Below are 48,285 nucleotides of genomic sequence, written 5' to 3'. Positions count from 1 at the left end.
TCGGTCGACGGCGGCTGGTGGATGCACTGACGAACCGCCATGACGGAAGCCGACCCCCACCAATTGCTCGACCAGGTCCGCACCTATGGCGCGCGCGGCGTCCATGGCCGGGTGGTCGAGACCATCGGCAGCAGGATCGTGACGGGCGCGCTGCGCGAGGGCGAGATGCTGCCCAGGGAGGCAGAGCTCATGGTCGAGCTGCAGACCTCGCGCACCTCGATCCGTGAGGGCGTGAAGGTCCTCTCCGCCAAGGGCCTGGTCGAGACCCGGCAAAAGCGCGGCACGCTGGTCCGGCCGCGTACCTCCTGGAACCTGCTCGACCCGGACGTGCTGGCCTGGGCGGTGGCGGGTGGACCTGATCCGGAGCTGACCCGCGAACTTACCGACCTTCGCCGCCTGATCGAGCCAGGAGCGGTCAGCATGGCCGCCCTTCGTCACGACGAGCCGCAGCTCGCGGCGGTGGCCCAGGCGCTCGAAGGCATGCGCGCCGGGCTGGGCGATCCTCCCGCCTATTATGCCGCCGATCTTGCCTTCCACCAGGCACTGTTCGCCGCCACCGGCAACCCGTTCGTGGACCGGCTGGGCGCCATCGTCGGCGCGGTCCTGGCCGTCAGCTTCGCCCTGCAGCGCCGCTCCCTGATCCCGATGGAGACGGGGCTCGTTCTGCACGAGGCGGTCTACGAGAAGGTCGCGGCCCGCGACGCGCTGGGTGCCGAGCGTGCAATGCTTGACATCATCGAAAGCGCCAAGGTCGAGCTGGACCGCTCGATCGGGGCAAAGGGGCAGCCGGGGAGCTCGCAGGAACCATGAATATCGAGAAGCTCGAGACCATCCGCATCCTCGAGTTTCCCAATCTCTGCTGGGTCCGCATCCATGGGTCGGACGGCCTGTACGGGCTGGGCGAGACCTTCATGACGGCGGCCTCGGTCGAGACCTACCTGCACGAGTACGTGGCGCCACGGATCCTGGGCCAGGACGCCCTCGCGATCGACCGTATCGCCCGCGACCTCTACGGCTATCTCGGCTTTCGCGGCTCCGGGGTCGAGACCCGCGCAGCCAGTGCTGTCGACATCGCGCTCCACGACCTGTGGGGGAAGGCGACCAACCAGCCGATCGTCCAGCTCCTGGGCGGCCGCACGCGGGATTCGATCCGGACCTACAATACCTGCGCCGGCTATCGCTACATCCGTGATGCCCGCCTGCAGAAGGTCGAGAACTGGGGTGTAGGCGGCACGCAAGGTCCCTACGAGGACCTGGATGCCTTCCTTAACCGCGCCGACGAGCTGGCCCTTTCCCTGCTGGAGGACGGAATCACTGGGATGAAGATCTGGCCGTTCGACCCGGCGGCCGAGGCCTCGCACGGCCACTACATCTCGCCATCCGACCTGAAGAGCGCGCTGCAACCCTTTGAGAAGATACGCAAAGCGGTCGATGATCGCATGGACATCATGGTCGAGTTCCACTCGCTCTGGGACTTGCCGACCGCCATCCGCATCGCCCGGGCGCTGGAGCCCTACGACACCTTCTGGCACGAGGACCCCATCAAGATGGACGCGCTCGGCGACCTGGAGGTCTATGCCAGGGCGTCGCGGACCCAGGTCTGTGCCTCCGAGACCCTGGCGTTCCGCCACAGCTTCCGCGAACTGCTGGAACGGCAGGCCACGGGCGTGGTGATGCTCGATCTGTCCTGGTGCGGCGGTGTCAGCGAGGCCAAGAAGATCTCCACCCTTGCCGAGGCCTATCATCGGCCCGTGGCGCCGCATGACTGTACGGGCCCGGTTGTCTGGGCCGCCTCTGTGCATCTTTCCCTCAATGCCCCGAACGCCCTGGTCCAGGAGTCCGTCCGTGCCTTCTACTCCGGTTGGTACAAGGAACTGGTCACGGCGCTGCCGATCGTTCACCGAGGCGAGGTGAGTCTCCCCGACGGCCCCGGCCTTGGCCTCGACCTCCTCCCGGACCGACTGCTGCGCGACGATGTGGTGCGTCGGGAAAGCGTGCCAGGATAGGACCATAGTCCGAGTAGTGGTAGGATCGGAGCGACGGGGCTTGGTGCCTCGCGGGAGCGCTGCCATGTCCGCCGCACGAACGAACCCAAACTCCACTGTGCGAAGAACTGCACGAACGAACCCAAGCGCTCGGGCGCTGCCGGCGCCGACAAGCGGTCGCGACCGCTTGCCCAGCCACGACCGCCAAACCAGTTTCACACCGACCAGCCATCAGTCGGAAGAAGCGGAACATGATCGGAGCCCGTCTCGCAGGCATCGTCGGACTCGTCTTCACGGCTGCCGCCGCGACACCAGCGTCGGCCGATGAGGTCGATCTCGAACTGGTGTTGGCCGCGGATGGCTCCGGCTCCATCGACGATGGCGAGATGCGGCTGCAGCGGGACGGCTATGCCGGGGCGCTCACCGATCCGGAGATCGTGTCGGCCATGACGTCCGGCGCGCACGGCAAGGTTGCCGTCATGTATTTCGAGTGGGGAGGTGCCGATTCGCAGGTGGTCATCGCGGACTGGACGGTGATCGACGGCCCGGACAGCGCGGCCCGATTTGCGGAGCGCCTGCTCACGGCACCGCGAGGTGCCATCGGCTGGAACTCGATCTCGAATGCGATCGCCTTCGGGCAGAAGGCCATTGCCGAGAACGCCCACCAGGGCATCCGCAAGGTGATCGACGTGTCCGCGGACAGCGGCAACTATGGCGGCCTGCCCCTGCATGTCGCCCGCGACGCTGCGATCGTCGACGACATCACCATCAACGGCCTGGCCGTTCTGTGCCGTACCTGCGACGGCCGTCCATCCCGCGGCGACCTGGAGAGCTACTTCGCGCAGCAGGTGATCGGCGGCTTCGGCGCCTTTGTGGTCACGGTCGATCAGACCACGAGCTTTCCTGAGGCGGTTAGGCGCAAGCTGCTCCTGGAAGTTGCCGGCCTGCCGCAACCGCCGCTCGCATCCCGTTGATTCGACAGGTGGGTCAGGCCGCGACCGCCTGCTCGAACGACAGGAGCATGGCGCGGATCATGTCCGCCGACGGCACGTGCGGCTTGAGCGCGTCCAGGTCGAAGCCAGTGCGGAGCAGGTTCGCGTGCTCGACCCAGCCCATGGCCCAGCTGGCAAAGGCGCGTGTCTCGATGGCGGTACGCTCGACCAGGATCAGTTGGTGGTGGCGGTCGTCCGCTTCGATCCTGGCAAAGATCGCCTCCACTGCTGCGGCAGGACCTTCGAGGATCTGCAGGAACGCGCCGTCATGAAAGGTCAGGACGCCCGAAATGCCGCAACCTGCATTGTTGCGCTGCGCGATCCCCAGCAACTCGGCTAGCGCAGGAACATCGAAATGACGTTTGGCAGTAGAAACATAGATGATGCGGAGCAAGCCCTCGGCCACGACAATATTCCACGCTGCATTGTTCAACACGAGACGGATGAACCAGCAAAATGGGAAAATCAAGCGATACGATCATCCGATCGGCTGAAATAGCTCGACTTGGTGCGGTACTCGCGGTGGCGTTGAGCCGCGCGCGACATCGCCAATGAAGCTGACCACGTCGAGCACTTGATCAGGGTCATAGGGCTTCGGAATCAGGCCCCAGGCCACGTGTCGGTTCTGGCGCGCCTTGGCGAGGCGCGCACTCGTGAACAGCACCGGTGTGCGGTAGCGATCGTGCAGGCAGCGGGCGATCTGGGCCCCGTCGTCCCCGGCCTTCAGGTCGAGGTCGATCAGGGCCATGTCCGGCTTGGTCCGCTCGATCAGGTCGAGCGCGCTCGCGACATTGTCCACCGGGCCCAGGACATGATGGCCGGCCAGCCGCAACGCCCACTCCAGCGCAAAAGCGATCAGACCTTCGTCCTCGGCAACCAGGATGACCACGACAAGACCCCAACGGATGAACGGGTTGGCAAGACAGACTTAGGAGCTACACGACTGAGCAACGCCTGGCGGTCGGGTCGGCTCCCCAATTGGTGCGTATCATGTTGCAGCGCTGTTACCCATTTACGCGGGGCTGCGGCGAGGCCGGTTGGCCGCACGACAGCTTGCCAAGACATGGGCGCTTGGATTACACAGTCCAAAGGAACAACACCAGCCGTCGGGAGGGTCTTGCATGACAGTGATGCGACTGTTCGTCGATCCCGACGGGCCGCGCCGCTAGGCCGAACGCCGCTCCCCGCGTAGTCGGGCGGGCCACCGTTCCGTTTCCCACCTGTTCGACCTGCGAGACCTGCTCGGTGAGCGTCTGCGTGGTCTGACGTCGACTTCCACTCCGGGAGCCGATGGCCGCCATCATGCGCGCCGTGCGGATCCCTTCGGATCCTGGTCATGATCAATAGCGCCCATCCGTTCCGCGCCGTCCTCCGGTTCGTGTACCGTCACTGGCTACGCCAGGGCGGCGGCGTGCTCCTCGTCGTGGCTGGCATCGTCGGCGCCACGCTCGCCGAAGTCCTGCTGCCGCTGTTTGCCGGCCGCCTCGTCGACGCCGTTGCGATGGTCGGCGAAATCGCCCGGGACGAAGCCGGCCGGCAGGCGCTCTGGGCGCTGGGTGCCATCGTCCTGCTCGGCCTCGTGACGCTCGGACTGCGTACCGGCGCGATCGTCGCGGTGATCGGCCTCACCCTCGACGTCATGAGCGCCATCGGCCGCGACGCCTTCTACCGCGTCCAGCGCTTCTCTTCCGATTGGCATGCCAGTCACTTCGCCGGCTCCACCGTGCGCAAGGTGAGCCGCGGCATGAACGCGATCGACGCCCTGCACGACACGCTCCTTCTCGCGCTGCTGCCATCATTGGTGGTGCTGGCGGGCTCCGCTGCCTTGCTTGGCTGGAAGTGGCCGCTCATGGGTCTGGTCGTGGCGCTGAGCGCCCTCGGCTATCTCGCCTTGACCGCGGGCCTCTCTCTCCTGTGGGTGGCACCGGCCGCCCGCCTGTCCAACAGCTGGGACACCCGCCTTGGCGGCGCCCTGGCCGACGCCGTCGGCGCCAATGCCGTGGTCAAGTCGTTCGGTGCCGAAGCGCGCGAGGATGAACTGCTCGGCCGGCTGATCACGCGCTGGCGCAAGCGCACGCGGCGCTTTTGGCTGCGCGGTACCGCGAGCGAAGCGGCGCAGGGTGGTGCGTTGCAGCTCCTGCGCGCTGCCGTGATCGGCATGGCGCTCTGGTTCTGGTGGCAGGGCCAGGCCACGCCCGGCGACGTCGCCTATGTCCTCACCATGTACCTCGTGGTGCAGGGCTACCTGCGCGACGTCGGCTATCACGTCCACGCCCTCCAGCGCTCGGTCAATGAGATGGAAGAGCTGGTCTCGATCCACGAGCAGCCGCTCGGCATCGATGATCATCCCCAGGCCAAGCCGATCCGTATCGCACATGGCGAGATCCGGTTCGACCACGTCCACTTCCACTATGGTCGCCACACCGTCCCGCTCTATCACGACCTGTCCGTGACCATCCGGGCCGGCCAGCGGGTTGGCCTGGTCGGCCGTTCGGGCTCTGGCAAGACCACCTTCGTGAAGCTGATCCAGCGACTGCACGACGTGAACGATGGGCGGATCCTGATCGACGGCCAGGAGATCACCCAAGCCAGCCAGACCTCGCTGCGTGCCCAGATTGCGGTGGTCCAGCAGGAGCCGATCCTATTCCACCGCTCCCTGTTCGAGAACATCGCCTATGCCCGGCAGAGCAGCGAGCGGCCGGTTGCCATGGCAGAGGTCGAGCAGGCGGCGCGTCTGGCCAACGCGCACGAGTTCATCACCCGCCTGCCCAAAGGCTACGCGACCACCGTGGGCGAGCGCGGCGTGAAGCTTTCCGGCGGGGAGCGACAGCGCGTAGCACTCGCCCGGGCCTTTTTCGCTGACGCACCAATCCTGATCCTGGACGAGGCGACCTCGAGCCTCGATTCAGAATCGGAAGCGCTCGTCCAGGAAGCGATGGAACGGTTGATGAAGGGCCGCACCTCGATCGTGATCGCCCATCGACTGTCGACGGTGCGAGCGGTTGATCGGATCCTGGTCTTCGACGGCGGCAGGATCGTGGAGGACGGCCCGCACGACCTGCTGCTACGCAAGGAGGACGGCATCTACCGCCGCCTGTTCGACCGGCAGGCCAGGGGGATGCTGGAAGCCGCGTAAGGGCTCAGAACGACGTCCTCGTCGGCGCCACCACCAGGTCCCGGATGCAGATTCCCTGCGGCAGCTTCCAGCAGTAGAGGACGATGTCGGCCAGTTGTTCCGGGCTCATGAAGTCGGGGTTGCCGAGCATTCGGCAGTACTCGTCGAAGCTGATGCCCATCGCCGCGTGGATATTGGTCCGGATATAGCCGGGCGCGATGTTGATGAACCGGATGCCGTGGCGCTGCTCGCTCTCCCGCAGGGACTCCGTCAGCGCCCGTACGGCGTGCTTGGTGGCGGTGTAGGTCACGGCCGCAGGTGATGTCTTGCGGTCGCTGATCGAGCTCATGTTGATGACTGTACCGGAACGCCGCGCCTGCATCCCGGCCAGTACCGCCTTCGTGCAGTTGAGGACCCCCTTCAGGTTCGTGTCGATCTCGCGGGCATAGCTGGCCGGATCGACGTCGCCGAATGCGCGCGCATCGGCCGTGCCGGCATTGTAGACCAGGCACTCGACCGGACCATGCCGTCCGGCTCCGTCCGCCATCGCAGCTGCCACGGCATCCGGATCCGCGACGTCCGCCACTGCATAGGTCGCCGGATGGTCGCGCAGTTCCGCAATCGGCTCCATGTGCCGTGCCAGCAGCAGGAGCGGATGTCCTTCGCGGGCGAAAGCCAGAGCGAGAGCCCGGCCGATGCCGGAGCTGGCTCCAGTGATCATCACGAGCGGTGGCGCCATGGTTCCTCCCTTCCGGTTGCCGGCTGCGATGTTAGTCGGTCGCGTAGAGGAGGCCCACTGCGGCAATGCGTTGGTTCTTTGTGGTGCAGCTGGAAGTAAGGACTGTGGTCCACCTGCCTGCAACAGGGGGCAGCAGCTGCAAGACGACGTGAATTGTGCGGTCCATCCCCGCCGGGTTTCGCGACCGGGAAGCGATCGGGCTGTTGACCAGCCGCCTCCCTGCGCTATCGGCAGGACCAGCGGGACGCAGCCGGATGCGGGGGAGTGGATGGTCGAGGAGTATGACTACATCGTTGCGGGTGGCGGCTCCTCGGCCTGCGTGGCAGCCACCAGGCTGGTGCGTGATCATGGCGCCCGGGTCCTGGTGCTGGAGCGTGGTCCTGCCAGGTACGCGTGGCTCATGCGCATGCCGGCTGGCTACATGAAGTATCTCTGGCGCACCGACTTCCTGGAGATGCACCACACTGCACCCCAGCCGCAGCTGAACGGCCGCGGTCCGATCGTGCCCCAGGCGAAGGTCCTGGGCGGTGGAAGCTCGGTCAATGCCATGGTGTATATGCGCGGCCAGGCCGACGACTATGACGGCTGGGACGCCTACCTTGGCAGGGGATCAGGCTGGTCCTATCGGGATTTGCTGCCGCATTTCAAGGCGTTGGAGAAAAACGCCAACTTCAACGACGAGTATCACGGCATCCATGGCCGCCTGCTTGTCTCCGACCCGGGCACGCTCTGCGATACCACGCGGCGTTATTTGCTGGCGGCTCAGGGGGCCGGGATCCCGTTCAACCCCGACTTCAACGGCGCGAAACAGGCAGGCGTGGGCGTCATGCAGCACACGATGGGTGTCGCCAAGAGCGGCAAGATCGAACGCTGCGATGCGGTGACCGCCTTTCTGTCGCAGGTGCTGGACGACGACCGGCTGACGGTGAAGACGGGTTCCACCGCGAGCCGCGTCCTGTTCGAGGGGCGGCGTGCGGTTGGTGTCGAGTACATGCGCAACGGCGCCACCTTCCAAGCCAGGGCCGCCCGCGAAGTGCTGGTGGCTAGCGGCACCTACAATACTGCCAAGCTCCTGATGCTGTCCGGCCTGGGGCCGGCCGATCACCTGCGCGAGCACGGAATTGCCGTGCACACGGACCTGCCGGGCGTCGGCCAGAACCTGCAAGACCATCACGAGGTTCCTGTCATCGCGCTGACCCGTACGCCGGGTGGCTACTATGGCGAGGACCGTGGCTGGCGGATGCTCCGCAATGGCCTGCAGTACCTCTTGTTCGGCACGGGCCCAGTCACCACCACCGGTATTGAGTCCTGCCTCTTCTATGATCCAGATGGCGGAGAACGCCCAACCGTCCAACTCTACTGTGGCCCAATCGTCCACGTCGACCGGGACATATCCGACGTCGACGATGGCGACGGAATCACGATCGCGTCCTGTCTTCTGCGCCCCAAGGCTCGCGGCACGGTCCGCTTGCGCTCGTCTGACCCGCGCGACCAGCCACGCGTCAATGCCAACTTCTTTGGTCATCCCGACGATCTGCGACTGACCCTTGCGTCGATGCGCTTTGCCCGAACGCTCCTGGCTACCGAACCGCTCGCGTCCAACATCTCAGGCGAGATACTGCCTGGCGCTGACAAGATGTCGGACGAGGAACTGGCTGTCTTCGCCGCCAAGACAGTCAAGACGAACTTCCACCCGGTAGGCACCGCTCGCATGGGACCAGACAGCGATCCGATGGCGGTGCTGGACGCTCGCATGCGCGTGCGCGGCGTTGATGGCCTCCGCGTGATTTGCTGCGCCTCGATCCCCTTCATCCCATCGGCCAACACCAATGCGATTGCGATGGTGTTGGGCAACCGCGCGGCCGAGATGGTGATGGAGAGAGAAAGCGGGCTAGCTGTGGCGGACGCGGCCTGAGGTCGTGTCCAGCAACGCAAAGCTCGAACTCCATCCGACATCGGATGAGTGCGTGCCACTGCTGATGCAATCGAGTCGTCAGCCTGAGAAGTTAAGCCGCTAAGAAGGAACCCAACTTGCCTCCGTCTTAATCCGGCACGCCATGCACGGTGACCGCCTCGAATATGGCCGCCCCCTTACGAAAAGCCTTGGCCGCAGCATAGGCGTCAGAGGTCCAGAAGGCTTCCAGCGCGGCACGTGACGGAAACTCGATCACCACGACGCGCCGCTCTTCGGCCGGTCCTTCCAGGGCGGTGACTTCACCACCTCGCACGATGAAGCGCCCGCCCGCTGCTGCCACGGCGGCGGGGGTGCGGGCGACATACTCCTTGTAGGCTTCGGGATCGGTCACGGTCACCCGGGCGATGAGATAGGCCTTGCTCACTTCACGGCTCCAAAGGTCAGGCCGCGCACGAGGTGCCGCTGCATCAGCCAGCCTAGCACCACGATCGGGCCGATCGCCAGGATCGAGGCTCCGGACATCTTGGCCCAGAACATGCCCTCCGCCGCCTTGAAGCTGGCGATGAAGACGGTGAGCGGAGCTGCATCGCTGGCGGTGAGCTGCAGGCTCCAGAAGCTCTCGTTCCAGCACAGGATGATCATCAGCAACGCAGTCGAAGCGATGCCGGGGATCGAGGCGGGCAGCAGGATGAAACGCAATTCCTCAAGAATGCCGGCGCCGTCGACCCGTGCCGCCTCCAGCATCTCGTGCGGGATCTCCTTGAAGTAGGTGTAGAGCATCCACACCGCGAGCGGCAGGTTCATGAGGAAGAAGATCAGGATCAGACCTAGGATCCGGTCGAGCAGGCCAAGCCACTGGAAGATCAGGTAGATCGGCATGATGACGCCGACGGCGGGCATCATCTTGGTGGAGATCATCCACAGCAACGTCCCGTTGGTGCGCTTGGAAGGGTAGAACGACATCTGGTAGGCGGCAGGAATGGCGAACAGGAGGCAGAGCGCCGTCGATCCCAGAGAAGCGATGATCGAGTTGGTGACGAACTTCGAGTAGGAGCCGCGCGAGAAGACGTCGTTCAGGGACGATAGGGTAGGCTCGAAGATGAAGACCGGCGGCATGGAAAACGCGTCGATCTCAGTCTTGAACGCCGTAAGCCCCATCCACAGGATCGGGAAGAACATCAACAGGGCCAGCCCGTGGCCCAGTATGGCGATGCCGAGGCCGCTGCGTCTCATCCGAACTTCTCCGGGTTCTGCATGTTGCGGGCGACCAGGCGGATCAGGAAGATCGCGACGATGTTGGCAAGGATGACGGCGAACAGGCCGCCGGCCGAGGCCGCGCCCACATTCCACTCAAGGAACGCGCGGGCATAGATGATGTAGGTGAGGGTGGTGCTGGCTTGGCCTGGCCCACCGCCCGTGGTCGTGAACACCTCGGCGAAGATCGAGAGAAAGAAGATGCTCTCGATCATGACGACGGCGGTGATCGCCCGCGACAGATGCGGCAGAATGATCGAGAAGAACATCTGGAAGGGGTTCGCGCCGTCCAGCCAAGCGGCTTCCTTCTGCTCCTCGGGCATCGACTGCAGAGCGGTCAGGAAGACCAGCATCGCGAACGGCGTCCACTGCCAGGTCACGATGATGATGATCGAGGTCATCGGCCAGTTCTGCAGCCAGTCGACAACGGGAAGCCCCAGGCTCGACGAGGCCCACGAGAGCAGCCCATAGACCGGGTGCATCAGCATGTTCTTCCAGACCAGCGCGGCTACCACCGGCATGACGAAGAACGGGGCCAGCGCCAGCAGTCGGGCGATGCTGCGTCCTGGGAAGTCGCGTTCCATGACGAGTGCCAGGATCACGCCCAGCACGACGGTGAAGAACAGGGAGGCGCCGACCAGGATCAGTGTCTTGACCAGCGAACCCCAGAACAGCGGGTCGTTGAGCAGGAGTTGGAAGTTGCGCAGGCCGACAAAGCCAAACCGCTCGGGATAAAGCACGTTGTAGCGGTGCAGCGAGAAATAGATCGTGAGGGCTAGCGGAACGATCATCCAGATCAGCAGGACGCCGACAGCCGGCGCCACCAGCAGAAACATGCTCAGGCGCTGCCGGGACCGCGTCGTCTTGGGAGGGGCCGGTGTCGCCAATCCAGCGCTCGCCGTACCGTCCAGACTGGCCGCCATTGTCAGGGTCCTTTTGTCGAGCGGAGGGTCCTGCCAGATGAGCCGAACGCCGCGCCCCGCTTTTCCGACGGAAGCGCGACGTTCGGCCTTACATCAGGTGTGGAAGCTCAATAGTAGCCGGCTTCCTGCATGATCCGGTCCGCAGCAGCCTGCGCGTTCTGCAGCGCCTCCTCTACCGAGGTCTGCCCAGCGAGCGCGCCAGCTACGGCCTTGCCGATCTCGGTGCCAACCGCCTGGAACTCCGGAATCGTCGCGAAGGTGATGCCGACATAGGGCACCGGCTTGGCCGTCGCCTTGGTTGGATCGGCAGTATTCATCGCATCCAGCGTCTTCTGGGCGAACGGCAGCTTGATGTACTCAGGCTCCGCATAGGTGCTCTTGCGGGTACCGGGCGGGACGGCGGCCCAGCCGTTCGCCTTGGCGACCGTCTGGATATAATCCTTGTTGGTCGCCCAGTAGACGAACTTCTTGGCCTCTTCCGCGTCGGGCGAGGTCGAGGGAATCGCGAGCGCCCAGGACCACAGCCAATGGTTGCCGTTCGGCACGGTGCCGATTGGCGCGTTCGCGAACGCCACCGTGTCGACGACCTTGGATTCGGCCGGGTTGAACATGTAGCCCGCTGCCGAGGTCGCATCGACCCAGGTGGCACAGTTGCCGGCCGCGAACAGCGTGCGGTTCTCCAGGTGGCCGTTGGTGGCGGCACCGGGCGGCCCGTACTTGTTCATCAGGTTCACGTAGAACGTGACTGCCTGGTTCCACTCCGGGGAAAGAAGGTCGGGCTTCCAGCTTTCGTCAAAGTAGCGGGCACCGAACGTGTTGGCGAGGCTGCCGACGATGGCCATGTTCTCGCCCCAGCCGGGCAGGCCACGCTGGCAGGTACCGTAAATCTTGTTGGCCGGATCGTGCAACTTCGCGGCCCACTCTTCGAGCTGCGCCCAGGTGGGCTGCTCGGGCATGGTGATCCCGGCTTTTTCGAACAGGTCCTTGCGGTAGAATAGGAAGCTGCTCTCTGCATAGAACGGAATGGCGTACAGCTTGTCATCGAGCGAGAGCGCGGTGCGCACCAGCGGGAACACGTCCTCGATATCGTAGTCAGCCGGGATGTTCTCGAACGGCGTCAGCCAGCCGAGCTTGCCCCAGATCGGGACCTCGTAGGTGCCGATGGTCAGGATGTCGTAGGCACCGGCCTTGGTCGCGATGTCGGTCGTGACCTTCGTGCGCAGTTCGTTCTCCGGCAGCACCACCCAGTCGAGCTTCACGCCGGGATTGGCCTTCTCGTACTCCCCGGACAGCTTCTGCATCACGATCATGTCAGGGTTGTTGACCGTCGCGATCGTGAGGCGCGTCTCCTGCGCCTGTGCAGCAGTGCCGAGCAACGCCGCAGCGAATGCTGCGCACAACATGCGAAGCTTCATCCTTGCCTCCCCTGATCCCACCGCTCTTCTTGTTCGGCGGTGGAACGTTTTAAATTGATTGCCGGACTATGCGACAATGGCTGCCAAATACAAGCCTCCGCTATGGCCGCGCGGGCCATAGCGGAGGCTCGAGGCTAGCCACGCTTGACGATGTAGATGCCGATGAGGACGGCGATGATCGTGCAGATCCAGAGCGGGATCCACTGCTCGACGAACCGCATCCAAAGAAGGTGGATGAGAATTCCGAACACGACGCCGATGAAGCCGCGGTCGAATGCGTTGGTCTTGATCGGCAGGAAGCCCTCGCGGGGCGATACTTTGTGAGTGACCGGCGCTCTCATAGGTTCACTCCTTGACCGCGCCGAAGGTGAGGCCGGCTACGATGTGACGCTGCACGAAACCCAGGAATACCAGCGCAGGCGCCAGCGTCAGCATGGACAGGGCTGCGAGCTCGCCCCAATTGGTCCCGGTTACGGTCACAAACTCGGCAAGGCCTGTGGTGATGGTGCGCGCCTCGACGGAGGTCAGGGTCGCCGCGAAGAGGTACTCGTTCCAGGCAAACATCCAGGTCAGGATCGCGGTGACAGCCAAGCCTGGTTTGGCCAGCGGGATGATGACCTTCGTGAGGACCTGGAAGGTGCTGGCGCCGTCGATCATGGCAGCCTCGTCCAGTTCCCTCGGGATGCCGTCCATGATCCCTTTCATCAGCCAGATCGCGAACGGCAGGTTGAACACACAATAAAGCAGAATCAGGCCGATCCTGGTGTCAAAAAGATAAAAGACCTGCGTGTACAGTAGGAACAGAGGCAGGAGAAATACCGCGGCTGGCGCCATGCGGTTCGTGATCAGCCAGAAGAAGAGGCTGTCTTCCGCCGCGAGCTTGTAGCGGGAGAGCGCGAAGGTCGCGAGCAGGGCCAGGATCGTCACGATCAGGCAGTTGGAGGTCGCAACGATGATCGAGTTCATCAGGTAGAAGCGGAACTCCTCGTTCTGGAGCACCTCGACATAGTTGCCCCAGTAGAACCCGTTCAGCATCAGCGACGGCCGGCCGAACAACTGCACGCGCGTTCTCATCGACACCACGAATAGCCACCAGATCGGCAGCAGCGTGATGACGGTCATCCCCGTCCAGACCAGGATGGGGACGATGATGCCTGTCTTCTTCATGACCCGCTCGGCTTCCTCGCGACGAGCGCGACATAGAGGAACCAGCACAACATGATCGTGAGGTACAAGGTGAGCAGCGACATCGCTGCGCCGTAGCCGTAATCCGTCTGCGGAAAGACGACGCGCCAGATGTGCAGGCCGATATAACGGGTGGCCGTGCCGGGGCCACCGCCCGTCAGCATCCAGACCTCGTCAACCGTACGCAGCGCATCCATGAGCCGGATGAAGATGGTGGTAAGCAGAACCGGCTTCAGCATCGGCAGCATGATGTGCCAGAAGATCTGCCAACGATTGGCTCCGTCGACCTGTGCCGATTCGAACGGTTCCTTCGGCATGGAGGACAGGCCGGCCAGCAAGGTCAGGGTGACCAGCGGCGTCCAGTGCCAGATGTCCATGACGACCGTGGTGATGAAAGCCTGATTCTCGAAGGAGCCCAAGCGAAAGTCGATGCCGAACCAGCGGGCCAGGTAGTAGGGGACAGGTCCCAGCCCCGGAACGGTGAGGAGCCGCCAGGCTGCCCCGACGGCAATGGGCGCTACCAGCAGCGGAAGCGTGTGGATCGTGCGGAACATCCCCTTGAGAGGAAAATCGCGCATGAACAGCTGTGCCAACAGGTAGCCGATGATCAACTCGCTGAGGACGACCCAGAAGGTGAACTGGAGCGTCAGGCTGATCGATCGCAGAAACTGGTCATCGAATACCAGCCGCCGGTAATTGTTGACGCCGGCCCATATGAGGCCCGGGTCCGCTGCGAATGGATTCCAGTCGAAGAAGCCGACGAAGCCGACATAGAGGAACGGCAGGAAGCCGAAGATCGCCAGCACCGCAATGGTCGGCGCCAGGAACAACCAGCCAGTGACCTGAGAGCGCAAGGAACGTTCCGATCAAGGACGATGTCGACAAAGCGGACTTGGTCCGGATCCTGGTGATCCGGACCAGGCCGAAGGCTCAGGCCTTACGATAGCCCAGGCGGGTCAGCTCTTCCTCGGCCCGAGCGGCCGCTTGGTCGAGCGCCTGATCCGGAGTCAGCTTGCCGGTGATCGCGTCATAGAAGTAGGGCGCGATCGCCTCACGCAGCTGGCCATGGAACGGGAAGTTCGGCGCACCACCGAAGAGGTGACCCTTGTCGCGCATCAGCGAGTAGTAGCCGTTGGTCTTGGTGTCCTGCTCCTGAACGCGCGGATCATCGTAGGTTGCCTTGTGCGTCACACGCGCTGCGTTCACCGCCCAGTCGGTCTGCACCGAGGCCTGACTGTAGTACTGCAGCCAGAGCAGAGCCGCTTCCTTGTTCTTGGAGGAATGCGGAATGCCATAGGCGCCACCGTCATAGTAGCCGATATAGCCATTGCCGGACTCGGCCTCTTCCAGGACGCCCGGCTCCAGCGGTGGCAGCGCCACGCCGACCTTGCCCACCACCGTCGACTTGTTCTCGTCAGTGGCGATCCACGCCGCGTTCTCGCCATAGACCAGCGCCTGCGCGGCACGGCCCGCGGAGAAAGATGCGGCCACCTCGTCCCAAGTCGAAGAGGTCGATTCCGGCGGCGCATACTGCAGATTACCGATCCACCAAGTCAGCGCGGCCTTGGCCTTGTCGCTGTTCATGGTGCCGCCATTCGCGACGGTCGCGGCCCAGGTCTCGGTGTTCAGGCCCCAGTTGTAGACGCCGAAGGTCGGCGCGATCGACTCGACGAACTCGTAGAAGGAGGCGGGATGACCGGAACTGGCCTGTACCGTGGTGCCCCACAGCTCAAGATCATTGTCCTGGCCGTACTGGGTAAAGAACTCCGCGATCTCGCGATACTGCTTGTGATCGGTGGCCGGAGCAAGGTCCCAGCCATACTTGGCCTTGAATGCTTCCTTGACTGCCGCATCGGCAAACAGGTCGGCTCGGTAGAGGTACGGCTTGATGAACGCTTCCATCGGCACGCCGAACAGGTCGCCGTCCTTGCCCTTGAAGTACTCGATGAAGGTCGTGAACTCTTCCATGTTGAAGGTCGGCGCGGCAAGATCCGGCTTGTCCTTCAACGTCTGCGTGATGTTGACCAGGAAGTCGCGCGACAGGTACGAATAGATGATGTCCTGCTCGATGTAGACGAAGTCATAGATGCCGGAGCCGGCCTCCATGTCCTTGATCGCCTTGTCGTACATCTGGTCCCAGGATGTCGTCTCGAACTGAATCTCGATCCCGGTCTTCTCCGTGAATTCCTTCGCGATGACGTCCTTCGCCCAGTTCGAGGACGGTGTGCTTTCGGAGACGCCGCGTAGCGTAATGCCCTTGTAGGGCTCGCCGGCTTTCGCCCAGAAGGCATCGTCGGCGAATGCTGGCATGCGCGTTGTAGCGAGCAAGGCAGCCGCTGCCGAAGCAGTCAGAAGAACGCGTCTTTTCATGAACCCCCCTAGAATGACCCGCAACCATCGAGCGGGCGCCTCCAGTAACAGTGGCCGGACGTTCGCTCAACCGCAACAAGGGGGTCAAGCGGTTTCAAGTGGCAGGTGTGGGCAGCCTGTCGTCGCCTGCCCGGGAGAAGCCCTTGATGAATCAGCAGTTCCTGAAGGAGAAGGGCAGGTTTCCAGCTCCTCTGGGGTTCAAGGGTGATCCTGCGTGGCCCCACTCCACAACGCCCTCGTGCCGAACGACCCGTTGCCAACCAGCTGTCACCCCTCGTATCTCCGTGCATGTGGGGAGTGCTGGCAGCTCGATGAAACGTTCTTCGGCGGTCGAGAGATCCGCGACGGAAGAACCCTGGCTCCGGCCGGTCAGAGGTCTCTGCCGCAGCACGGGATCTTGCCGAGAAGAAGAGGTGACGATGTACAAAGCGCTGTTCGACCTGAGCGATCGGGTCGCGGTGGTAACGGGCGGGGGTCGCAATATCGGCCTACAGACCGCGATGGCCTTGGCGGAGTTCGGCGCAAAGGTCGTGATCGCCGAGATCGACCCGAACGTGGGCGCAGAAGGCTTGGCGGCGCTGCAGGCCAAGGGATACGAGGCGGAACTCCACCAACTGGACGTAACCGATAGCAAGGCCGTGACGGCCTGTGCCGATGCGGTTGTCCAGAAGTACGGACGCGTGGACATCGCGGTGGCCAACGCCGGTATCGCCCTCAACTCCCCGGGCGAGCTCATGTCCGATGAGCAGTGGCACAAGGTGGTCGACATCAACCTGAACGGCGTCTTCTACACCAATCGCGCGTTCGGCAAGTACATGCTCGACGCCGGAAAAGGCTCGATCGTCAACATCGGCTCGATGAGCGGCATTATCTCGAACTATCCCCAACCGCAGGTGCACTACAATGCTGCCAAAGCGGGTGTGCACCACCTGACCAAGTCGCTGGCGGGCGAGTGGGCCAAGCGGGGCGTGCGGGTCAATGCGGTAGCGCCGACTTACATCGAGACAGCGATGACCAAGCCAGGAATGGACAAGGCCGACTGGTACAAGATCTGGATGGATATGACCCCGATGGGACGGGTGGGCCAGCCGCCGGAGATCGCAGCTTGCGTCCTTTTCCTGGCGAGCGACGCATCATCCCTGGTGACCGGCCACGTCCTGGTCGCGGATGCTGGTTATACGGTATGGTGAGACCGACGAGCGCCCCACGCAGCACGTAGCATACATGGCCGCCGGCGAGATGGTGCCGAACAACTCCTGACCCATCTCGCCGGAAGCCAAGGCTCAGGTGCGGACCCTTGGGTGAGGCACGATATGCAGGCTCCAGGCATCGTCCGCTCGCAGGATCTACTTTGAGAGCTGGTGGCCTTCTCGGCCCGATGCAGCTCCACTGCCTGCGAGCTGATAGGCTCCATTTCTCCCGCCAGAAGGGAAGTCTCGCTGTTCCGGTTTGGTGCTACTCCGCTCAGCGGCAGCGGCGCACAGCCTAGCTTGCCCTGGGGAGGATGTTCCTCCGCCCGTTGACGAACCGTGTCGCCGCTGGTTCCTTTTCCGGCAGCACATCGACGCGCCATGGCCGAGAGTGGCCGCCAGGCCGCAAGCGCCGACGGGATCTCCGGTTTTGCTGTTCAATTCCTTCATCTTCATCTTCGGCTTCATGCCGGTGGTGCTGCTGGCCTACTATCTGCTGGGCCACTTCCTGCCGAAGCGGTGGGCGCTGATCTGGTTGGGGGTGGCGTCCCTGATCTTCTATGGCTGGGGTGACTCCGAGCACCTGCCCCTCCTGCTGGGTTCGATCATATTCAACTTTGTCGTGGGTACGCTCATCTCGCGTCGGGCGGGCCTCGGCCTGAGCAGCGGTCGGCTGCTGGCGTTCGGCGTCGGCGTGGACGTGCTCTTGCTCGCCTGGTTCAAGTACGCGGACTTCGTCCTGGCGAACGTCGCGCTAGCAACTGGCATCCCGATTCCCCTGCCAGACATCTCGCTGCCGGTGGGCATCTCCTTCTTCACCTTCACCCAGATCGCCTACCTGACGGACTGCTGGCGCGGCGAGACCAGGAGCTACCGTCCGCACGAGTACTTTCTGTTCGTCACCTACTTTCCCCATCTGATCGCCGGACCGATCCTGTTGCACAAGGATGTGATCCCGCAGTTCTGGAAGGACCGCCCGTTCCGGTTCGAACTGACCCGCCTACTGGTAGGCCTCGCCATTTTCGGGATCGGCCTCTTCAAGAAGGTCGTGCTGGCCGATGGCGTGGCGCCCTACGCGGACACGTTGTTCGGCGGTGTCGCGAATGGATCCTCCCCCGATGCCGTCAGCGCTTGGCTGGGTGCTCTTGCCTACACCGCTCAGCTCTATTTCGACTTCAGCGGCTATTCGGACATGGCAGTCGGCCTGTCCCACATGATCGGGTTTCGCCTGCCCGTGAACTTCTGGTCGCCTTACAAGGCCGGCTCGGTGATCGAGTTCTGGCGCCGGTGGCACATCTCGCTGTCGCGGTTTCTGGCGGACCACATCTACAAGCCTCTTGGCGGCAACCGTGCCGGTGCCCGTCGCCGCTACGTCAACCTGATGATCACCATGCTGATCGGCGGCCTCTGGCACGGGGCAGGGTGGACGTTTGTTGCCTGGGGCGCGCTTCACGGATTCTATCTTGTCGTGAACCACTTCTGGCGTGGCCTCGTCACCGGCAGCCCACTGGAGCGCATTCTCCGGATGCGTTGGGCCGTTATACTCTCCACACTGTTCACGTTCGTTCTGATCGTGATCGGCTGGGTCATCTTCCGTGCTTCCAGCCTCGATGTTGCCGGGACCATCCTGCAAGCAATGGCCGGCCTTGGCGGCAGCGACAAGCTCTTCACGACTGTCGGGCAGACCTGGCTACATCTTCTGGTGCTGCTGGCGATTCTCTTCGCGGCGCCTAACACTTTTCAGATCATGCGGCGCTATGCGCCCTACCGTTTCGAGGGTCGCACGGGGACGATGGGTGGAATTGGCGGGGGAGGCCGCTCGGCCGGAACCTTGCGCTTCGGCTGGCGGCTCACCCCGGGCTGGGCGGTGGCGACCGCGTTCATCCTGCTGTTTGCTGTCCTGTCGATGGCCACGAGCGCGCCGTCCCCGTTTCTCTACTTCCAGTTCTGACGATGGCCCGAACGTCCGGCATGGCGGCGCGCTACTTCCTTCTCTGGCTGCTGGTCAGCATGCCTGTGCTGATGGCCGCCCTCTTCGTCCTCTGGTTTGCGATCCCGCCGATCAAGCCGTACCTCTATCCGAACAACGATATCGGCTGGGTCCGTGACCTCTACGTGCGCAAGGATCGCGATCTTGCGGCTATCGAAAGCCCAAGGCTCATTCTTGTCGGCGGTTCGTCCGTGCACTTCGGCTTCGATGCGGGCCGGATCTCGGAGGCGCTAGGTGTCCAAACCTTCAATTATGGTACTCATGCCGGGCTGGACCTCACCTACCTGCTCGACCGGGCGGATCGTGCTACGCGCCCTGGCGACACGGTTCTGCTGATCGTGGAATACCCGCTGTTCCGGACCACTCTTCCCTTCACGGTGCTGCCAGTCTTCTACAGCTCATTCCACGACAAGAGCTTCTGGTGGCGAATGCCGGCAAGCCTTTGGTCAGCCTATGTCTCGCAATACGATCTGCACCTGCTGTGGCGGGCCATCGGCAATAATCTCGCCAACTGTAAGCATGCTCCGCTCGGCAATATCCCTGGACCTTATCGGGCGCAGAACATTGACCGTTATGGCAGCGAACGCGGCAACCTTGCTGCCAACATCACTCCTGCAATGCGTGCAAGGGTCGAAGCGGATAATCAGATCTTTCCACGCCTGAATCGTAGCTCGATCGGTGCCACTGCCGTTGCACGTTTCGTGGCGGATCAACGTGCCAAAGGCGTGACGGTAATGGCGGGTTGGCCGCCGACACTGCGCCGCAAGGAGTATACCGGGCCTGCTGCCGCGGCCCTGTTTGCCGACCTGCAACTGTTCTGGAGCGACCTGGGTGTGCCTGTCATCGGAGAACCAAGCCGGTCGATGGTGGACGCACAGGATGTCTATGACACGAGTTTCCACATGAACGAGCGGGGCCAGGCATTGATGACCGAGCGGCTGATCCAAGATCTTCGGCAGGCGGGTCTGCCGTGAGCTGACGGCCGTCCGGCAGCCTTGTCGGGGTAGGTGAGCGCCAGCTCGGAAGGATGGCATCCCTCGCCGGTTCCTTGCTGGCTGGGCTGGCCTACTGGGCCAGATAGCCGCCGTCGACCGGCAAGGTATGACCAGTGATCATGCCAGCAGCGGGACTGGCAAGAAATAGGATCGCAGCGGCAACTTCTTCCGGCTCGGCGATCCGGCGCATCGGCGTCATGTCCTCGATGCGCTGCACCACGTCAGGCTGTTCGAGCAGGGCAGCGATGAACGGCGTACGTACATAGGTAGGTGCCACCGCGTTCACGCGAATGCCGTGCGGCGCCCATTCGATCGCAAGCGCCCGCGTCATGTTCACGATGGCACCCTTCGTCGTCTGGTACGAGATGTTCGGGTAGATGCCGCCGGACAAGCCCATGATCGATGCGACATTCACGATCGCGCCGCTCCGGCCGGCCGCGATCATGTGCCGGGCCGCCTCCCGTGCACACACGAAGCTCCCGGTCATGTTGACCGAGACAACCTTGTCCCAGTCTTCCATGGGCAGATCCACCGCCGGCTTGCGGATGGCGATGCCGGCGCAGTTGACGAGGATATCGATAGGATGGTGCGTCGCCACTTGGCCGAAGGCCGCGGCAACGGCGCTGGGATCGGAAATGTCGACGGACATGGCGGACAAGCCAGTGGCGTGCTGTGTGTGACGCGGTTCACGCTGATCCAGGACCGTAACCCTCGCACCCGCGTCACCAAGCGCTTGTGCAGTCGCCAGACCTATGCCGCTGGCACCACCTGTCACCACCGCACCGGCACCATCCAGCCTGAAAAGCCTGTCGAACGAGCCCATTTGAACCTTGCTGTGCTGGGAAGCAGACAACTCCTCTTAGCCGCTTCCACTGCAAGGAACATCTCTCCTTGTGCTGGTCCGCCTATCGGCTGTTGGTCGTTTGCTGTGGCCTGAGTCGGAGCATGCCGCGTCCGGCATGACTGAGGGCCTTGTCCAGGGCATGTCGAAGCTGTGGTCGGTCCGCTTCCCGCGGGCCGACACGCGTCGACGCGGCAGCGGATCCGTGCTGCTCGGCGAGCACCGCGACCAACCGGATCTCAGCCTCTCCAGAGTCCGAACCCTTTCCTGCCAATGCCGCCCAAGCATCGGCAGCGGTGGCCCAGTCGCCGGCCCGCTCGGCGAAGATGGCCAGATCACGGACGGCCTCCACGTCGTCTGGAAACGTCCGCCGATGATCGGCAAGCGCCCGGACAGCCGGAAGAAGGCGGCCGAGTTCAACCAGCGACTGCGCCTGCTCGACCCGCGCCGCCGGATGATCGGGCGCCAGTTCCAGCACCTGGGCCAATTCCTCCAGTGCGGCTTCGGGATCTCCTGTCCGCCGCAGCAGGACGGCACGATTGTAGTGTGCCCTTGCAGAGGCCGGGCCGGCCACCGTCGCACGTCGGGCCGCCTCCAGGGCTGCTGCTGGCTCGCCTGCCTCGAACAGGGCCACAGCCAGGAGCGACAAGACGTCCGGATCGGCAGGACGGTACTGCAATGCCTGACGCAGGTGGCGAACGGCCCTGCCGGCCTGACCTGCCCCGAGAGCAACCTGGGCTTCACGCAGCAGTGGTATGTGCTTCTGGCTCATGCAGCGTATGGCCGGGCCTGCCGTGGATGTTCCATGTCGGGAACGGCTTCCAGCCCCGACGCAATGCGGGTCCGGTACGCATGAGCACTGGCAGGAAGATCAGCTTCTTGGCAAGCGTGCCATCGGCTCTCGGGTACGCCACCACGGTGAGCGGAGGCGGCCCTGCGCCCATGTGGCGGATGTTCTTGTACTCGCTCCGACCAGCATTGATGCAAGGATAGCCTTGGCAGGTTCTCCCGCTCGATCCGCCTGACCATGTCGCGGTGTCTCTTGCTCGAAATGCGAGCGCCGGCTGCCCCGGCACGACCAAAAAGATGTCACCTTCCTGCCGTCGGACCGATCTCACCGTCCCAAACCATATCTTGCATCAACTGCTGGCAGGAAAAGCGATCCTCGTGTCCCGAACCGGGACCATTGGGCGCGGTGGCATGGACGGCGCCAAGCCGGGTGGCGGCGACAGGTCAGGTGCGCGGTGACGTCCGACGGCGGAGAGAACCGTGAGTGTGCGTGCGGCCGCCGTTTCCCAGTTGAACAGCGTGGCGCGCTCGATGCCGCGCCGGCTCAGTTCCTGAGCCAGGAAGGGATCTGTCAGCACCTGGTGCATGGCCCGTGCGATCATCCCAGGATCCGCGGGGTCTGCCGTCAGGGCAGCATCGCCGACTACTTCGGGACAAGCTCCGCCGGTCGACGTGACGACCGGTGTACCGCAGGCCATGGCCTCCAGCAACGGGATGCCGAAGCCTTCGTAGTGCGAAGGGAAGGCGAACAGCTCCGCCAACGAGAGAAGGGCGGGGAGATCCTCCTCGGCAATCCATCCGGGACGGTGCACCCGTTCGGCCAGCGCCGGGTCGTTCAACAAGCCGAGGTCGCGCTCGCCACCAAACGCCGGCCGGCCAGCCAGCACCAGATCGTGGGGTATCGAAGGCAGGAGCTGCCTGAAGGCTTCGAGAAGTCCGGCCGCATTCTTCTGCCGGTAGATCAGGCCGAGATAGAGGACAAAGCGCTCGGGCAGGGCGTAGCGCATCCGCACTTCCTCGAGATGGCGACGATCCGTGACCGGTGCGAAACGAGGGGATACGCCATGATGTACGGTCCCGGAGCAGGCACCGCAGAAAGGATAGCGTGCAATGAGGCGCTGCCTGCTCTCCTCGGATACGCTGATCGTGTAGGCCGCCTTGCGCAGATAGAGGGGCAGCGCCACCGCCTGATAGGCACGCAAGCCCCGGCCATAGTTCTCGGGCACCACGAACCAGTCGGCACCGTGCAGCACGAACACGCACGGCGCCGTGGCCAGCATCGGCATCGAGTGCTTGGGATTGAAGATGACGTCGACCTTGGCCGCGTTGCAGTAGGTCGGCACGGCCCACTGGTCCCAGGCGAGCCGGCCGTTCGCCTTGAGGACGACCGGCCGAGCGTTCGCGTAGCCGTCCCACTCCCCCATGTGGGCCGGATCGTCCAGCAGAAGGTCGAAGTCTACGTCACTTCCTTGCCGAAGCAGCCTCTGTACGAGTTCGCGCGTGTAGGTGCCTGTGCCACCATCCTCGGTGGCATGACGCATCATCACGGCTATCCGCATCCTGCACTCGACCCCATCAGAGCTGCTGCAATGCACAACAATATGAGGAAGCGCCGTGTGGTTCCACGACCCGTCCCGCCCCTCGCGGGCCTGTAACCGGCAGCTTCCCAGGCAAGGAAGGGCCTAGATGCCGAACTCGCTGCGGACGAACGTCATGAGGGTGCCGATGCACTCGGCCTCGCTTTGCCGGTCGGTTTCGACGACCACGTCCGGATGCTCCGGCTCCTCATACGGGGCCTGCACACCAGTGAAGTCCTTGATCTTGCCGGCGCGTGCCTTGCGATACAGCCCCTTGGGATCGCGCGCCTCGCAGGATTCCAGCGATGCCTTGACGTAGATCTCGCGGAAGCGATCGCCTGCCGCCTCGCGGGCACGCTGGCGGTCGGTGCGATAGGGCGAGATGAACGAGGTCACCACCAGGAATCCGGCATCGGCGAACAGGGCAGCGACCTCACCGATCCGGCGAATGTTTTCTGCACGGTCCTCCGGGCCGAAGCCCAGGTCCTTGTTCAGCCCCGAGCGGACATTGTCACCGTCCAGCACATAAACCTGCCAGCCCTTGGCGAACAGCTCACGCTCCAGGGCGAGCGCAAGGGTCGACTTGCCGGCGCCGGACAGGCCGGTGAGCCAGAGCACGCCGCCCTCATGGCCATTGCGCAAGGCGCGGGCCTCGCGATGGACCGCGTGCCCCACGGCATAGACGTCGGTCGCCCGCACCGTCAGCTGGCGACGCTGGTCCGGGTACCCCTCCATGGAGACGAGGCCGGCAGCGACCGTGACGTAGTCGTCGACCAGCACGAACCGGCCGGTGCCGGCGACGGTCTCGTACTCGTCCAGGGCGAGGGTACGGCTGGAGCGGAAGATGACTTCCGCGGCCTCGTCCCGCTCGACCTTTTCGACCTGGCGCTCCGCCAGATCCTGCGTGTCGATCACCTTGTCGATCTTCTCGACCGTCACCTGGGCTTCGGTCGTCGCGAGCTTGAGCGTGTAGACGCGTCCCACCTCCAATGGCTTCCTCGACAGCCAGAACAGCTTGCCGCGGAAGACGTTGGTCAGGATCGGCGCGCGATCGGGATGGCTGATCACCTCGCCGCGCTCGACGAAGATCTGCTCGTCGAGGGTAATGCCGACGGCCGACCCGGCGGATGCCTCGGTCGGCAACTCGGGCACGTTCCAGGCTTCGATCGACGCGACCTTCACCGTCTTGTTGGACGGCGAGAACATGATCTGGTCGCCGACCTTGATCTGCCCGCTTTCGACCCGCCCGGCGATGATGCGACGCTGGTCGAACTTGTAGACGTCCTGGACGGGCAGCCGCAGCGGCGCTTCGGTCGGCCGCGCCCGCGGCACGAACTCGTCGAGCATGTCGACCACGGCGGGGCCCTGGTACCAGAGCATCCGGCTGCTGCGGGCCAGCAGGTTCTCACCGTCGCGCGCGGCGATCGGGATGATCCGCGCAGGCTCGATGCCCAGTGCCATCAGGTTGGCACGGATGACCTCGGCGACCGTGCCGAACCGGTCGGCGTCGTAGTCCACCAGGTCCATCTTGTTCACGAGCACCGCCACCTGACGAATGCCCAGCAGATGGAGGAGATAGGCGTGCCGGCGTGACTGCTCGCGCACGCCTTCGTCCGCGTCCACCAGCAGCAGGGCGGCATCCGCCGCCGAGGCGCCGGTCACCATGTTCTTCAGGAACTCGCGGTGGCCCGGCGCGTCGATGATGATGTACTCGCGCTTCTTCGTGGCGAAGCGGATCCGCGCGGTGTCGATGGTGATGCCCTGGTCGCGCTCGGCCTGCATGGCGTCCAGCGCGAACGCCCACTCGAATGGCATGCCCCGCTTGGTCGACATGGCCTTGAGGGCCTCGAACTTGCCCTCGGCCAGGGCGCCGGTGTCATGCATGAGGCGACCGATCAGGGTCGACTTACCGTGATCGACGCTGCCGACGATGACGATGGCGAGTTTCTGACCGCTGCGGTCGGACATCTTCGAGTTCCGGGAGGTGCGAAGCTTCGGGACGGGTTCAGAGGTAGCCGGACGCGCGCAGGCGCTCGAAACTGTCCTCGGCCTCGTGGTCCATGGCACGGCCGGACCGTTCGGCGACCTTGGTGGTCTCCAGCTCGGCGATGATCTCGTCGATGGTGGACGCGGTGGACGGCACCGGCTTGGTGATGTCCTCGTCGCCCAGCGAGCGGTAGCGCATGCCGTTCCTGGCGAAGTAGAGGTCGATCACCGGGATGCTCTCGCGCTTGGTGTAGCGCCAGATGTCCAGCTCCGTCCAATGCAGGAGCGGGTGGATGCGGACGTGCACGCCGGGCGGGAAGGTCGTCATGTAATGCTCGAATACTTCCGGCGGCTGGTCCTTCAGGTTCCAGGAGCCGTCCTCGCTGCGCGGCGAGAAGTAGCGCTCCTTGGCCCGGATCGCCTCCTCGTCGCGCCGGATCCCGGCGACCAGCCCGGTGAACTGGTGCTTGGCGAGCGCTGCCTTCAGGCCCAGCGTCTTGCGCGCGGCCGAGCGGGCTGCCGGCGGCAGGGTCGGGTCGGTGGCCTCGACCGGCGGGCATTCCTCGCGGATGAAGTTCAGGCCCCACTCTTTCGCGTAGCGGTCCCGGAACTCGTACATCTCCTTGAACTTCTTCCCCGTGTCGACGTGCATCACGGGGAACGGCACGTGCCCGAGGAATGCCTTCCGGGTGAGCCAAAGGACGACGTTGCTGTCCTTGCCCAGGGACCAGAGGATGGCCGGGCGCTCCAGCTTCGCGAAAGCCTCGCGGAGCACGTAGACGCTCTCGGCTTCGAGTTCGTCGAGATGGGACATGTTCTTGGAATGATCCGATGAAAGCGAGACATGGCTACGCGCCTCGCTGCTGAAGCAGAGAGGCCGAGTGCTCGACATGCGGACGGAGGCATGCGCCAAAATCCCGCCGCTGGTCAACCTTCCTATCCACTATGGCTGCCCCCTCCTACGCATGGCAGGATCGACAGGAGGCATTCGTGCCATAGTTTGAGCCTTCGGGCGCAGGCGCTCAGCGGCGTAGCAAGGGCGAAGGAGAATCGGATGGCCGAGCGATGGGCAGCAAGCAGCGGGCGCTACGAGGGGGGAAGGTTCCGGCGATGCGGCCGCAGCGGCCTGATGCTTCCCGCGATCTCCCTCGGACTCTGGCAGAATTTCGGCGGGTTCGACGCCCATGAAACGGGCCGGGCGGTGCTGCGCCGGGCGTTCGACCGCGGCGTCACCCATTTCGACCTGGCGAACAATTACGGGCCGCCACCCGGTTCGGCCGAGGAGAATTTCGGCCGGGTCATGGCGACCGATCTGCACCGCTACCGCGATGAGCTGATCATCTCCACCAAGGCCGGCTACACGATGTGGCCGGGTCCCTATGGCGACAAGGGCTCGCGCAAGTACCTGCTGGCCAGCCTCGACCAGAGCCTCAGGCGGATGGGCCTGGACTATGTCGACATCTTCTACAGCCACCGTCCCGACCCGGACACACCCATGGAGGAAACCATGGGCGCGCTCGACCAGGCGGTTCGCAGCGGCCGGGCGCTCTATGCCGGGATCTCCAACTACGGACCCGAGCAGACCCGCCAGGCCGCCCGGATCCTGCGCGAGCTGGGCACGCCGTGCCTGATCCACCAGCCGCGCTACTCGATGCTGGACCGGACTGCCGAGGGTGGCCTGCTCGACGTCCTGGGCGAGGAGGGGATCGGCGGCATCGTGTTCTCGCCGCTGGCCCAGGGCATGCTCAGCGCCAAGTACCTGGACGGTGTTCCCGCAGGGTCCCGGGCCACCCGCGCCACCACCTCGCTCACGCCGGAACGGCTCACGCCCGCCGTCGTGCAGCGGCTCCGCTCGCTGAACGACATCGCCCAGGCCCGCGGCCAGAGCCTGGCCCAGATGGCGCTGAGCTGGGTTCTGCGCGACCCGAGGATCACCTCGGCACTGATCGGGGCACGCAACGTGGCGCAGCTGGACGACAGCCTGGATGCGCTGAACGCGCCGCCGCTGAGCGACGAGGACCTGCAGAGCATCCAGCAGCATCTTCCGCCAGCCGGGGCGGCGGTCTGACACTGGCGATTCCGGGCGCCGGACAGCCAAGTCATTGCCAGTGCACGGTTCCTCGGGTTCGTTCATGCAAAAACGTCCGTGGTGGAGCAAAGAGCCCCACCGCGGACGGCCGGGGCCCGACCACCCAGTATCGCACGAAATCTGTTCCCCGCGACAGACCGATCAGGCGATCCAGAGACCGCGGCTGCGATGCCAGGCGTCGATCGATTCTTCCGGATACAGATCGAACGTGGCGTCCCCCAGCTTGATGTCGGGATGGACCCAGCTGGCCTTGTAGCGGAGCATCAGGTGCACCGACGAGGGCGGGACCGGCAGCTCGCTGTCGATCGCGGATGCGAACGGGTGCAACAGCTCGGGCCATTCCGGCGAGAACAGCCACAGCGCCGTGGCGCAGCGCGAGCAGAAATTGCGCTCGGCCGTGGACAGCTCGCAGCTGCCATCCTCCTGCTCGATCTGGGCCCGGAAGATCCGGACGGCGCCTTGCGGGTCGTTCAGCTTCAGGCTGGCCGTCCTCGCGCCGAGGTTGATGGCATAGCCACCGCCGCCGGCCGTCTTGCGGCAGATCGAGCAGTAGCAGCGCTGGTAGGGCTGCGGCGTATGGCTGTCGCAGGAAAACCGGACGGCTCCGCAGCGGCAGGAGCCTTCAAGCGTGACAGGCATGGCTGGCGGAACTCCCTTGCGCAGTGCCAGGCGGACCGCAGGATGCCCCGCCACCTATGGGCCGTCGATCCCATGCGTGCCCAATCATGCGCGGCCGCGGGCGGAGCAGGTCGGCCGGACGAGCCGGTCGATGAAGTTGCGCAGCTCCACGGTCCGCCGGGCCGGGTCGGTGACTTCCTGATCAAGACCGAGCTGCCAGGCCAGGTCCAACCTGCCCGGGTTCCGAGCAAGCGCCTCGATCTTTCCCGCATACTGACGAAGCGCGGCCTCGTCCGCGGCAAAGCCGTCTTGGATCAGCCCGTCCTGGGCGCGCTCCAGCGCCTTGGCTACCTCTTGGAGCGTCAGTTCCGGGTGATACTGCACGCCCCAGAAGATGCCGCCGGCATGCCGGATCTCGACGGCCTGGACCCGGCTCGTCGCGTTGGAAGCGAGGAGGATCGACCCGTCCGGCAGGGATTCCACCTCGTCCGAATGAACGCTCGGGGCATCGTAGACGGGTGGGCGGCCGGCCAGCAGCGGGTGGTCGGTACCGGCGCCCGTGCGGAAGATCCGCCGGGCAAAGCCCACTTCGCGCTTCTTGGGGATGGCGCGGACCCTGCCGCCGGCGGCGGCCGCGGCGAGTTGCACGCCGGCACAGGAGCCGAAGGAGGGCGTGCCGGAAGCGAAGATCGCCCGCATGAAGCCGAGCTGGCGGCGTACATCCTCCGTCTCGTCGTAGACATGGATCGGCGAGCCCGCCAGGAACACGCCATCATAGGAGGCGAGATCGGCGTCCTCGGCGGTCCCACGCCGTTCGCCCGCCAGCTCGATGCGGTCGCAGTGGCAGCCCGGCGACAAACCGGTCAGGGTGTCGATGAAGGTCTCGCCGGAGCTGGTGCCGACGCTGTTCCGACGCTCCTCCCTGGCCTTCGGCGATTCGCTCTCCACCACGAGAAAGCGCAGGCCGCGGTCTGCCGTCATCTGCCTGTCATGCCTTTCCTGCCTGTGCCCGGCCCGCCACCCCTCCTGGGAGGCTGCCTTCCCTTGTTCGCGCGATCGGGCGCCGGGGATCACATGCCCTTGCCGTTCAGCGGCCCGCAGCCGGCCATGGAGCCCGAATGCGCAGGGACGAGAGGGCCGCGCCTCGAACCCGCACCCGGCGTCCGCGGTTCCGGGGATGCCGCACGTGGGTGGGGCTCATCGCGCCTCGACACCCCTTCGTTTTCTGGCCATCACCACGGGGCAGGGCACGCCCAGCAACGAGGCGGGCCGGTATCAGGGGAGATGGGCATGCCTTATCAGCTCGACGGCAAGAGCATCGTGATCACCGGCGCCGCGCGTGGCATCGGTGCCGAGATCGCCAAGGGCCTCGCGGCCGAAGGTGCGAAAATCACCGCGGCGGACCTGACCGAGGCGTCGACCCAGGCTGTTGTCGAAGAGATTCGCGGAGCCGGGGGAACGGCCATCGCTGTCGGCGCCGACGTGCGCGACCGGGCGCAGGTCCAGGCGATGATCCAGGCGGCGGTGAAGGCGCATGGACGGCTGGATGCGATCTTCAACAATGCCGGCATCGCCCAGGTGAAGCCCTTTCTCAAGATCACCGAGGAGGACTGGCACAACGTCATGGACGTGAACGGGCTGGGCGTGCTCATCGGCATGCAGGAGGCGATCAAGGTCTTCCTGGAGCAGGGCGGCGGCGGCAAGGTCATCAACACGGCGTCGATCGCCGGCAAGCAGGGCTACGACCCGCTCGCCCATTACTGCGCCAGCAAGTGGAGCGTCGTGGCGCTGACCCAGGCGGCGGCCCGCGCCTTCGGCAAGGACAGGATCAACGTCAACGCGATCTGTCCGGGCGTGGTCGGGACCGAGATGTGGAAGGTGATCGACAAGGGCTTCCAGGCGCACGGACTGAGCGAAGGGGAGGACAAGTCGTTTCATGACATGGCCGCCCTGGCGGTGCTCGGCCGTCCATCGACCGCTACGGATCTGGTCGGCGTCGCCAAGTTCCTGGCCTCGCCGGATTCCGACTTCATGACCGGCCAATCGCTGCTGGTCGATGGGGGCATGGTGTTCGTCTGATTTCCTCGATCTTCCGTACTGGACGCCGGAACCACACCCGGCGTCGCCGCAAATTAGTTGACAAGGAAACTTCTTCGGGTCAGTTTCCTTGTCAACTGATGGCGGATCATGAAACAACGACCATGCGTCAGCGCCCTCGAAGCGCATCTCGGCTACTGGCTGCGCTTCGTATCCAACCAGGTCTCCCAGGCGTTCAGCCTCAAGGTCGCGACCTTCGGCGTGACGGTGGCGGAATGGGTCGTGCTGCGTGAGCTGTATGACCAGGACAGCGTCGTACCGAGCATGCTTGCGGAGCGATTGGGGATGACCAGGGGTGCCATCTCCAAGCTGGTCGATCGGCTGGTCGACAAGGAACTGGTGGCCAAGTCGGTCGACAAGGAAGACCGGCGCTTTCAGGCGCTGACGCTGACCGCCGGTGGCCGTGCTCTGGTGCCCGAGCTATCGGCGCTGGCGGACCGGAACGACGAGGAATTCTTCGGACATCTGGATCCGGCGGATCGGGCAGGCCTCGAGGCGATCATGCGGGAGATCGTTCGTCGGCAGGGTCTGAAATCAGTGCCGTACGACTAGAAGCTCTTTCGGAGCAGCGTTCATCACACCTTTGAGGAGGAGAGGCCAATGGATGCTCATGTGAAGACAGTGGTGCATTCCTGCACGGAGGCGTCGGACCAGGGGCGAATCAGCTTTGGCGAGGTGGTTCGGCAACTGATCGAGGTAGGGATCGAGCGCTATCACGCCGACCTCGTACGATCGGAGAAGACCTACTACCTGCCTGATGGAAGCTCCGAGGTGGTGCCCAGCCGCGCCATCCCTGTCCAGCCGGCGCGGGAGCTGTCGGCTGCCGGCGTCGAGGCCGCGGTCCGGGCCGCGCAGTCGGGTGCCATCAAGTACCAGACATTCTGCGAGCGTGCCCTGGACGCCGGCTGCGTCGGCTATCTCGTCTCCATGAGCGGCAAGCGGGTCGTGTATTACGGCCGCACGGGCGACAGCCACGTCGAGTGGTTTCCCGGGGCCAGATGAATCCCGGAACGCGCAAGCCGCGCGAGCGGGCTGCCGGAAACGGGCCGTCTGCTGCCGCCAGTATCCCTCGCGGCCAGAACTGCCTCTGGTAGCGGCAGCACCGGCGTGCCCTCGCACCTCCGTAAGGGGTTCCTCAGCGATGGACCGGATCGTGCAGATCCTCGCGCACACGCCCTGGTGGGTCTACGCGCTGTTCGCCTACCTAATCTCGCGCGGCCTGCGCGCCCGCAAGCCGGTCACGGTCACGCTCAGAGAGCTTGCCCTGTTCCCAGCACTTCTCACCGGCCTGGGACTGGTCGAACTCCACCGGATCCACGGGTTCGGGCCAGACACCCTCGGCATCTGGCTGCTGGCGCTCGCCATCGGGATCGTGCTCGGTATCCTGCTCCTGCGCCGCAGGGCGTTCACCGTCGATCGCGCGCAGGGCGTCATCCACCGGCCGACCGACCCTACCGTGCTGCCGCTCATCCTGCTCGCGTTCGTGGTCAAGTACGCCTTCGGCGTGATCGGCGCCATGGCGCCGGACATGCTGCAGGAGCCTGCCTACCGTGTGCTCGACATCGGCGCGTCCGGCCTGTTCGCCGGCATCTTCCTGGGCAAGTTCGGGAGCTATGTTCGGGGCTACCTGGCAGCACCGCACGGCTCCCGCCCCGCGGTCAGCCGATGATCGACTTTTTGATGCTCGCCCCCAGCGTGTACTTGGGGTCGACCATGTTGCCGAGGCGCACGCGGCCGGCCTGGGTCAGGAGCAGGTAGGCCTCCAGCTTGTCGAAGCCGTAGTCCTTCACCATCCAGTCGATCAGCTCGCAATAGGCGATCCGGGCGGCATCCTCCATCGGCCGGGTGCTGCCGATCGCCATGATGAACTCCTCGTTCTCCAGGCGCGGCCACTTGATCGGCCAGTTCTTGATCAGGTCGATCTGGATGGTGACGGTGGCGGGCATCTCGATGGCCGCACCGGCCAGCTCGCCGTCGCCCTGGGTGGCGTGGCAGTCGCCGAGATAGACGTAGCCGCCCTCGTGGTGCACCGGGAAATAGGCGACCGCCCCCGGCGCCATGTCCGGCAGGTCCATGTTGCCGCCCCAGTAGTCCGGCTGGACCGCGCTCACGGCCTCGATCTCAGGCGAGACGCCGAGCGTGCCGAGGAAGGGCTCGTAGGGCAGCTTGATCTTCTCGTTGAACTGGATGCCCGAGCGGTCGACGGTCATCTTCCTGACCATTTCCGGCAGCGGGTCGTGCAGCATGGCGGTGTTGTTGGTGGCGACTAGGCCGCCGAAGCCGTGCATCAGCACGGTGGTGCCGACCGGCTGCGGGCCGCGCGGGGCGATGTCGTGGATGTGGACGGCGATGACGTCGCCCTTCACGACACCGGCGACATGGATCGGGCCGTTCTGCGGGTTGCCGAACGGCATGTTCAGCTTCTCGGACGGCTTGTCCTGCTCGGTCTTCAGCTTGCCCTCGAAGGCGTCGTGGGTCTCGGCGACCACGATATCGCCGGGCTGGATATGGAGGACCGGGTCGACATAGGGGCCGTAGACGTAGTGGTACTTGCCCTGCTTCTCCATGGTCAGCTCGTGGGTCGTGCCGGGCTTGCCGCCGGCCACGCCGCGCCTGGCCATGAAGGAGGATTCCAGCCAGCTCATGTCGGTCGCCTTTTTGGGTTCGGGTGGCTTTAGGCGTTCAGATCTGCAGGTGCCGCTTCACCACGTCCCGGTCGGTCAGGTCGTGCGAGGCGAGCTCGGCGGTCACGCGGCCCTTGTCCATGACGTAGCAGCGTTGGGTCATCGCCATGATCATGTCGAGGTTCTGCTCGACGAACAGGATCGTGGTGCCCAGGTCCTTGTTGATCTTGATCATGATGCGCGAGATCTCGTCGACGATGTTGGGTTGGATGCCCTCCGAGGGCTCGTCGAGGAGCAGGAGGTCGGGGTTGCCGATCAGCGCCCGGCCGATGGCCAGCTGCTGCTGCTGGCCGCCGCTCATGGTGCCGGCCGCCTGGCGGCGCCGCTCGGCCAGGATCGGGAAGTACTCATAGACCAGCTTGTGCAGCTTGCGGCCGCCGGCCCCGTTGACCATCTCGCCGACCGCCAGGTTCTCCTCCACGGTCATGCGCGGAAAGACCTCGCGGCCCTGCGGGATGTAGCCGATGCCGGCCTGGGCGCGCTTTTCGGCCGGCAGCGCGGTGATGTCCCGCGTGCGCAGGTGGATGCTGCCCTGCCAGACGGGGAGCTGGCCGATCAGGCAGCGCATGGTGGTGGTCTTGCCGACGCCGTTGCGGCCGATCACGGCGATGATCTCGCCGCGATGCACGCGCAGGTCGACACCCTGGAGGATCGGCGAGGAGCCGTAGCCGGCCCGCACATCCTTCATGTCGAGCAGGATCTCAGTGGGCATGATGGCCCTTACCCAGATAGATTTCCTGGACCGCTTCGTCGTTCGTGATCGTGTCGATATCGCCTTGAGCGAACAGCTTGCCGAAATGCAGCACGCTCACCCGCTTGGCGATCTGGCGGACGAAGGCCATGTCGTGCTCGACGACCAGCACCGTCATGCCGCCCTTGTTCAGGCTGAGGATCATCTCGCCGGTCTTCCAGGTCTCTTCCGGCGACATGCCGGCCGTGGGCTCGTCCAGGAGCAGGAGCGTCGGCGTGACGCCCACCGCCATCGCGATCTCCAGCCACTGCTTTTGCCCATGCGACAGGTTGCCCGCCAGCTTGCGGGCGTCGCGCGTCAGGTCGACGAAGGCCAGGAGGCGCTCCACCTCGCGCGGCAGGTCGGACCCGCCGAAGTGGGACTGGAGGGCGATGGTGAGGTTCTGGACGACCGGCAGTTGCGGGAACACGCCCGGCACCTGCATCTTCACGCTCATGCCCTTGCGCACGCGGGCGGCGGCCACGAGTTTCGTGATGTCCTCGCCCTTGAAGTGGACGGTGCCGGCAGTGGGCGGGTAGCGGCCCAGGATCAGCTTGAAGAAGGTGCTCTTGCCGGCTCCGTTCGGGCCGATCAGGCAGTGCAACTCGCCTTCCTCCACGGCAAGGGACAGGCCGTCCACGGCTTTCAGGCCGCCGAAGCGCTTTTCCAGGCCGTTGGCTTGCAGGAGTGCCGTCATTCCGCGGCTCCCTCGGCAACCGGTCGACCCGACGGCAAGGGTACCGCCCGCTCGCGCCGCCGCTCCGTGTAGGCCTGCCAGTGCTCCATCAGCCAGACGAGGTAGCCCCCGGGCGTGAACAGGATGGTCACCAGCAGGAGCGCACCGATGAAGATCAGGGCATATTGCTGGCTGATCACGATCAGGCTCTGGAACAGCCAGAGCACGAGGAGCGTCCCGACCATCGTCGCGGTCAGGTCCTTTCGGCCGCCGACCGCCACCCAGATGATCGGCATGGCCGCGGCCGGGAGGGCCATCGAGGCCGGTGCGATAAACTGGCCCCAGGCGGTGTAGAGGGCCCCGCTCAAGCCCGCGAGCGTGCTGCCGATCACGAAGGCGGCTAGCTGGTAGCGGCGGATGTCGTAGCCCAGCAACTCCGCCCGGTCCGGGTTCTCGCGGATCGCGACCAGCACGTTGCCGAAGCGCGAGTTCACGAGGATGCGCAGGCCCAGATATGTCACGACCAGCAGGGCCAGCACGAGGAAGTAGAAGGCGGTCCCCTCGAAGTAGAGCTTGCCGTCCACCCAGGGGATCGAGAGCGGCGGGATCCTGGTCATCCCGTTATAGCCGTTCAGCCGCGCCCGCCCGATCCGCCATTCCGGCCCGGCCGTCTGGTTGACGAAGGTGGCGAGCGTGAGGGTGAGCGAGAGGGTCACGATCCCGACGAACACGCCGGTGATCCGCCCGTAGATCATGAAATAGCCGATCAGCAGCGCCAGCAGCCCTGCCATGACCAGCGCCAGGATCAGCGACAGGAAGGTCAGGTTCGACTGCTGGCCGAAATTGATCGCGATCACGCCATAGCTGTAGCCGGCCATCCCAAAGAAGGCGGTCTGGCCGAAGCTCAGCATGCCGCCATAGCCCCAGATCAGGGACAGCCCCAGCGCCATGAACACCCACACGGCGAAGAAGGCGACGTTGCCGACGGTGTAGTTGCTGACGAACAAGGGGAAGAAGAGGGCGGCGACCAGCAGAAGCAAGGCTGCCGACCAGAACGTCCGGCCTTGCCCGAAGGTCTGCGGCCCGTTCACGAGCGAGAGCAGGTTCTTCATCGACGGCTTCCTCACGTGCTGCGGCGGGTCATCCAGCCGGTGAACCCGTCGGGCAGGACCCGGACTACGATGCAGACCGCGACCAGCAGGCCCATCACGCCGTAGACTTGGCCGTAGAACGAGGTCGCGGTGGCCTTGATCACCGCCAGGACGATCGCGGCCGGCGGCGTGCCCACCAACACGTCGGCGCCCCCCGCCACGACCGTCACGAACGCTTCGATCACGAAGCTGCCGCCCATCATCGGGCTGAGCGTCATGGTCGGCGCGTAGAGGCCGCCAGCGAGCCCGGCCAGGGCAGCGCCCAGTCCGAAGGTCGCGGCATAGACCCGGTCGACCGGCACGCCCAGGGAGCGCGCCATGGCGGCGTTCTGCATGGTGGCCCGGGCATGCACGCCGAACCGGGTCTTCATGAAGACGAGATAGAGGCCGGCCAGGACCAGCACCGCGATCAGCAGGAGGACCAGCCGGTAGATGGAGAACGAGCCGCCGGCGACGGCGACGCTGCCGAACGGCGTACCCACGCCGGGAGCGCCCGACCCGAACAACAGCAGGGCGCCCTGGGTCATGATCAGGCTGATGCCCCAGGTGGCGACCAGTGAATCGATCGGGCGGTGGTAGAACCGGCGCACCACCGTCCGCTCCAGCGCGATCCCGAACAGGCCGGCCGCGGCCGAGCCCAGCAGGATCCCAAGCACCAGCGGCGCTCCTGCCTGGTAGGAGTAGGTCGTGACATAGGCGCCCACCGCAATGAACTCGCCATGCGCCATGTTGATGATGCCCATCATGCCGAAGATGATGGCCAGTCCCGCTGCCGCGAGCACCAGGAAGGCGAACACGTCCGCGACCTGGTAGAGGTAGGAAATGGTCTGCAGCATCCGTTCCTGCCCTGTGCGCTGATCGAGGAGGAAGCGGGCCCGGCGGCGGCACCGGGCCCCGGGGAGCGTTACTGCGGCTCGGGCAGGTAGCTCGGCGTGTACTGCTCCTTCGGGTCGTACTGGGTCAGGTCGCAGCCGACCTCGCCCAGCCAGTAGGGCTCGACCTTGTCCCACGAGCGCTCGACCGTGACGTTGTGCTGCGCGTCCACCGAGACCTGCCACATGCGGTGGCTGACATGCTGGGACTTGGGGTCGATGCAGATCTGGCCTTCGGGCGCGTCGATGCAGGCCTGGCCGGTCGCGATCTGGGTGCGCAGGTCCGCCAGCTCCGTCGAGCCCTCGGCCATCTCGACCAGCTTCTTGTAAAGGTAGACCGCGGCATAGGCGTTCTGGCCCATGTCGTTGATGTAGGTCTCCTCGGGAAACTTCGCGCGCCAACGCTGCTTGAACGCGTCCGCGTCCGGTGAACTCACCTCCTCGAACCAGTTCATCGCGACATGCATGTTCTCCATGGCCGGCGGCTTGAAGCGCTTGTGCTCGAAGCCCAGGCCGATGGTGATCGACGAGCCCATCGGAATCTTCAGGCCGGCGGCGGGCGCCTGCTCGTAGAAGGAGGCCTGCGAGTTGCCGACCACCAGCGTCATCAGCCAGTCGGGCTTGGCGGCCTGGATGTTCTGGATGGTCTGGCCGAACTGGGAGACGCCCAACGGGATCATCTCCTCGCCGACGATCTCGCCGCCGTTCTCCTCGACCAGCTTGCGGGTCCATTCGGCGGAGATCTGTCCGAAATTATAGTCGGCGGCGATCGTGTAGACCTTCTTGCCGTACTTCTCCATCATCCAGGGGACGAGGGTGGAAAGCTGCTGCTCGGGCAGCCCGCCCGTTCCGATCATGTTGGCGTCGCACACGCCGCCTTCGTACTGATTGGTGTAGAAGTACGGAATGTCCGTGCGGTCGATGATCGGGCGGACCGCCTCGCGCGACGCACTGGTCGCACCGGCGAACAGCACGTCGATCTCGTCACTGTCGATCAGTCGGCGGGTGAATTCCTGGAACTTCGCGTTGTCGAACTGCGGGTCGTAGGCGATCAGCTCCAGCTGCCGGCCGTCGATCCCGCCCGCCTTGTTGATCTCCTCGACCGCGAGCTGAGCGCCGCGCAGCTTGGGCAGGGTCAGCAGCGCAATCTCGCCGGACTGGTCCTCCAGGAAGCCCACCTTGATCGGCGGCTTGTCCTGAGCAAGCGCGGCCGTCGTCGCCAAGGTCGCGACGGTCGCCAACAGCATCCCAACTCTACCCTGCATCGGTCCGCGTCCCTCTTCGATCCTGTCCTGGACCAGGCGACGCAAAGGCTGTGCCAACTGTGATCACGGTTGCCGGATGTCGGCCATCCTCATCTCCGGGCAGGTGAAGATGAGGAGGCCGGCCATCATCCGCGATGCAGAAAATGACGAACTAATGTTCAGTCCTCACACATCCGGATGCCGGGTGTGCCATGCCGTCGCCATCTGGAAGGCGTGACCGGCGCAGAGCAGGACGTCCTCGGACAGATGCGGGCCGACCAGCTGGAATCCGACCGGGACGCCCTCGTCGGAGAACCCGCAGGGCAGGGTGATGGTGGGGCTGCCGCTCACGTCAAATGGGGCGGTGTATTTGAGGAGCGTCGCCAGCTCCTTCGGGTCGCCGAGCGACAGGCGCTCAAGCGAAGGCCCTGCCAAGAACAGGCCCGGCACCAGCAACAGGTCGACCTGGCGGAAGATGCGCACGAGGCGCCCCTTGAACTTGTCCCGCTCGATCGCGATCGAGGCGATCTTCAGCGGGTCGACGTTGCGGCCGATCTCGATGAACTCGGCGAGCGTCGATCCGTACTCCTCCTTGCGGCTGGGATAGGTCTCGCGATGGACATGGGCGGTCTCGTACGCACAGAACTCGCTCCATGTCTCCAGCACGGAATTGCTGTCGGGAAAGTCGATGTCGACCAGCGTCGCGCCAAGCGAAGCCAGCACCTGGGCCGCCGCCTCGGTCAGCTCGGTCACCTTCGGGTCCACCCCGCTGGCGTTGAAGCGGTGGTCGATGCCGATCTTGAGCCCGCGCGCGCCGAAGATGCCGGCCGCCTCGATCCTGCCGAGATAGTCCGGAACCGGCGCCAGCAAGGTGGTAGGGTCGTTGTCGTCCTCGCCGGCGATCGCGTGCAGCATCACGGCGGCATCCGCAGCGCAGCGCGTCATCGGGCCCAGATGGTCCAGCGTATCGGACAGGACGAACGAGCCATAGCGACTGACCCGGCCCCAGGTCGGCTTCAGGCCGGTGACATTGTTCATCAGCGAGGGAAAGCGGATGGAGCCGCCGGTGTCCGAGCCGATCGAGCCGAAGCACAGGCCGGCCGCCGTCGCGACACCCGAGCCCGAGGACGACGAGCCTGCCCAGTGCGCGGGGTTCCACGGGTTGAGCGGCGCGTCGATCAAAGGATGGTGCTCGGCATAGGCACCTTCCGTCATCTGCAGCTTGCCGAGCGTCACGGCGCCCGCGGTGGAGAGCCTTGCTGGCACGGTGCCGTCCTCGTCGGGAACATGCTCGGCATGGATCGCCATGCCGCCGCTGGTCCTGACGCCCTTGGTGAAGCACAGGTCCTTCAGGCCGATCGGGATCCCGTGCAGCGGTCCCCGGTAGCGGCCCGACATGATCTCGGCTTCTGCCTGCCTGGCCTCTGCCCGGGCCCGATCGGCCGTGACCGTCGCGTAGCTGTGCAACTTGGGGTCGACGGCCTCGATGCGCGCCAGCATCATGTCGGTGAGCTCCACCGGCGAGAGCCGCTTCGTCTTGATCAGGTCGGCGACGTCGACCAGGTGGGCTTGAGCGAGCTGAGCTGGCTCCATGATCTTGCTTCCTCGTTCGTGCGAAAGACAGGGACGTGTGAGCAAATGCCTTGCCAGGAAGGGTCTGGCCGGCCGGCGCCGGCCGAGCCGATCCTGCCGGCCATGCTCGCGCAGATGGAGCGTCCAAAAAAGCGTTCGGCGTTAACGGGTTGTACACTGCCAGGAGCTATCTTGCCGCCAGATACCTCAGGCACGGAACTTCCCATGACCCTCGTGCACGCGGATTGGACCGGCCAGCTTGCTGGCGCCGCCGTCGATCAGCCCGCTGGATCCCGTCTCGATCCCGACGTGAACGACCTCCTCGTCTGGCAGCAGGCCGCCGAGCAGCGGATCCTGGCCCTCGGTGCCATTCTCGGCGAGGCCCGCAGCAGGGCGGAGCGTGGCCTGGAGACCATGGCCGGCTTTGCCGACCTCGTGGGCCGGGCGGCCGAGGCGAGCATGGACCGCCTGGGCAGCGCCGTGACCATGCTGCCGGAAATGGCGGCGGATGACCTGTCCGAGCGAAAGCTGGTGCAAGCACTCCAGGCCGATCTCGGTACGGCACAGCGATCGGTGCACGAGCTTGGCAGCCGCATGACGACCCTGGCCCAACTCGCCCTGCTGGCGCGCATGGAGACCGCCGCCCTGGCCGAGCATGCAGTCGGGTTCGAGGGGTTTACGAGCGAGGTCGACGGCCTGGTCGAGCGCGCCGAGATGACGGTGGTTGCCCTCGACCAGGAGATCGGCAAGCTCCTCCAGGGCGTGGACGACGTCCAGCGGATCGACCGGCGGGGATCTGGCAACGGCGTGCCGGACACGGTGCAGCGCATCGGCACTCTCCTTGAGCATGCTGCCCAACGCCGCGAGCACGGGCGCGAGACCATGGCAGCCGTGGGGGAGCGTCTGGGCCAGCTCCGGGAGGAGGCCGCCCGCCTCGTCATGGGGCTCCAGTTCCACGACGGCATGCGCCAGCGGCTGGAGCAGATCGGCTTCGGCCTGGAGCGGCTTCGGGCGGTCCGTCAGCGGGGCATCCTGGCCGACGACGATCCGGCGCCGCTGGACGACCGGCGCCGCAAGGTCGCGGTGGGCGCCCTGTGCGCGCTGCAGGCCGCGCAGCTGAAGGACCTGGCCGTGCTCGTGGAGCGGGAACGCGGGTCGGTCGAGGCAGCGCTTCACGCGATGGGGCGCGCCATGGCCGAGGCGGAGGAACTGTTCCGGGCCGTCTGGGGCGGCAGCTCGCCGGACCTGATGGCGGAACTCGACGGAGCTATCGGCGGGGTAGCCGTCATCGTCGAGGGATATGCCCGCATCCGTGCGACGATGGCGGCCGCGCGCGAACGGGCGTTGCAGGGTATCGAGCGCATGCCCGGCCTGGCGGCGGACCTGGACGAGGTGGAGATGTCCATCCGCATGGCCGGCCTGAACGCGACCTTCCGTTCGGCCCAGCTGGGCGGGGTCGGTGGCCCGATGAAGTGCATCGCCCAGGAGTTGCGGGCGAGTGCCGGACAGATCGGTCAGGCCGTGGCGGCGTTCGGCACAGAGCTGGCGGCGATTGCCGCGGATGTTGGCCGGTTGCGCGACCATGCCGCTCGCGATCCGGCGGAACGCCGGACCGAGCTGGTGGCGGGCTTGAGGGAAGGTGCGGCTGCGCTCCGGGAGATGGAGAGCGAAGGGGCAAGGCTGCAGGACGTGGTCGAGCATGCGCTGGCGGGCCTGAGCACGTCCTTCCAGACTCATGCCAACGACGTGGCGGGGCTGGGTGGGCCGGCCGGGATGCGCTCGTTGGCCGAGCATCTGGAACTGATCAGGCGGCTGGAAGGAGCTGACGCGTCCGACGGCGAGATCTGGCCGGCCCTGGGCCGGCTCCTCCAGGGCACCTACACGACGAAGGACGAGCGGGACGTTCATCACGCGGTCCAGAGCCGGGGAATCGCTCCGGCCAAGCCTGATTCGATCATGGCCCAAGGCCCGGCATCCCGGGACCTCGGCGATGCCCTGGTCTGAGGGTCGCTCCTTCCATCGTGCTTCGTGGCCGGTAGCCGGTGGCCGGACCACCTCCGGCCGCCTTCCGATGTACCGAGCGCTGCAGCCTTAAGCTGCGTGGGGCTGGCGATGGATGGCGCGCCAGCCGCCGCGAGCGGGTTGAGGAGCGTGTGGCTGTGACGTCAGCAGTGATGGAGCGAAGCGCGGGGGGCCAGGTTCGCCATGAGGACGGCGTCGCTGGGACCGGCCTGACCGAAGGAAGGAGGAACTGCTGGATTGCGCCGGGGGACATCGTGATCTTCAGCCCCCCAACAGGAAGATCACGGAGGCCGGCCCGGAACAGGCCGCCGGATCGAGTCGCAGCGAGCCCGCTGGCCGGGAAGAGCGGCAAGCCCGCTCCTTTTGGAAATGGCGTGGGCGCTGGAGCCTCCGCGGCAACGATCCCTGGTGCAGATGGATCGTGAGGGAGCGTGACGGCCACCTCGGTCCTCAGGCCGAGGTGGCGGGCGGCAGGTCGCCACGACGCCCCCGGGGGGACGTGGTCGGTCAGGTGCAGCGAGCGCTGCCCCTCCACCGGATTCTCGTCACGATGCCTGACATCCCGTTGTCGTGACGATGGCGGAGCGCGACGCGCCCGGTCGATGGTGGCCGAGGATTGAAGAAGAGCCTGAACAGCGCCCGTGATCATGACGAGTGGCCGGCAACGAGCAAGGATGAACGTCAAGTGGTGGAGCGGGTCGCTGCAGGGCAGTGAGCACCGGTACTGTTCATGAACAATTGGTTCTCCTCGCGCTTGTTGAAGGCCGCCTGCCAAGAGCAGGCCGGTGGCACCACTTGACAGCATCCCTGCACGAGGGCGACCCTGCCTGGAAGGCAGCAAGGTCCTCAAGCAAGAAGAAGCTGCCGAGGGGAGGTCGATGGATGCGTAAATCGATACACGTACTGGCCCTGGGCACGGCCCTCGCTGCTCTGGGGCTTCCGGCCTTCGCTGCCGAGCCGACCAGGGTCGCGGCGGTCATCAAGGGACTGGACAATCCATTCTTCCAGTACATGCGCCAGGGCATCGACGCCAAGGCCGGGGAACTCGGTGCCGAGGTCAACATCCAGGCCGCCAGCGGCATGGGCGATTCGACCGGGCAGGCCGACCGGCTCTCGGCCGTCGCCATGCAGGACTATGGCTGCTATCTGGTCAATCCGATCAGCGTCAGCAATCTGGTGCAGGCCCTGGTTCCGGTGGCCCAGAAGAAGGCGCCGATCGTCAACATCGACAGCGTGGTCGATCCAGTCCAGGCGGAAGCCGCCGGGATCACCATCAACACTTATATCGGCACCGACAATGTCGCGGCCGGGATCCTGGCCGGCGAGGAGATGCTTCGCCTTCTCCCGAATGGCGGCAAGGTGGCGCTGATCGCGGGCGTGGTCGGCGACGTCGGCAGCAATGCCCGGATCAAGGGCTTCGAGCAGGCCGTCCAGGGCAAGCTCGAGGTGGTGCAGATGGTCAGTGCGGACTGGGACCGCGAAAAGGCGCTGACGGCGGCCGACACGATCCTGCGCGCGCATCCCGACCTTGCCGGCTTCTTCGCCGCCAACGACGTCATGGCCCTGGGCGTGCAGCGCGCCGTGATGGCCGCGGGCTCTGAGGCCAAGGTGATCGGCCTGGACGGCATCACCGATGCGCTCCAGTCGGTCGCCGCAGGCGAACTCGCCGCCACCGTCTCCCAGTATCCCTGGGTCGTCGGCGCCATGGGCCTGGAAGCCTGCGTGGCCGCCGCTTCCGGCAAGACCTTGCCTGCCAAGGTCGATGCCCCCGTCCAGTTGATCACCAAGGCCAACGCCGCCACGGCCATCCAGAACTTCCCGCAGCCGGCCGAAGCCTATCCCGATCCCTTCCGGGATCTGCTGCAGCAGTGAGGATGACGGAGGAAGCCCAGGGCGGGGCGGACGCACGGCCGCCCCGCCGCGAGCGGCCGGCCTGGCTCGAACCGTCGTTCTGGGCAGACTGGGCCGCGGTGGTCGGCCTGTTCGGCCTGATCCTGATCTTCGGCCTGAGCGCGCCCAGCTTCCTCAGCATCAGCAACCTTCACGCCGTGCTGGTGGCGTCCTCCATCCTGATCGTGGTGGCGGTCGGCCAGACCTTCGTGATCGCCACGGCAGGCATCGACCTGTCCATGGCCGCCACCACCACCCTCAGCGCGGTGGTGCTGGGCATCTGCTATGCCGCAGGCTTCGGCATCGTCGCAGCCTGCGTGCTGGCCGTGGGCGCGGCCTCCTTCGTCGGCTTCCTGAACGGCCTCGTGATCACGCGCGGCCGCATCCCGGACTTCGTGGTCACGCTGGGCAGCCTGTCGGCCGTCACCGGCCTGGGGCTGATCCTTTCCCGTGGCGAGCCGACCATGGTCTCCAGCCTGTTCCTGCTGCGCCTGTCCAGCGGCCATATCGGCCTGTTCGGCTATCCCGTGCTCGTCGCCGCTGCCGTGGCCCTGCTCGGCCATGTCCTGCTCTACCACACCCGCTTCGGGGTCCACCTGCTTGCCACCGGCGGCCATGCCGAGAGCGCCCGCTCGCTTGGCATCCATATCGATCGCGTCCGCATTGCCGCCTACACCATTTCAGGCAGCTGTGCCGGCATCGCCGCGATCCTGCTGGTCGCGCGCATTGGCTCTGCCGAGCCCACCGTCAACACCACGCTGCTCCTGAACTCGGTAGCGGCGGTCGTGCTGGGCGGCGTCAGCCTGTTCGGCGGCAGGGGCAGCATCCTGGGCCCGGTCTTTGGCGCCTTGATGCTGACCACGCTGGTCAACGGCCTGACGCTGCTGGGCGTATCGGCCTTCTACCAGCCCCTGGCCGTGGGCATCATCGTGATCCTGGCCGCCCTCATCATGCGCTACCAGCGATGAAGCCCGATCCGTCCGACACCATCCTGGCCTGCACCGGCCTGTCCAAGCATTTCGGCGGCATCCGCGCCCTGCAGGAGGTCGCGTTCAGCGCGCGCCGCGGCGAGGTGACGGCCGTGATCGGCGACAACGGTGCGGGCAAGTCGACCCTGATCCGCTGCCTGGTCGGCGTGCATGTGCCCGACAGCGGTGAGATCAGCTTCGACGGCAGGCCCGCCCGCTTCAACGACCCCGACGAAGCGCGACGGGCCGGCATCGAGACGGTTCACCAGAACCTGGCGCTGGTCGACGAGCTAACGGTGGCGCAGAACCTGTTCCTCAACCGCGAGATCGTGCACCGCCTGGGCCCCTTCGCCTTCCTGAACCGCAAGGAGATGAAGGTGCAGTCGCGCGCCCTCCTGTCGCGGCTCTCCATCAACGTCCCGTCGGTCGGGCAACGGGTGCGGCGCCTGTCCGGGGGCCAGCGCCAGGCGATCTCGATCTGCCGGGCGGTGGGTGCTGGGGCGAAGCTCGTCGTGATGGACGAGCCGACCGCTGCACTGGGCGTCCAGGAGACCCGCAATGTCGAGGCGCTCATCGCGCGCCTGCGCGATGAGCAGGTGAGCGTCATCCTGATCAGCCACAATTTCGACCAGGTCATGCGTCTGTCCGACCAAGTCTGGGCGATGCGGGCCGGCCGGGTCGTCGGCACCAGGCGAACCGCCGAGACCAGCGGCAACGAGCTGGTCGGCCTCATCACCGGTGCGGGTCCAGCTTGAACGGGAGCTCTTGATGTCCCTCCTCCGTGTCGGCCTGATCGGCCTGGGCGAGGTCGCCCAGGCGATCCACCTGCCCACGCTCGCCGACCTGCGCAGCCGCTTCGTGATCGACGGCGCCTACGACCCGTCCAGCAGCCTGACCGAGCTGATCCGCAGCCGTCATGCCGGCGTGCGGATCTTCGGGTCGGCGGAAGCGCTGATCGAAGACCCGGCTATCGACGCGGTCTTCATCCTCTCGCCGGACGAGACCCACAGCCGCTACGTCCGCCTGGCGATCGAGGCGGACAAGCACATCCTGCTGGAGAAACCGGCCTGCCTGACCTTGAGCGAGATCGACCAGCTTCTGCCGCTGGCGAAGAACCACCGCAAGGTCCTGTTCGTCGCCTATATGCGCCGCTACGCCCCGGCCTACCTGGCGGCCAAGGCGGAGCTGCCGCCGCCAGCCGAGATCACCCATGTCCGCATCCACGACTTGATCTCGCTCGGCACGGAGTTCATGCGGCACAGCCAGGACATCCTCTACCCGACGGACGTTCCAGACGAATTGCGCCGCGAGAGCCAGGTCATCCGCCAGTCCCTTTACCGGGAGGCGGTGGGCCAGGATGCACCCCCGGACCTGCTGCAGGCCTATGCGCTGCTGACCTCGATGAGCTGCCACCACCTCTCCGCGATGCGGGAACTGATCGGCGAGCCTTCGCGCGTGCTGGCCGCGCAGCACAGCAATGGCGGCTGGAACTCGGCCATCACGTTCGACTATGGCCACTATCTCTGCACCTATCAGGCGGTGGTCGACCGGATCGGCCTGTTCGATGCGATGATCGAGGTGCGCTCGGACCAAAAGCGCGTCCGCATCGTCTACGACACGCCCTATATCCGCAGCCTGCCCACCCGGCTGGAGATCGCGGAGCGGGGCCAGGACGGGGTGAAACAGCGGATCCTCGGGCCCTTCTACGCCGACGCATTCGCGCATGAACTCCTGACCTTCCACCGTCACGTGCTGGACGGCACCACGCCGAAGACCGACCTCGTCGACTTCCGCAAGGACCTCCAGCTCTGGAAGGCGATCGTGGAGAGGATGAAGCAGTAGTCCTGCCCGGAGCAGCCGTGCCGGGAGCCGCCGTCCAGAACCGTCCGATCCGGATTCGACTCATGAAGGGGCAGATCGTGCGAACGGCGATCCGGGACGTTGGTCCGACGGCTCGGCCTTCTGCTGCCGACATCACGCCGGCTCAGGAGGCTGCCGCGTAAGCCTGGCCTTGGCCGTGCTGCCGGGATCCGATCCTGCCCATCAGGAAGGAGGCGGCCGATGGTGTGCCTGGCGTTGGGTCAGGTGAGCCTGGTGGAGGCTCGGCTGCCGCAGCGTTTGGCAGTAACCGACGCCTGGAGCGGATCAGGGCACAGGTCGACTGGCAGCCGATCGAAGCGGCCTTGGCGAATCCTTGAGCTTCCGGCGCTCTGACCGCCTTGAGCTGGAGGATGCGTTGCCAGACGCAACGACACTTTCCCCGGTTCCGGATCGACCTGGTTCAGGCGGGCCTAGTGGAGATGGTCTTCGACGCCTTGAACGCCTAACTCGAGCAGCGCGGCTTGGTGATCAAGGCCGGGTTCGAAGCGACACTGGTCGAGGCCGAGGTATCGGGGTGGGACCCCGCCGCCGGCTTCACGCGTCGCGGGCAACGCAGCTTCTTCGGCTACAAGGCGCGCTTGGCCGTCGACGATCATCCGTCCCTGCAAGGGCTTCAGCCAGGAGGCTGCAATGGGCCGCCGACCTGATCCGCAACCGATGCCAGCTCAGGCTGCTCTGCATGGCCGTGAACCTGCGACGGGCGGATCAGATAAATGCCTGATCGATATCCAGTTCGCGGCATCGGTCGATCCGGTGCCATCGAGCGACGTGATGGGCCGGAAATTCCTGCCGGTGGCGCTCGCCTGTCCATCCACAAGCCAGAGACTGGAGGTTTTCGCGCCAGTCTGCAGAAGGCCGCCGTTCATCGCAAAAGGCGCTGGACCACGTCTACTGGCGGCCCGCTCCGCTCGATCGTAGACGACACGGTCAGAACCGGTCGCAGAACCGCAATTGCGATGGTGCTGCTGCGAGTTCTCGGCACAGGCCTGCCCGCCTCAATGATCGGACATGGGACTGATCATCCAGTGTCCGCAGGGTCTTGCGGAGAGACGCTTCGTGAGGCGCGCCATTCCACGGATGGTGCGGCCTTGGCCGGCACGGGTGGATGGCATGGCGGTGGCATCCATGCGCGGCCAGATCGGGAAGCCGCTGCCATCAGGAGCCGTCACCGCGCCACTGCCGTAACCTGGGACGCGGAAGCTGCGGGCCGCGTGCCGCCATGAACCCGCTTCCTAGCAAAGGGCTGGCCGGCAAGGCGGCGCGGTGATGATGCTCCAGATCCTGATCCTGCGGGCACCCGGTAAACCTGTCGGACCTTCAGATCCCGGAGCGCAACAGCGTCACCCCGGGGGATCAGCTTGATGCCAGCCGTTGATTCCGCTGTTGCCGGGATTGCTGCTTCACGCTGCCTAAGGCTCTCGTGAAGCAGAACGCGCGCATGGCCGAAGCTTGCAGACAGTTCCGGCTTGTCGGGTGGCGTACCTGCAGCGACGAGCTCCAGGCCATTCTCGATCAGCGGTGGGCAGCGGACCGGCAGCTCACGGCAACGGTCGTCCTGCGGCACCGACAGCGGCTCTAGGCTGCGCGTGAGCCGCTGTCGGTGTAGACCGCTCACCATTTGATCCAGCGAGGTGCGACAATGCAGCGACGCAAGACTGCTGATCGACAGCGCAGATCAGTCGTCGTCGTCATCATCGCCCGACACTGCGTCGACACCAGCCGACACGTCATCCTTGGCACCCTCGAACGTATTGCAGGCGCTCAAGCCGCCAACAGTGAACGTCAGCAGGGCGAGTGCAAGCAGCCAGCGGAGGTTCGACATATGAGTGCTCCATCCTTACGGCAGATGTTCCGTCCAGTCATAGCTCTGCAGGCGGCAGTGCGGTTCCAATGCAGCCGCCATTTCGTCATCATCGCCAATCGGATGATATTGGCGCGTCATACGATAAAGCTGACCGGATCATCGACAGGACAGCGGGAAGGGCGCTGCAGACATCGTTTTCCATCCGATCAGGCCGCGCCGCCGATCAGCCTGACGACCCGAACCCGTTCATCGGCAACGCTATCGGGCGGTGGCCAGTTGCGAAGCGGTCACGCCCGGCCATGATGAGCACGCGCCCCTGAGCCGATCACCCCGCACCGCTGCAATGCAGCGGCACGAGGTTGCCCGCCTGTCCTGGAGCGAGGAACAGGCCGCGAGGCGCAACTGCTTGGCTGAGGCATCGACGACCGGATCTCCAGGTTCGCCCGTGCCATGCTTGCCAACTATCAACCGTCAGCAGGCGATCGAGCCGCTCCAGGCAAGGATGGCGGCCAAGGCGGCTTGGCCTTGGCCGGGCAGGGGTCGCGGGAGCGCCAGCCAAGGATCGGGGCTTTCCTTGGCGGCCACCTCCTCGAGCGGGTGCGCGCGGATAAACCGGACGTTGGTCAGTACAGCACGACCGAGCGGATGGACTTGCCCTCGTGCATGAGGTCGAAGGCGTGGTTGATCTGGTCGAGCGGCATGGTGTGGGTGATCAGGGGGTCGATC

General features: G+C 65.3%; 46 protein-coding genes. 19 read left to right on the top strand and 27 right to left on the bottom strand.

From position 1 onward, the window contains the following. Positions 1-39: 39 nt before the first annotated feature. The 3 genes from VHL31_RS16930 (at position 40) to VHL31_RS16920 (ending at position 2,959) form a co-directional block, all read left to right on the top strand. Positions 40-810 carry a FadR/GntR family transcriptional regulator gene (locus tag VHL31_RS16930; RefSeq protein ID WP_329662414.1) on the top strand — a complete coding sequence of 257 codons (771 nt, stop codon included), beginning with the start codon at positions 40-42 and terminating at the stop codon, positions 808-810. Continuing rightward, positions 807-2,006 (top strand): mandelate racemase/muconate lactonizing enzyme family protein, encoded by a 1,200-nt coding sequence (locus VHL31_RS16925; protein WP_329662413.1) that lies wholly within the window; start codon positions 807-809, stop codon positions 2,004-2,006. Before VHL31_RS16930 ends, VHL31_RS16925 begins: the two co-directional genes overlap by 4 nt. 230 nt (positions 2,007-2,236) lie before the next feature. Further along, positions 2,237-2,959 (top strand): DUF1194 domain-containing protein, encoded by a 723-nt coding sequence (locus tag VHL31_RS16920; protein ID WP_329662412.1) that lies wholly within the window; start codon positions 2,237-2,239, stop codon positions 2,957-2,959. Between the two features lie 13 nt (positions 2,960-2,972). On the opposite strand, the gene VHL31_RS16915 is transcribed toward VHL31_RS16920, so the two are convergent. Together VHL31_RS16915 and VHL31_RS16910 are read right to left on the bottom strand one after the other, a co-directional pair. Then, a complete protein-coding gene (locus VHL31_RS16915; protein ID WP_329662411.1) occupies positions 2,973-3,383 on the bottom strand; it encodes a BLUF domain-containing protein in 411 nt (136 codons plus the stop codon). Positions 3,384-3,455: 72 nt separating this feature from the next. After that, a complete protein-coding gene (locus VHL31_RS16910) occupies positions 3,456-3,866 on the bottom strand; it encodes a response regulator (RefSeq protein WP_329662410.1) in 411 nt (136 codons plus the stop codon). Between the two features lie 447 nt (positions 3,867-4,313). On the opposite strand from VHL31_RS16910, the gene VHL31_RS16905 reads away from it, so the two are divergent. Next, the gene (locus VHL31_RS16905; RefSeq protein ID WP_329662409.1) at positions 4,314-6,113 is read left to right on the top strand and encodes an ABC transporter ATP-binding protein; all 1,800 of its coding nucleotides are present in this window, start codon (positions 4,314-4,316) and stop codon (positions 6,111-6,113) included. A gap of 4 nt (positions 6,114-6,117) precedes the next feature. Here VHL31_RS16905 and VHL31_RS16900 read toward each other — a convergent pair whose 3' ends face one another. After that, positions 6,118-6,831, bottom strand: a complete 714-nt coding sequence (locus VHL31_RS16900) for an SDR family oxidoreductase (protein ID WP_329662408.1) — start codon at positions 6,829-6,831, stop codon at positions 6,118-6,120. 268 nt (positions 6,832-7,099) lie between these two features. Between VHL31_RS16900 and VHL31_RS16895 the strand changes: the two genes are divergently transcribed. Next, entirely contained in the window at positions 7,100-8,746 is a 1,647-nt protein-coding gene (locus VHL31_RS16895; protein ID WP_329662407.1) for a GMC family oxidoreductase, read from the top strand. A gap of 127 nt (positions 8,747-8,873) precedes the next feature. Here the strand turns inward: VHL31_RS16895 and VHL31_RS16890 are convergent, their stop codons facing one another. The 8 genes from VHL31_RS16890 to VHL31_RS16855 all read right to left on the bottom strand — a co-directional run bounded on the left by VHL31_RS16890 (position 8,874) and on the right by VHL31_RS16855 (position 15,893). Continuing rightward, the gene (locus VHL31_RS16890; RefSeq protein WP_329662406.1) at positions 8,874-9,170 is read right to left on the bottom strand and encodes a DUF1330 domain-containing protein; all 297 of its coding nucleotides are present in this window, start codon (positions 9,168-9,170) and stop codon (positions 8,874-8,876) included. Further along, positions 9,167-9,979: a carbohydrate ABC transporter permease gene (locus VHL31_RS16885; RefSeq protein ID WP_329662405.1), complete on the bottom strand. Its 813-nt coding sequence runs from the start codon at positions 9,977-9,979 to the stop codon at positions 9,167-9,169. The genes VHL31_RS16890 and VHL31_RS16885 overlap by 4 nt, the downstream gene beginning before the upstream one ends. Then, complete coding sequence (locus tag VHL31_RS16880) at positions 9,976-10,923, bottom strand: sugar ABC transporter permease (RefSeq protein ID WP_329662404.1); 948 nt, start codon at positions 10,921-10,923, stop codon at positions 9,976-9,978. The genes VHL31_RS16885 and VHL31_RS16880 overlap by 4 nt, the downstream gene beginning before the upstream one ends. Before the next feature lie 107 nt (positions 10,924-11,030). Continuing rightward, complete coding sequence (locus VHL31_RS16875) at positions 11,031-12,338, bottom strand: sugar ABC transporter substrate-binding protein (protein ID WP_329662403.1); 1,308 nt, start codon at positions 12,336-12,338, stop codon at positions 11,031-11,033. A 134-nt stretch (positions 12,339-12,472) separates the two neighbouring features. Beyond that, on the bottom strand, positions 12,473-12,679 hold the full coding sequence (locus tag VHL31_RS16870; RefSeq protein ID WP_329662402.1) for a DUF2160 family membrane protein: 207 nt from the start codon (positions 12,677-12,679) through the stop codon (positions 12,473-12,475). A 4-nt stretch (positions 12,680-12,683) separates the two neighbouring features. Continuing rightward, positions 12,684-13,505, bottom strand: coding sequence for a carbohydrate ABC transporter permease (locus tag VHL31_RS16865; protein WP_329662401.1), 822 nt, complete (start codon positions 13,503-13,505; stop codon positions 12,684-12,686). Further along, positions 13,502-14,377, bottom strand: coding sequence for a sugar ABC transporter permease (locus VHL31_RS16860; protein ID WP_329662400.1), 876 nt, complete (start codon positions 14,375-14,377; stop codon positions 13,502-13,504). Before VHL31_RS16860 ends, VHL31_RS16865 begins: the two co-directional genes overlap by 4 nt. A gap of 76 nt (positions 14,378-14,453) precedes the next feature. After that, positions 14,454-15,893: an extracellular solute-binding protein gene (locus VHL31_RS16855; protein ID WP_349262468.1), complete on the bottom strand. Its 1,440-nt coding sequence runs from the start codon at positions 15,891-15,893 to the stop codon at positions 14,454-14,456. A 419-nt stretch (positions 15,894-16,312) separates the two neighbouring features. On the opposite strand from VHL31_RS16855, the gene VHL31_RS16850 reads away from it, so the two are divergent. The 3 genes from VHL31_RS16850 to VHL31_RS16840 all read left to right on the top strand — a co-directional run bounded on the left by VHL31_RS16850 (position 16,313) and on the right by VHL31_RS16840 (position 20,047). After that, positions 16,313-17,083 (top strand): SDR family NAD(P)-dependent oxidoreductase, encoded by a 771-nt coding sequence (locus tag VHL31_RS16850; protein WP_329662398.1) that lies wholly within the window; start codon positions 16,313-16,315, stop codon positions 17,081-17,083. 430 nt (positions 17,084-17,513) lie between these two features. After that, the gene (locus tag VHL31_RS16845) at positions 17,514-19,034 is read left to right on the top strand and encodes an MBOAT family O-acyltransferase (protein ID WP_329662397.1); all 1,521 of its coding nucleotides are present in this window, start codon (positions 17,514-17,516) and stop codon (positions 19,032-19,034) included. A 20-nt stretch (positions 19,035-19,054) separates the two neighbouring features. Continuing rightward, the gene (locus VHL31_RS16840) at positions 19,055-20,047 is read left to right on the top strand and encodes a hypothetical protein (RefSeq protein WP_329662396.1); all 993 of its coding nucleotides are present in this window, start codon (positions 19,055-19,057) and stop codon (positions 20,045-20,047) included. Between the two features lie 91 nt (positions 20,048-20,138). Here VHL31_RS16840 and VHL31_RS16835 read toward each other — a convergent pair whose 3' ends face one another. The 5 genes from VHL31_RS16835 to cysD all read right to left on the bottom strand — a co-directional run bounded on the left by VHL31_RS16835 (position 20,139) and on the right by cysD (position 26,075). Beyond that, a complete protein-coding gene (locus VHL31_RS16835; RefSeq protein ID WP_329662395.1) occupies positions 20,139-20,891 on the bottom strand; it encodes an SDR family NAD(P)-dependent oxidoreductase in 753 nt (250 codons plus the stop codon). An 82-nt stretch (positions 20,892-20,973) separates the two neighbouring features. Continuing rightward, a complete protein-coding gene (locus VHL31_RS16830) occupies positions 20,974-21,681 on the bottom strand; it encodes a tetratricopeptide repeat protein (RefSeq protein WP_329662394.1) in 708 nt (235 codons plus the stop codon). A 367-nt stretch (positions 21,682-22,048) separates the two neighbouring features. Further along, positions 22,049-23,242, bottom strand: a complete 1,194-nt coding sequence (locus VHL31_RS16825; RefSeq protein WP_329662393.1) for a glycosyltransferase family 1 protein — start codon at positions 23,240-23,242, stop codon at positions 22,049-22,051. Between the two features lie 138 nt (positions 23,243-23,380). After that, positions 23,381-25,243, bottom strand: a complete 1,863-nt coding sequence (cysC, locus tag VHL31_RS16820) for an adenylyl-sulfate kinase (protein ID WP_329662392.1) — start codon at positions 25,241-25,243, stop codon at positions 23,381-23,383. A 37-nt stretch (positions 25,244-25,280) separates the two neighbouring features. Beyond that, a complete protein-coding gene (gene cysD / locus VHL31_RS16815; protein WP_329662391.1) occupies positions 25,281-26,075 on the bottom strand; it encodes a sulfate adenylyltransferase subunit CysD in 795 nt (264 codons plus the stop codon). Between the two features lie 240 nt (positions 26,076-26,315). Between cysD and mgrA the strand changes: the two genes are divergently transcribed. Then, positions 26,316-27,329 (top strand): L-glyceraldehyde 3-phosphate reductase, encoded by a 1,014-nt coding sequence (gene mgrA / locus VHL31_RS16810; RefSeq protein ID WP_329662390.1) that lies wholly within the window; start codon positions 26,316-26,318, stop codon positions 27,327-27,329. Positions 27,330-27,491: 162 nt separating this feature from the next. Here mgrA and VHL31_RS16805 read toward each other — a convergent pair whose 3' ends face one another. Both VHL31_RS16805 and VHL31_RS16800 read right to left on the bottom strand, forming a co-directional pair. Further along, positions 27,492-27,989, bottom strand: a complete 498-nt coding sequence (locus tag VHL31_RS16805) for a GFA family protein (protein ID WP_329662389.1) — start codon at positions 27,987-27,989, stop codon at positions 27,492-27,494. Positions 27,990-28,073: 84 nt separating this feature from the next. After that, positions 28,074-28,949: a glutamine amidotransferase-related protein gene (locus VHL31_RS16800; protein ID WP_329662388.1), complete on the bottom strand. Its 876-nt coding sequence runs from the start codon at positions 28,947-28,949 to the stop codon at positions 28,074-28,076. A 309-nt stretch (positions 28,950-29,258) separates the two neighbouring features. On the opposite strand from VHL31_RS16800, the gene VHL31_RS16795 reads away from it, so the two are divergent. From VHL31_RS16795 to VHL31_RS16780, 4 genes are all read left to right on the top strand, one after another. Next, entirely contained in the window at positions 29,259-30,047 is a 789-nt protein-coding gene (locus VHL31_RS16795; RefSeq protein ID WP_329662387.1) for a glucose 1-dehydrogenase, read from the top strand. Between the two features lie 108 nt (positions 30,048-30,155). Then, entirely contained in the window at positions 30,156-30,617 is a 462-nt protein-coding gene (locus tag VHL31_RS16790) for a MarR family transcriptional regulator (RefSeq protein ID WP_329662386.1), read from the top strand. A gap of 48 nt (positions 30,618-30,665) precedes the next feature. Continuing rightward, positions 30,666-31,067, top strand: a complete 402-nt coding sequence (locus VHL31_RS16785; RefSeq protein ID WP_329662385.1) for a DUF1398 domain-containing protein — start codon at positions 30,666-30,668, stop codon at positions 31,065-31,067. Positions 31,068-31,206: 139 nt separating this feature from the next. After that, complete coding sequence (locus VHL31_RS16780; RefSeq protein WP_329662384.1) at positions 31,207-31,734, top strand: DUF6622 family protein; 528 nt, start codon at positions 31,207-31,209, stop codon at positions 31,732-31,734. Here VHL31_RS16780 and VHL31_RS16775 read toward each other — a convergent pair. The 7 genes from VHL31_RS16775 to VHL31_RS16745 form a co-directional block, all read right to left on the bottom strand. Beyond that, positions 31,724-32,710, bottom strand: coding sequence for an acetamidase/formamidase family protein (locus tag VHL31_RS16775; RefSeq protein WP_329662383.1), 987 nt, complete (start codon positions 32,708-32,710; stop codon positions 31,724-31,726). The genes VHL31_RS16780 and VHL31_RS16775 overlap by 11 nt on opposite strands. A 37-nt stretch (positions 32,711-32,747) precedes the next feature. Beyond that, positions 32,748-33,461 (bottom strand): ABC transporter ATP-binding protein, encoded by a 714-nt coding sequence (locus VHL31_RS16770; RefSeq protein ID WP_329662382.1) that lies wholly within the window; start codon positions 33,459-33,461, stop codon positions 32,748-32,750. Further along, positions 33,451-34,176, bottom strand: coding sequence for an ABC transporter ATP-binding protein (locus VHL31_RS16765; RefSeq protein ID WP_329662381.1), 726 nt, complete (start codon positions 34,174-34,176; stop codon positions 33,451-33,453). Before VHL31_RS16765 ends, VHL31_RS16770 begins: the two co-directional genes overlap by 11 nt. Next, positions 34,173-35,267, bottom strand: a complete 1,095-nt coding sequence (locus tag VHL31_RS16760) for a branched-chain amino acid ABC transporter permease (RefSeq protein WP_329662380.1) — start codon at positions 35,265-35,267, stop codon at positions 34,173-34,175. Before VHL31_RS16760 ends, VHL31_RS16765 begins: the two co-directional genes overlap by 4 nt. A gap of 11 nt (positions 35,268-35,278) precedes the next feature. Then, positions 35,279-36,142: an ABC transporter permease subunit gene (locus tag VHL31_RS16755; RefSeq protein ID WP_329662379.1), complete on the bottom strand. Its 864-nt coding sequence runs from the start codon at positions 36,140-36,142 to the stop codon at positions 35,279-35,281. Between the two features lie 68 nt (positions 36,143-36,210). Next, positions 36,211-37,425, bottom strand: coding sequence for an urea ABC transporter substrate-binding protein (locus tag VHL31_RS16750; protein WP_329662378.1), 1,215 nt, complete (start codon positions 37,423-37,425; stop codon positions 36,211-36,213). A 183-nt stretch (positions 37,426-37,608) separates the two neighbouring features. Further along, complete coding sequence (locus VHL31_RS16745; RefSeq protein ID WP_329662377.1) at positions 37,609-39,015, bottom strand: amidase; 1,407 nt, start codon at positions 39,013-39,015, stop codon at positions 37,609-37,611. Positions 39,016-39,219: 204 nt separating this feature from the next. On the opposite strand from VHL31_RS16745, the gene VHL31_RS16740 reads away from it, so the two are divergent. The 6 genes from VHL31_RS16740 (at position 39,220) to VHL31_RS16715 (ending at position 46,402) form a co-directional block, all read left to right on the top strand. Then, a complete protein-coding gene (locus VHL31_RS16740) occupies positions 39,220-40,998 on the top strand; it encodes a hypothetical protein (protein WP_329662376.1) in 1,779 nt (592 codons plus the stop codon). A gap of 900 nt (positions 40,999-41,898) precedes the next feature. Continuing rightward, positions 41,899-42,888, top strand: coding sequence for a substrate-binding domain-containing protein (locus VHL31_RS16735; protein WP_329662375.1), 990 nt, complete (start codon positions 41,899-41,901; stop codon positions 42,886-42,888). A gap of 2 nt (positions 42,889-42,890) precedes the next feature. After that, positions 42,891-43,874, top strand: coding sequence for an ABC transporter permease (locus tag VHL31_RS16730; protein WP_329662374.1), 984 nt, complete (start codon positions 42,891-42,893; stop codon positions 43,872-43,874). Beyond that, positions 43,871-44,629 carry an ATP-binding cassette domain-containing protein gene (locus VHL31_RS16725; RefSeq protein WP_329662373.1) on the top strand — a complete coding sequence of 253 codons (759 nt, stop codon included), beginning with the start codon at positions 43,871-43,873 and terminating at the stop codon, positions 44,627-44,629. Before VHL31_RS16730 ends, VHL31_RS16725 begins: the two co-directional genes overlap by 4 nt. A gap of 13 nt (positions 44,630-44,642) precedes the next feature. Then, positions 44,643-45,716: a Gfo/Idh/MocA family oxidoreductase gene (locus VHL31_RS16720; RefSeq protein WP_329662372.1), complete on the top strand. Its 1,074-nt coding sequence runs from the start codon at positions 44,643-44,645 to the stop codon at positions 45,714-45,716. A 500-nt stretch (positions 45,717-46,216) separates the two neighbouring features. Next, positions 46,217-46,402: a hypothetical protein gene (locus tag VHL31_RS16715; protein ID WP_329662371.1), complete on the top strand. Its 186-nt coding sequence runs from the start codon at positions 46,217-46,219 to the stop codon at positions 46,400-46,402. A gap of 1,028 nt (positions 46,403-47,430) precedes the next feature. Here the strand turns inward: VHL31_RS16715 and VHL31_RS16710 are convergent. Together VHL31_RS16710 and VHL31_RS26695 are read right to left on the bottom strand one after the other, a co-directional pair. Beyond that, positions 47,431-47,577, bottom strand: coding sequence for a hypothetical protein (locus VHL31_RS16710; RefSeq protein WP_329662370.1), 147 nt, complete (start codon positions 47,575-47,577; stop codon positions 47,431-47,433). A 605-nt stretch (positions 47,578-48,182) separates the two neighbouring features. Further along, on the bottom strand, positions 48,183-48,285 hold a 103-nt coding region (locus VHL31_RS26695), incomplete at its 5' end, for an S-(hydroxymethyl)glutathione dehydrogenase (protein ID WP_349262469.1).

The sequence above is a fragment of the Geminicoccus sp. genome, from assembly GCF_036263595.1.
GTDB lineage: Bacteria > Pseudomonadota > Alphaproteobacteria > Geminicoccales > Geminicoccaceae > Geminicoccus.
The sequence above is the reverse complement of the archived record's forward strand: the minus strand, read 5'-3'. Positions and strand labels throughout refer to the sequence as shown.

Coding starts and splice junctions, on each gene's coding strand:
- VHL31_RS16785 (WP_329662385.1), top strand. CDS start 30,666: ATGGATGCTCATGTGAAGACAGTGGTGCATTCCTGCACGGAGGCGTCG.
- cysC (WP_329662392.1), bottom strand. CDS start 25,243: ATGTCCGACCGCAGCGGTCAGAAACTCGCCATCGTCATCGTCGGCAGC.
- VHL31_RS16870 (WP_329662402.1), bottom strand. CDS start 12,679: ATGAGAGCGCCGGTCACTCACAAAGTATCGCCCCGCGAGGGCTTCCTG.
- mgrA (WP_329662390.1), top strand. CDS start 26,316: ATGGCCGAGCGATGGGCAGCAAGCAGCGGGCGCTACGAGGGGGGAAGG.
- VHL31_RS16720 (WP_329662372.1), top strand. CDS start 44,643: ATGTCCCTCCTCCGTGTCGGCCTGATCGGCCTGGGCGAGGTCGCCCAG.
- VHL31_RS16865 (WP_329662401.1), bottom strand. CDS start 13,505: ATGAAGAAGACAGGCATCATCGTCCCCATCCTGGTCTGGACGGGGATG.
- VHL31_RS16730 (WP_329662374.1), top strand. CDS start 42,891: ATGACGGAGGAAGCCCAGGGCGGGGCGGACGCACGGCCGCCCCGCCGC.
- VHL31_RS16780 (WP_329662384.1), top strand. CDS start 31,207: ATGGACCGGATCGTGCAGATCCTCGCGCACACGCCCTGGTGGGTCTAC.
- VHL31_RS16905 (WP_329662409.1), top strand. CDS start 4,314: ATGATCAATAGCGCCCATCCGTTCCGCGCCGTCCTCCGGTTCGTGTAC.
- VHL31_RS16765 (WP_329662381.1), bottom strand. CDS start 34,176: ATGACGGCACTCCTGCAAGCCAACGGCCTGGAAAAGCGCTTCGGCGGC.
- VHL31_RS16745 (WP_329662377.1), bottom strand. CDS start 39,015: ATGGAGCCAGCTCAGCTCGCTCAAGCCCACCTGGTCGACGTCGCCGAC.
- VHL31_RS16855 (WP_349262468.1), bottom strand. CDS start 15,893: ATGAAAAGACGCGTTCTTCTGACTGCTTCGGCAGCGGCTGCCTTGCTC.
- VHL31_RS16805 (WP_329662389.1), bottom strand. CDS start 27,989: ATGCCTGTCACGCTTGAAGGCTCCTGCCGCTGCGGAGCCGTCCGGTTT.
- VHL31_RS16835 (WP_329662395.1), bottom strand. CDS start 20,891: ATGGGCTCGTTCGACAGGCTTTTCAGGCTGGATGGTGCCGGTGCGGTG.
- VHL31_RS16800 (WP_329662388.1), bottom strand. CDS start 28,949: ATGACGGCAGACCGCGGCCTGCGCTTTCTCGTGGTGGAGAGCGAATCG.
- cysD (WP_329662391.1), bottom strand. CDS start 26,075: ATGTCCCATCTCGACGAACTCGAAGCCGAGAGCGTCTACGTGCTCCGC.
- VHL31_RS16710 (WP_329662370.1), bottom strand. CDS start 47,577: ATGTCGAACCTCCGCTGGCTGCTTGCACTCGCCCTGCTGACGTTCACT.
- VHL31_RS16830 (WP_329662394.1), bottom strand. CDS start 21,681: ATGAGCCAGAAGCACATACCACTGCTGCGTGAAGCCCAGGTTGCTCTC.
- VHL31_RS16740 (WP_329662376.1), top strand. CDS start 39,220: ATGACCCTCGTGCACGCGGATTGGACCGGCCAGCTTGCTGGCGCCGCC.
- VHL31_RS16900 (WP_329662408.1), bottom strand. CDS start 6,831: ATGGCGCCACCGCTCGTGATGATCACTGGAGCCAGCTCCGGCATCGGC.
- VHL31_RS16795 (WP_329662387.1), top strand. CDS start 29,259: ATGCCTTATCAGCTCGACGGCAAGAGCATCGTGATCACCGGCGCCGCG.
- VHL31_RS16930 (WP_329662414.1), top strand. CDS start 40: ATGACGGAAGCCGACCCCCACCAATTGCTCGACCAGGTCCGCACCTAT.
- VHL31_RS16725 (WP_329662373.1), top strand. CDS start 43,871: ATGAAGCCCGATCCGTCCGACACCATCCTGGCCTGCACCGGCCTGTCC.
- VHL31_RS16825 (WP_329662393.1), bottom strand. CDS start 23,242: ATGATGCGTCATGCCACCGAGGATGGTGGCACAGGCACCTACACGCGC.
- VHL31_RS16925 (WP_329662413.1), top strand. CDS start 807: ATGAATATCGAGAAGCTCGAGACCATCCGCATCCTCGAGTTTCCCAAT.
- VHL31_RS16735 (WP_329662375.1), top strand. CDS start 41,899: ATGCGTAAATCGATACACGTACTGGCCCTGGGCACGGCCCTCGCTGCT.
- VHL31_RS16885 (WP_329662405.1), bottom strand. CDS start 9,979: ATGAGACGCAGCGGCCTCGGCATCGCCATACTGGGCCACGGGCTGGCC.
- VHL31_RS16850 (WP_329662398.1), top strand. CDS start 16,313: ATGTACAAAGCGCTGTTCGACCTGAGCGATCGGGTCGCGGTGGTAACG.
- VHL31_RS16840 (WP_329662396.1), top strand. CDS start 19,055: ATGGCGGCGCGCTACTTCCTTCTCTGGCTGCTGGTCAGCATGCCTGTG.
- VHL31_RS16875 (WP_329662403.1), bottom strand. CDS start 12,338: ATGAAGCTTCGCATGTTGTGCGCAGCATTCGCTGCGGCGTTGCTCGGC.
- VHL31_RS16880 (WP_329662404.1), bottom strand. CDS start 10,923: ATGGCGGCCAGTCTGGACGGTACGGCGAGCGCTGGATTGGCGACACCG.
- VHL31_RS16775 (WP_329662383.1), bottom strand. CDS start 32,710: ATGAGCTGGCTGGAATCCTCCTTCATGGCCAGGCGCGGCGTGGCCGGC.
- VHL31_RS16920 (WP_329662412.1), top strand. CDS start 2,237: ATGATCGGAGCCCGTCTCGCAGGCATCGTCGGACTCGTCTTCACGGCT.
- VHL31_RS16790 (WP_329662386.1), top strand. CDS start 30,156: ATGAAACAACGACCATGCGTCAGCGCCCTCGAAGCGCATCTCGGCTAC.
- VHL31_RS16760 (WP_329662380.1), bottom strand. CDS start 35,267: ATGAAGAACCTGCTCTCGCTCGTGAACGGGCCGCAGACCTTCGGGCAA.
- VHL31_RS16750 (WP_329662378.1), bottom strand. CDS start 37,425: ATGCTGTTGGCGACCGTCGCGACCTTGGCGACGACGGCCGCGCTTGCT.
- VHL31_RS16770 (WP_329662382.1), bottom strand. CDS start 33,461: ATGCCCACTGAGATCCTGCTCGACATGAAGGATGTGCGGGCCGGCTAC.
- VHL31_RS16895 (WP_329662407.1), top strand. CDS start 7,100: ATGGTCGAGGAGTATGACTACATCGTTGCGGGTGGCGGCTCCTCGGCC.
- VHL31_RS16755 (WP_329662379.1), bottom strand. CDS start 36,142: ATGCTGCAGACCATTTCCTACCTCTACCAGGTCGCGGACGTGTTCGCC.